The sequence below is a fragment of the Bradyrhizobium sp. Leo114 genome, from assembly GCF_055229415.2.
This window is the reverse complement of record NZ_JBUYEN020000045.1, coordinates 1-55,627: the sequence shown is the minus strand read 5'-3', so window position 1 is coordinate 55,627 and position 55,627 is coordinate 1. Positions and strand designations below refer to the sequence as shown.

At 60.0% G+C, this 55,627-nt stretch carries 55 protein-coding genes and 3 pseudogenes (1 of these 58 cut by a window edge); 31 read left to right on the top strand and 27 right to left on the bottom strand.

The genetic code is table 11. The annotated features are described in order from the left end of the window. Positions 1-1,400 (top strand): annotated as a pseudogene (locus tag ACZIRK_RS36065) (adenylate/guanylate cyclase domain-containing protein) (it extends 396 nt beyond the left edge of the window). A gap of 182 nt (positions 1,401-1,582) precedes the next feature. Here ACZIRK_RS36065 and ACZIRK_RS36060 read toward each other — a convergent pair. After that, positions 1,583-1,852, bottom strand: coding sequence for a hypothetical protein (locus ACZIRK_RS36060; protein WP_474419125.1), 270 nt, complete (start codon positions 1,850-1,852; stop codon positions 1,583-1,585). 151 nt (positions 1,853-2,003) lie between these two features. Further along, positions 2,004-2,198 (bottom strand): DUF3072 domain-containing protein, encoded by a 195-nt coding sequence (locus tag ACZIRK_RS36055; RefSeq protein WP_474419132.1) that lies wholly within the window; start codon positions 2,196-2,198, stop codon positions 2,004-2,006. A gap of 99 nt (positions 2,199-2,297) precedes the next feature. On the opposite strand from ACZIRK_RS36055, the gene ACZIRK_RS36050 reads away from it, so the two are divergent. Continuing rightward, positions 2,298-2,531, top strand: coding sequence for a hypothetical protein (locus tag ACZIRK_RS36050; protein WP_474419124.1), 234 nt, complete (start codon positions 2,298-2,300; stop codon positions 2,529-2,531). Between the two features lie 246 nt (positions 2,532-2,777). Here ACZIRK_RS36050 and ACZIRK_RS36045 read toward each other — a convergent pair whose 3' ends face one another. Next, entirely contained in the window at positions 2,778-2,996 is a 219-nt protein-coding gene (locus tag ACZIRK_RS36045) for a hypothetical protein (RefSeq protein WP_474419123.1), read from the bottom strand. A 1,765-nt stretch (positions 2,997-4,761) separates the two neighbouring features. On the opposite strand from ACZIRK_RS36045, the gene ACZIRK_RS36040 reads away from it, so the two are divergent. After that, positions 4,762-5,028: a helix-turn-helix domain-containing protein gene (locus ACZIRK_RS36040; protein ID WP_130230685.1), complete on the top strand. Its 267-nt coding sequence runs from the start codon at positions 4,762-4,764 to the stop codon at positions 5,026-5,028. A gap of 29 nt (positions 5,029-5,057) precedes the next feature. Here ACZIRK_RS36040 and ACZIRK_RS36035 read toward each other — a convergent pair whose 3' ends face one another. Together ACZIRK_RS36035 and ACZIRK_RS36030 are read right to left on the bottom strand one after the other, a co-directional pair. Beyond that, positions 5,058-6,428 (bottom strand): tyrosine-type recombinase/integrase, encoded by a 1,371-nt coding sequence (locus ACZIRK_RS36035; protein WP_130230687.1) that lies wholly within the window; start codon positions 6,426-6,428, stop codon positions 5,058-5,060. Positions 6,429-7,579: 1,151 nt separating this feature from the next. Continuing rightward, the gene (locus ACZIRK_RS36030) at positions 7,580-8,479 is read right to left on the bottom strand and encodes a LysR family transcriptional regulator (RefSeq protein ID WP_456642502.1); all 900 of its coding nucleotides are present in this window, start codon (positions 8,477-8,479) and stop codon (positions 7,580-7,582) included. 101 nt (positions 8,480-8,580) lie between these two features. Here ACZIRK_RS36030 and ACZIRK_RS36025 point away from each other — a divergent pair, with 101 nt between their 5' ends. Beyond that, a complete protein-coding gene (locus ACZIRK_RS36025) occupies positions 8,581-9,570 on the top strand; it encodes a zinc-dependent alcohol dehydrogenase family protein (protein WP_474419122.1) in 990 nt (329 codons plus the stop codon). Between the two features lie 103 nt (positions 9,571-9,673). Here ACZIRK_RS36025 and ACZIRK_RS36020 read toward each other — a convergent pair whose 3' ends face one another. Then, complete coding sequence (locus ACZIRK_RS36020; protein WP_474419121.1) at positions 9,674-10,642, bottom strand: LysR family transcriptional regulator; 969 nt, start codon at positions 10,640-10,642, stop codon at positions 9,674-9,676. Between the two features lie 101 nt (positions 10,643-10,743). Between ACZIRK_RS36020 and ACZIRK_RS36015 the strand changes: the two genes are divergently transcribed. Further along, positions 10,744-11,544: an NAD(P)H-dependent oxidoreductase gene (locus tag ACZIRK_RS36015; RefSeq protein WP_474419120.1), complete on the top strand. Its 801-nt coding sequence runs from the start codon at positions 10,744-10,746 to the stop codon at positions 11,542-11,544. 50 nt (positions 11,545-11,594) lie between these two features. Here ACZIRK_RS36015 and ACZIRK_RS36010 read toward each other — a convergent pair whose 3' ends face one another. Continuing rightward, positions 11,595-12,485, bottom strand: coding sequence for an NAD(P)H-binding protein (locus ACZIRK_RS36010; protein ID WP_474419119.1), 891 nt, complete (start codon positions 12,483-12,485; stop codon positions 11,595-11,597). 116 nt (positions 12,486-12,601) lie between these two features. Between ACZIRK_RS36010 and ACZIRK_RS36005 the strand changes: the two genes are divergently transcribed. Continuing rightward, positions 12,602-13,414 (top strand): helix-turn-helix transcriptional regulator, encoded by an 813-nt coding sequence (locus ACZIRK_RS36005; RefSeq protein WP_474419118.1) that lies wholly within the window; start codon positions 12,602-12,604, stop codon positions 13,412-13,414. Positions 13,415-13,650: 236 nt separating this feature from the next. Beyond that, the gene (locus ACZIRK_RS36000) at positions 13,651-14,529 is read left to right on the top strand and encodes an MBL fold metallo-hydrolase (RefSeq protein WP_474419117.1); all 879 of its coding nucleotides are present in this window, start codon (positions 13,651-13,653) and stop codon (positions 14,527-14,529) included. Positions 14,530-14,846: 317 nt separating this feature from the next. On the opposite strand, the gene ACZIRK_RS35995 is transcribed toward ACZIRK_RS36000, so the two are convergent. Continuing rightward, on the bottom strand, positions 14,847-15,779 hold the full coding sequence (locus tag ACZIRK_RS35995; RefSeq protein ID WP_474419116.1) for a LysR family transcriptional regulator: 933 nt from the start codon (positions 15,777-15,779) through the stop codon (positions 14,847-14,849). 39 nt (positions 15,780-15,818) lie between these two features. After that, positions 15,819-16,706 (bottom strand): LysR family transcriptional regulator, encoded by an 888-nt coding sequence (locus ACZIRK_RS35990; protein ID WP_474419115.1) that lies wholly within the window; start codon positions 16,704-16,706, stop codon positions 15,819-15,821. Positions 16,707-16,816: 110 nt separating this feature from the next. Between ACZIRK_RS35990 and ACZIRK_RS35985 the strand changes: the two genes are divergently transcribed. The 9 genes and pseudogenes from ACZIRK_RS35985 to ACZIRK_RS35945 all read left to right on the top strand — a co-directional run bounded on the left by ACZIRK_RS35985 (position 16,817) and on the right by ACZIRK_RS35945 (position 23,866). After that, complete coding sequence (locus ACZIRK_RS35985) at positions 16,817-17,824, top strand: zinc-dependent alcohol dehydrogenase family protein (protein WP_474419114.1); 1,008 nt, start codon at positions 16,817-16,819, stop codon at positions 17,822-17,824. Between the two features lie 363 nt (positions 17,825-18,187). Next, entirely contained in the window at positions 18,188-18,979 is a 792-nt protein-coding gene (locus ACZIRK_RS35980) for an SDR family NAD(P)-dependent oxidoreductase (protein ID WP_130228791.1), read from the top strand. Positions 18,980-19,122: 143 nt separating this feature from the next. Continuing rightward, a complete protein-coding gene (locus ACZIRK_RS35975; RefSeq protein WP_456641303.1) occupies positions 19,123-19,926 on the top strand; it encodes an SDR family oxidoreductase in 804 nt (267 codons plus the stop codon). A gap of 218 nt (positions 19,927-20,144) precedes the next feature. After that, a complete protein-coding gene (locus ACZIRK_RS35970) occupies positions 20,145-20,894 on the top strand; it encodes an SDR family NAD(P)-dependent oxidoreductase (RefSeq protein WP_474419113.1) in 750 nt (249 codons plus the stop codon). Positions 20,895-20,975: 81 nt separating this feature from the next. Further along, positions 20,976-22,076, top strand: coding sequence for a sigma-70 family RNA polymerase sigma factor (locus ACZIRK_RS35965; protein WP_474419112.1), 1,101 nt, complete (start codon positions 20,976-20,978; stop codon positions 22,074-22,076). A gap of 181 nt (positions 22,077-22,257) precedes the next feature. Then, a pseudogene (locus tag ACZIRK_RS35960) lies at positions 22,258-22,473 on the top strand (aldehyde dehydrogenase family protein); the annotation flags it as partial. An 84-nt stretch (positions 22,474-22,557) separates the two neighbouring features. Beyond that, the gene (locus ACZIRK_RS35955; RefSeq protein WP_474419111.1) at positions 22,558-22,887 is read left to right on the top strand and encodes an ArsR/SmtB family transcription factor; all 330 of its coding nucleotides are present in this window, start codon (positions 22,558-22,560) and stop codon (positions 22,885-22,887) included. Next, positions 22,884-23,348 carry an SRPBCC family protein gene (locus tag ACZIRK_RS35950; protein WP_130228794.1) on the top strand — a complete coding sequence of 155 codons (465 nt, stop codon included), beginning with the start codon at positions 22,884-22,886 and terminating at the stop codon, positions 23,346-23,348. Before ACZIRK_RS35955 ends, ACZIRK_RS35950 begins: the two co-directional genes overlap by 4 nt. A gap of 104 nt (positions 23,349-23,452) precedes the next feature. Beyond that, a complete protein-coding gene (locus ACZIRK_RS35945; RefSeq protein ID WP_130228795.1) occupies positions 23,453-23,866 on the top strand; it encodes a GFA family protein in 414 nt (137 codons plus the stop codon). Positions 23,867-24,432: 566 nt separating this feature from the next. Here ACZIRK_RS35945 and ACZIRK_RS35940 read toward each other — a convergent pair. Beyond that, positions 24,433-25,455, bottom strand: coding sequence for a zinc-binding alcohol dehydrogenase family protein (locus ACZIRK_RS35940; RefSeq protein WP_474419110.1), 1,023 nt, complete (start codon positions 25,453-25,455; stop codon positions 24,433-24,435). 103 nt (positions 25,456-25,558) lie between these two features. On the opposite strand from ACZIRK_RS35940, the gene ACZIRK_RS35935 reads away from it, so the two are divergent. Further along, positions 25,559-25,942 carry a winged helix-turn-helix transcriptional regulator gene (locus ACZIRK_RS35935; RefSeq protein ID WP_474419109.1) on the top strand — a complete coding sequence of 128 codons (384 nt, stop codon included), beginning with the start codon at positions 25,559-25,561 and terminating at the stop codon, positions 25,940-25,942. A 134-nt stretch (positions 25,943-26,076) separates the two neighbouring features. Here the strand turns inward: ACZIRK_RS35935 and ACZIRK_RS35930 are convergent, their stop codons facing one another. The 13 genes and pseudogenes from ACZIRK_RS35930 to ACZIRK_RS35870 form a co-directional block, all read right to left on the bottom strand. Then, a complete protein-coding gene (locus ACZIRK_RS35930) occupies positions 26,077-26,385 on the bottom strand; it encodes a helix-turn-helix transcriptional regulator (RefSeq protein WP_474419131.1) in 309 nt (102 codons plus the stop codon). A gap of 81 nt (positions 26,386-26,466) precedes the next feature. After that, a pseudogene (locus ACZIRK_RS35925) lies at positions 26,467-26,670 on the bottom strand (hypothetical protein); the annotation flags it as partial. Positions 26,671-26,687: 17 nt separating this feature from the next. Beyond that, a complete protein-coding gene (locus tag ACZIRK_RS35920; RefSeq protein WP_474419108.1) occupies positions 26,688-26,972 on the bottom strand; it encodes an integrase core domain-containing protein in 285 nt (94 codons plus the stop codon). Between the two features lie 70 nt (positions 26,973-27,042). Then, positions 27,043-27,654, bottom strand: a complete 612-nt coding sequence (locus tag ACZIRK_RS35915) for a hypothetical protein (protein ID WP_474419107.1) — start codon at positions 27,652-27,654, stop codon at positions 27,043-27,045. 485 nt (positions 27,655-28,139) lie between these two features. Continuing rightward, positions 28,140-29,117 carry a substrate-binding domain-containing protein gene (locus ACZIRK_RS35910; protein ID WP_474419106.1) on the bottom strand — a complete coding sequence of 326 codons (978 nt, stop codon included), beginning with the start codon at positions 29,115-29,117 and terminating at the stop codon, positions 28,140-28,142. After that, a complete protein-coding gene (locus ACZIRK_RS35905; protein WP_474419105.1) occupies positions 29,098-30,159 on the bottom strand; it encodes a hypothetical protein in 1,062 nt (353 codons plus the stop codon). The genes ACZIRK_RS35910 and ACZIRK_RS35905 overlap by 20 nt, the downstream gene beginning before the upstream one ends. A gap of 40 nt (positions 30,160-30,199) precedes the next feature. After that, positions 30,200-31,531 (bottom strand): FAD/NAD(P)-binding protein, encoded by a 1,332-nt coding sequence (locus tag ACZIRK_RS35900; RefSeq protein ID WP_474419104.1) that lies wholly within the window; start codon positions 31,529-31,531, stop codon positions 30,200-30,202. A gap of 130 nt (positions 31,532-31,661) precedes the next feature. Further along, positions 31,662-32,771 (bottom strand): amidohydrolase family protein, encoded by a 1,110-nt coding sequence (locus ACZIRK_RS35895; RefSeq protein ID WP_474419103.1) that lies wholly within the window; start codon positions 32,769-32,771, stop codon positions 31,662-31,664. Beyond that, on the bottom strand, positions 32,702-33,166 hold the full coding sequence (locus ACZIRK_RS35890; protein WP_474419102.1) for an amidohydrolase family protein: 465 nt from the start codon (positions 33,164-33,166) through the stop codon (positions 32,702-32,704). Before ACZIRK_RS35890 ends, ACZIRK_RS35895 begins: the two co-directional genes overlap by 70 nt. Next, entirely contained in the window at positions 33,163-34,080 is a 918-nt protein-coding gene (locus tag ACZIRK_RS35885; RefSeq protein WP_474419101.1) for a polysaccharide deacetylase family protein, read from the bottom strand. The genes ACZIRK_RS35890 and ACZIRK_RS35885 overlap by 4 nt, the downstream gene beginning before the upstream one ends. After that, positions 34,077-35,261, bottom strand: a complete 1,185-nt coding sequence (locus ACZIRK_RS35880) for an amidase (protein WP_474419100.1) — start codon at positions 35,259-35,261, stop codon at positions 34,077-34,079. Before ACZIRK_RS35880 ends, ACZIRK_RS35885 begins: the two co-directional genes overlap by 4 nt. A 25-nt stretch (positions 35,262-35,286) precedes the next feature. Continuing rightward, complete coding sequence (locus tag ACZIRK_RS35875) at positions 35,287-36,771, bottom strand: 4-hydroxyphenylacetate 3-hydroxylase family protein (protein ID WP_474419099.1); 1,485 nt, start codon at positions 36,769-36,771, stop codon at positions 35,287-35,289. Between the two features lie 256 nt (positions 36,772-37,027). Next, positions 37,028-38,359, bottom strand: a complete 1,332-nt coding sequence (locus tag ACZIRK_RS35870; RefSeq protein WP_474419098.1) for an 8-oxoguanine deaminase — start codon at positions 38,357-38,359, stop codon at positions 37,028-37,030. A 363-nt stretch (positions 38,360-38,722) separates the two neighbouring features. Here ACZIRK_RS35870 and ACZIRK_RS35865 point away from each other — a divergent pair, with 363 nt between their 5' ends. The 4 genes from ACZIRK_RS35865 to ACZIRK_RS35850 all read left to right on the top strand — a co-directional run bounded on the left by ACZIRK_RS35865 (position 38,723) and on the right by ACZIRK_RS35850 (position 43,460). Continuing rightward, a complete protein-coding gene (locus ACZIRK_RS35865) occupies positions 38,723-40,303 on the top strand; it encodes an ABC transporter ATP-binding protein (RefSeq protein ID WP_474419097.1) in 1,581 nt (526 codons plus the stop codon). Further along, positions 40,290-41,396, top strand: a complete 1,107-nt coding sequence (locus tag ACZIRK_RS35860) for an ABC transporter permease (RefSeq protein ID WP_474419096.1) — start codon at positions 40,290-40,292, stop codon at positions 41,394-41,396. Before ACZIRK_RS35865 ends, ACZIRK_RS35860 begins: the two co-directional genes overlap by 14 nt. Continuing rightward, on the top strand, positions 41,393-42,313 hold the full coding sequence (locus ACZIRK_RS35855) for an ABC transporter permease (RefSeq protein ID WP_456641287.1): 921 nt from the start codon (positions 41,393-41,395) through the stop codon (positions 42,311-42,313). The genes ACZIRK_RS35860 and ACZIRK_RS35855 overlap by 4 nt, the downstream gene beginning before the upstream one ends. A 79-nt stretch (positions 42,314-42,392) precedes the next feature. Further along, positions 42,393-43,460 carry a BMP family ABC transporter substrate-binding protein gene (locus ACZIRK_RS35850; protein ID WP_474419130.1) on the top strand — a complete coding sequence of 356 codons (1,068 nt, stop codon included), beginning with the start codon at positions 42,393-42,395 and terminating at the stop codon, positions 43,458-43,460. A gap of 132 nt (positions 43,461-43,592) precedes the next feature. Here ACZIRK_RS35850 and ACZIRK_RS35845 read toward each other — a convergent pair whose 3' ends face one another. After that, the gene (locus tag ACZIRK_RS35845; protein WP_474419095.1) at positions 43,593-44,495 is read right to left on the bottom strand and encodes a LysR family transcriptional regulator; all 903 of its coding nucleotides are present in this window, start codon (positions 44,493-44,495) and stop codon (positions 43,593-43,595) included. 189 nt (positions 44,496-44,684) lie between these two features. Here ACZIRK_RS35845 and ACZIRK_RS35840 point away from each other — a divergent pair, with 189 nt between their 5' ends. Genes ACZIRK_RS35840 through ACZIRK_RS35820 form a run of 5 tightly spaced genes read left to right on the top strand, consistent with a single transcriptional unit; the run spans position 44,685 to position 48,723 of the window. Beyond that, complete coding sequence (locus ACZIRK_RS35840; protein WP_474419094.1) at positions 44,685-45,512, top strand: creatininase family protein; 828 nt, start codon at positions 44,685-44,687, stop codon at positions 45,510-45,512. Between the two features lie 19 nt (positions 45,513-45,531). Beyond that, a complete protein-coding gene (locus ACZIRK_RS35835; protein ID WP_474419093.1) occupies positions 45,532-45,951 on the top strand; it encodes a cupin domain-containing protein in 420 nt (139 codons plus the stop codon). 3 nt (positions 45,952-45,954) lie between these two features. Beyond that, entirely contained in the window at positions 45,955-46,785 is an 831-nt protein-coding gene (locus ACZIRK_RS35830) for a cysteine hydrolase family protein (RefSeq protein WP_474419092.1), read from the top strand. Continuing rightward, positions 46,782-48,137, top strand: a complete 1,356-nt coding sequence (locus ACZIRK_RS35825; protein ID WP_474419091.1) for an FAD-binding oxidoreductase — start codon at positions 46,782-46,784, stop codon at positions 48,135-48,137. The genes ACZIRK_RS35830 and ACZIRK_RS35825 overlap by 4 nt, the downstream gene beginning before the upstream one ends. 1 nt (position 48,138) lies before the next feature. Further along, entirely contained in the window at positions 48,139-48,723 is a 585-nt protein-coding gene (locus ACZIRK_RS35820) for an NAD(P)H-dependent oxidoreductase (RefSeq protein WP_474419090.1), read from the top strand. On the opposite strand, the gene ACZIRK_RS35815 is transcribed toward ACZIRK_RS35820, so the two are convergent. Next, complete coding sequence (locus ACZIRK_RS35815; protein WP_474419089.1) at positions 48,720-49,118, bottom strand: RidA family protein; 399 nt, start codon at positions 49,116-49,118, stop codon at positions 48,720-48,722. The two genes, ACZIRK_RS35820 and ACZIRK_RS35815, sit on opposite strands and share 4 nt — an antisense overlap. Before the next feature lie 243 nt (positions 49,119-49,361). On the opposite strand from ACZIRK_RS35815, the gene ACZIRK_RS35810 reads away from it, so the two are divergent. From ACZIRK_RS35810 to ACZIRK_RS35790, 5 genes are read left to right on the top strand one after another with little or no spacing between them, the layout of a single operon-like run. Beyond that, positions 49,362-50,357 carry an ABC transporter substrate-binding protein gene (locus ACZIRK_RS35810; RefSeq protein ID WP_474419088.1) on the top strand — a complete coding sequence of 332 codons (996 nt, stop codon included), beginning with the start codon at positions 49,362-49,364 and terminating at the stop codon, positions 50,355-50,357. A 55-nt stretch (positions 50,358-50,412) separates the two neighbouring features. Continuing rightward, positions 50,413-51,219: an ABC transporter ATP-binding protein gene (locus ACZIRK_RS35805; protein ID WP_474419129.1), complete on the top strand. Its 807-nt coding sequence runs from the start codon at positions 50,413-50,415 to the stop codon at positions 51,217-51,219. Continuing rightward, the gene (locus ACZIRK_RS35800) at positions 51,216-52,016 is read left to right on the top strand and encodes an ABC transporter permease (RefSeq protein WP_474419087.1); all 801 of its coding nucleotides are present in this window, start codon (positions 51,216-51,218) and stop codon (positions 52,014-52,016) included. Before ACZIRK_RS35805 ends, ACZIRK_RS35800 begins: the two co-directional genes overlap by 4 nt. Further along, complete coding sequence (locus tag ACZIRK_RS35795; RefSeq protein ID WP_474419086.1) at positions 52,013-53,374, top strand: amidohydrolase family protein; 1,362 nt, start codon at positions 52,013-52,015, stop codon at positions 53,372-53,374. The genes ACZIRK_RS35800 and ACZIRK_RS35795 overlap by 4 nt, the downstream gene beginning before the upstream one ends. 14 nt (positions 53,375-53,388) lie before the next feature. Then, positions 53,389-54,414: an aromatic ring-hydroxylating dioxygenase subunit alpha gene (locus tag ACZIRK_RS35790; protein ID WP_456641276.1), complete on the top strand. Its 1,026-nt coding sequence runs from the start codon at positions 53,389-53,391 to the stop codon at positions 54,412-54,414. 105 nt (positions 54,415-54,519) lie between these two features. Here the strand turns inward: ACZIRK_RS35790 and ACZIRK_RS35785 are convergent, their stop codons facing one another. Beyond that, positions 54,520-55,305 (bottom strand): ABC transporter ATP-binding protein, encoded by a 786-nt coding sequence (locus ACZIRK_RS35785; protein WP_474419085.1) that lies wholly within the window; start codon positions 55,303-55,305, stop codon positions 54,520-54,522. Further along, positions 55,302-55,627, bottom strand: a 326-nt coding sequence (locus ACZIRK_RS35780) for an ABC transporter permease subunit (RefSeq protein ID WP_474419084.1), incomplete at its 5' end; no start/stop codon positions are given. The genes ACZIRK_RS35780 and ACZIRK_RS35785, both read right to left, overlap by 4 nt.

Below are 55,627 nucleotides of genomic sequence, written 5' to 3'. Positions count from 1 at the left end.
GCAGAGCCCGGCGGCGTCTGTATTTCGTCTTCTGCCTACGACTATATCCGGGGCAAGGTCAGCGTTGAGTTCATCGATCTGGGAGAGCAGAACCTCAAGAACATCGACCGCCCAGTGCGGGCATATGCTGTGCTCCGCGATGGATCATCTAAATCGGCAACCCGGACTGGGCGTGTAACGCCGGACCCGCTTTCGCCACCTCGTCTTTCCATCGTTGTGCTGCCCTTTGCCAACCTCAGCGGCGATCCCGAGCAAGACTATTTCGTCGATGGTGTGACCGAAAGCCTGACCACCGACCTGTCACGTATCAGTAGCTCATTTGTCATTGGCCGCCATACCGCATTTACCTACAAAGGCAAGGCTGCTGATTTGAAGCAGATCGGCCGCGAGTTGAGCGTCCGCTACGTGCTTGAGGGCTCCGTGCAGCGTGGCGGCAACCGGCTTCGGGTGAATGTGCAACTGATCGGCGCCGAAACCGGCAACCACCTTTGGGCTGAACGTTTCGACAAGCCTTTCGCCGACCTCTTCGACATGCAGGACGAAATCGTAGCGCGGCTCGCCAACACGCTAAACGCTGAACTTATTGCGGCCGAGGCGCGGCGAGCTCAACGCTCTGTAAATCCCGACGCGATGGACCTTTATTTTCAGGGCATTGCTCTCGCGAACCGGGGGACGACTCCAGAAAACATGAAGCAGGCGCGCGGATTTTTTGAACGGGCTTTGGCGCTCGACCCCATTTGTATTGAGGCTCTGGTCGGCAGAGCGACCGTCGATGAGACAATTGCCAGCGCTCTTTTAATGGACGACGACCCCGCTCCCCGCCTTGCGGCGGCGGAAGCAACTCTGAACAATGCTCTGTCGCTGGCTCCGCAGCATGCCTTGGCGCACCTGACGTTGGGCATCATCCAAATTCTGACTAACCGCGCAACTCAGGGCATAGCTGAATGTGAACGGGCGTTGGCGCTGGATCGCAATTTGGCACATGCCACGCTTGGATCGGTCTTGCCAAAGTGTTTGTCGGCCGCGCCATGGACACCGAAGCCAACGTCAATGAGGCACTCCGGCTATCTCCTCGCGATACCCGCTCCTATACTTGGCTCCTGATCGCTGGCCTAGCTAAGTTGCACCTCAACGCCGACAGGGAAGCAGTAGTTTGGCTACGCCGTAGCATTGAGGCCAATCGAAATCATCCGCTAGGGCAACTATGGCTCGCCCCCGCACTGGCGCGGCTTGGCTGGTTGGACGAGGCAAAGGCCGCTGCGCGGGCGGCCCTCGCCCTTAATCCGGGTTTTACCATTCGCCGCGTACGCGCCAACGTACCGAGCGACAATCCGGCTTACCTCGCCGGACGCGAGCGCATCATTGAGGGCATGCGCATAGCCGGGGTGCCGGAGGGGTGACATCGGAGATGGTTCAATCTCGACGTTCTGATAGTGCACCCTCCCCTCAAGCAAGCGGACTACTGATAGCTCCATCAACCTCGGCGAATGCCATCGGATTTGACCCGTCCAGAAGTTCCCCTCATGCCGCTCGTTGGGATGGCCATCGCGATAGCAGCCGCGGATCGCGACAGCGAAGAAACCTAGCCGCGCTCGGGCGGGCACTCCGGGCAAGTGTCGCCGATCGAGTCCAGCACTTCGGCGATCGCGCCTGCGGCCGCCTGCGACGAGACGCCAGGCGGCGGATCCTCACGGGCGATGTCGAAGGCGCGATCGCGAGCGTACGGGTCAGCGCGGTCCTGCATCCACCCATGCTCTTCGCATTCGCGGATGGCGCCGGCTTCTTGCAGCACAGAGATAGCCCATCCTTCTAGCGTCCGGATCGCCGAACGCCGTTCCTTCGTCATCAGCATTTGAAGGCCCCCGGTGCGCGAAACGAATCCGCGAACTCATCTTGCGTTCCTGCGGGCTAGCACAGGGCAGGGATTCGCAAAGATGGTAGCAGTCGCTTTTCCACCGCTTAACCGTGCACGCTGAGGAGCTGCCGCTAAGATGGCCGGCGCGCTACTTGGCCAATCCGGCTTTCTTCCGCAGCTCCTCGATCAGCTCGGATGCCTCCGACTTCGTGAGTTCCTTTTCTGTCGGAATGCGCTCGTTCGTCTGCTCCGCAAGGGTCTTGAGATAAGAGGCTTGGGCACCCGTCATGGGGTCTTGTCCCGAAACCCAATCATTCGGATCCTTTTCGGTATTGTCGGTCATCATGTGAACCTCCAAGAATCTGCCTCCCGGTCCCAACTTGTAACTTGAAAATCTGTTCCCTTTTCGTTCTCATGCAGCCATCCAGTCTAAGGGGCCTATATGCCGGATCTCGAGTCCATTCGCCGGGAAATCGAATACATGCGCGTCCAGGTCGGGCGCCAGCGCAAGGACATGCTGAAGCTGCAGCGGGCTGGGATCGCCACCGCCTCAGCCGAACTGCTCCTGCAGAGGATGCTCGCGAAGATCGAGCGCCTTTGCACCGAGCGCGACAGGCTCAAGAAGGAAGCGCCAGGACCAACGGCAGGCAAGGTGCTCGGAGGACGGAAGTGGTGAAGAGATACTTTTCCGACTCCGAGGATCAGCCGCCGTTCCTCAAAGCTTTAGCCGAGGTTCGGAAAATTGGTGTGCATGAGGGGTGGTGCTATCACCATGTCCAAGCGATCATACTGGCCATAGATCAATACGCCGAGGCGGCGACAGGCAACCGCGAATTTTTCTGGAACAGGCCGCACGCGATCGGGGGCCGTCGGACGCGCGGGGATGATATTCCGTAGAGGCGCCGGCTACTACAGCGTGAGTTCAGTGAGCAAACTGCTTCGGCAGGACCATCACGATGTTGACCTCGCGCTTCAGGATCTCTGAAGCGGTGATCTGGATGTGGAGCGAGAAGTTGTCCTCGACCTCAGCCGCGATCTCCTCATCCCTCGCGTAAACGAACAGGATATCGCCATCGAGCTCATCGAAGTGAATGCCGGCGAACAGCCGGTCAAACGTCTTTGCGCCAACGATGAGTGCCATGCGGGCTTGTATTGCTCGGTCTTGGACTTCTGTCAGGTTCATGCGCTGGAAAATAGGCTCGCTCGGCTTGATTGCAAGGATGAGCAGGCGGACGGTGTGCTTAAGCCTCGCGCAGCTGCCTGATCTCTTTCGCGGCCTGGCGAGCCTCTGGAACCTGACAACCAGATTCGGTGACGATCGGCTACGACGTCTTGGAGGGAGACTTGCTGACCATGAAGGGCGGCAACGGCGATGCGCGCTCGCGGCGGCGAGCATAGGCTGCCCCACTACGATGGCAGTCTCCCAGCTCACGGCCGCGGGTCTATCGCCACGTAATGCAGGCGAGCGGGGTGGAGGCCGCCCGTTTTCCTTAATCGCGGGTCGCGGCTAAGGGGCAATCCAAAATCCGACTCCGATAACCGCCGGCCCTACGACAATTATCAACATGTCGGTCGTCAGCCAGTTCGGTATTCGCTTCGCAGGTTCGGCCATGGTTTTGACCCTCCGCTACCGGCACTCTCCGACTTGCCCCAGCCAGGCGATATGACCTGCTTCACGAAATCGGGAAAAAAAGCGACAATTTGCTTGAAGCGAGATGGAGCGCACCCGAGCAGTCGGCTTCCCAGTGCTACTCTCAAAGATACGCCGCCGGGTTCGAAATGCGGCTGTCCGGCAAAAGGGAGGATTGTCAACCCGACGCCGCGAGTCCTGGTGAGGCTTCCAACTACGCCAACCGGCAAAAGAGCCCGCCAGCTAGCGGCGGCGCACGCTCAAGATCTTTGGCTCTCTCGACTTCGCCGGCTCACTCAGTGTCTTTGCTGTCGTCGATGGCTCCGCCGAAATACAGCGTCCGAGGGCGCGGACGGGTCCCTCTGTCAAAACTCAGAAGCTTTCGGTTAGGCTTGTGCTCGACGCCGCTGGCAAAAGATCTCGTTGCGCTTTGCGTGAAGCCGCTCGCGGCGCGGGACCCCATCGCCCACCCTCGGGCGCTTCGAACCCACAGCTGTTCGATGGCGGGAAGTGATGATGCGATTGCGGGGAAGCTGCAAAGAGTCGTGTGAGGTCCATGGGCGGGGAAATCACGCCGCGGTTGTGCCTGGGAAAGCCGGTGCTCAAGGTCGCGCAATCCGAGCGGCGCGGGCGAGGGCTGTCTATTCGGCGGACTACTCCAGCGATGCGCGAGAGTTCGGGTGCCGGCCCGTCTGGACAGTAAGCGCCGCGTGTCTTCGTTACGGACCGAGCGTTCGGTTCCTCCACCCTATGCCGACTGGCTCTCAGCAGAACGGAGAGACGAGCGCCTGGCGTGCGTCTTGCCGGCGAAGGCGGCTCTGGCCTGGATCAAACTTGCTTTCTTGAGACCATTACGCGAACGAAACGGCAATCGTTTCTGTGGCGGTAACTGTGGCGGTCCCGAATCCTCAGGCGGCAGGCAGGTCGTAAGTGCCCGTAATCCCTGGTGGGCCCGGCAGGACTCGAACCTGCAACCAGACCGTTATGAGCGGTGGGACCGATGCGTCTTGGCGATAGCGTGTATTAATCTCTCTCGTTCTTCCCCGGCAGTTAGCTCATGGCACTTGGACCGCTCACGCCTTATTGAACAGTTTCACCACATGCGCCGAAGCTTGCCTGGGCTTGATGTGCATGTGGCGTAACTCGATTGAAATTGCCACAGCTGAGTTCGTGAATTTTCGGAGCTGTTGAACTGCCTTCACTATTGGGTTTTGCTAATCCGATCTGTCTCCCGCGCGCTGTAACCAAGCGACTGCTTTCGTGACAAGGAGAGGCTATGACGGATGACCTATTGGAAGAGGATGGGCGGAACTCGCCCAGAAGCCCGCTTTCTCCTAGGAACGATCGCGACGCGAAGGTGGTCCCGTTTCGGGAGCGACTGAGCTGCACGGTGGACGAGGCCTGCACGGTAACGGGCTTGGGACGCACGAAGCTTTATGAGTTGATTGGATCGGGCCAACTTGTCACAACAACGATTGGGCGTCGCCGCTTGGTGATAGTGCGATCGCTTCTTGAACTTGTAGGCACAACTATTTCGGCGTGACCGAGCCTTAATCAGCCTCGTAGGCGCGCTCAGCGCTGCGCACCTCCCTTGATCGGAATGACCCCCTTGGGATTGAGCCATTGGTCAATCCGATCAGCCCAATGCTGCATCAGCTTTGTGCGCGAGCCGATCAGCGCGAGCGGTCCGTGCTTCTTGTAGAGACCTTCGACGGTAGAGCTATCGAGATGCGCGAGCTGCAGCTCGACGACATCACCGTCCCACGCTTTGGCGTCCTTGATCTCTTCGTGGTGAGACAAGGTCGAGAAGGTGGTCCGAAATCCGTGGGCACAATGTTCAGTCTTGGTGTCAATGCCAAGCAGCCGCAAGCGCTTGTTGAGCGTGTTGTTCGACAACGGCGTGTCTCTCGAGCAGGAGAACGCGTACCGGCGATGACCCGTTAGCTTCTGAACGCTCCTAAGAATCGCAAGTGCCTGGCGTGACAGAGGCACGACGTGGTCCCAGCCGGTCTTCATCTTGGCGGCTGGAACAGTCCAGCGTTCGGTGTCCCAGTCGACCTCGGTCCACTCCATTTCATTGACCATCCCGGGGCGAGGAACGGTCAGCGCGTCAAACCGTAAGGCAAGGCCAACAACGTCACTAAACCTCGCTCTCGTCCACGGTGCGCTGATGAGCTTGAAAACGCGCGTCACGTCGCGTGGTTCGGTGACGCCAGGACGCGGCGTCGAAATGTTCGCAATCATCTGCCCATTCAGGTTACGGAATGGATTGTAGCCGTCTCCTTCGACATCGGCATAGTCGCAGATTTGCTCACCGATGCTGCGCACGCGGTCGCGGGTTTCCAGCTTCCCGTCGGCTTCATATGAACGCATGAAAGCGAGCACGTCCGGACGCTTAATGTCCTGCCTGCACAGCTTGCCGAAGCGGCCCTTGACGTAGCCGACCCGAAGCTCAAGCACCTCGATGGTCTTGGGATCGCGCACCGCTACGATCCTGCCGCGTTTGACTTTCTCCACTTTCTTCTTCGCGAGCCACTCGTCCGCCCATTGCCCGAAAGACCGGGCGGCCGCCTGCCTGTGCTTGTCCAGCTGCTTCTCGGTGCTCGGATCTTTTTCTTCCTTAAGCTGCTCTTTGGCCTTGTCGCGCTCGCGCCGCGCGTCAGCAAGAGAGAACGAGCCATCACTGCCATTGCCGTAAGGGCCAATGGAGTAGGTTTTCTGACGGCCGTGGAAGCGGTAGCTCATCCGCCAGAGTTTGGAAGCAGCGTGCCCGGGCCTGCTCGCGTCGGGCGTGACGAATAGATAGAGGCCGCCGCCGGTCACGTCGGAAATCTTGGCCGGGCTCCACGCGCCGCCGCCGAATTTTGGTCGGGCGGCGCGGCAGTCGACGTCGCTCCTGATCTGCTTGGGGTTTGCGTCCGCGCCGTCGTTCTTGCGAGCCATCTGCTCAATTCCATCGTTCGGAATAGCCGAAGTCACCGTGAACGTCTGTTCTCCCGATACCAACAAAAATACCAACAAATCGCGCGGCTGGGGTCGGATGAGAACAAACGGTGACGAACACCGACTTATGCAGAAGTGCCTATTTTTCAAGGGCTTGAGGCGCCGCGCGCACGGCTGCGGACGCTCGCGAACGGGCCCGAACAATCTAGTTGGTGCCCCTGGCCGGAATCGAACCGATGAAAGAAAGGTCCATGTCCCTGGCAATAAGCGGGGCGCCGCGCCGGCATCTACATGCCAATCGATTATTGGGAAAAGACACCTTTGAACGTGATGCGCCCGACGGCATTCGAACGGGTAATCTTTGCCTGCGGAGGGCAGCAGTCAATCTAAGCCCATCTACGTATTGCGCTCTACATCAAGGGCACGAATCTGCTTTTGCGCACCCGGCATCCGGACTTTCTTGGCCACATTCGAACGGGTAGAGCGATCGCGCAGAAACGGCGGCCTTTGGCGGACTATCAGAGCGCCGTTTCGCCAATTACGCTGCCCGTCGATATCAAAACAGAGCTCCCCAAATAGTGGGTGTCGCGATGTAGCGGACCCCGCGACCAAGGAAAATAGGGTCTCTTTCGCCCTTCCCCCTCCGGCGCGTCCAATTTCCGGCTCGGTCTGGCGGGACGTCCAGCGATGGTTGCGTAAACGATGGTTGCTTGGTCTGGCAATCGCGGCCGCTTCCGCTTGTTTCAGCCAGCAACCCGTCGAAGGCTTCGGGGTTATGATGTTGCGATAGCCCACCCAAGATCACGAAGTCCGACCGACACTGGCGAGCTCCCTCCCAAACTAGCGGCGGAGCGCGTGATAGAGGCTTCGATTGGGGCATCCATGGATACGAAGAGGATCTCATCCGCGTCACCAGCATCGAGCTGGGCGCTGTGAATGCCGGACTCATTGCGAGGATGTGCGCGACAGCGCTCAGCGCCGGCTCGGCGACATGGAGCAACTCGAAGCCGCAGATGTCGCCAATGCCGTCCTCTATGTAGTGACACAGCCGCGGCACGTGAACGTTAACACACAGCAAGCGTAGTACCTGACCACCCTCGACATTGAATCAGTTTGAGGCCTCTGTCAGTGTCTCAAGGCGCGTATTCGTGTCACATCATACGCTTGGGCAAAGCGGCCGCCAATGCATCCACTGCGAGACGTACCTTGAGTGGTAGGTGTGGCGTTTGTAGCCACAGAGCATGGCAGTCGTAAGGAAATGAAGGCTGATCCACCAATAGTGGGACTAGCGTGCCCGCCCGAATGCGTTCGCGAATCAGCCAGTAGGGAAGCCAGGCCAAGCCCATACCGCTGACCGCTGCATCGGCTATCGCGTCGAGGTCATCCAGTCTCAACCGGTTAGCGGGGGTAATCCCCACCGGGGCTCCGTGCTTTCTCGGGAAGATCCACGGGCGAATGCGGCCTGACCGACGATAGATGATGGCATTGTGCTTGCCGAGATCCTCGATCTGCTGCGGCGGGCCGTTCATCTCAACATAGGACGGCGATGCGCAGACGATCATGCGCTGGCGCGCGATGCGCCGCGCAATCATTCCGGCTTTGTTGTCCAAGTCGCCGGTCCGGATGGCAAGATCATAACCATCTTCGGCGAGGTCGACGAGGCGATCACTGAAGGATATGTCAAGCTCCAGAGCGGGATATTTCTGCGCAAGCGTCAGTAGGATTGGAGTCACGCACCGTCGGCCGAATAGCACGGGCATAGTGACACGTAGCTTTCCACAGGGTTGGGATAGCTGATCCGCTGCCAATGCGTCCGCAGCCTCTGCTTCGGCCAGAACCGTCCGGCAGCGTTCATAGTAGGCGCGCCCGAATTCGGTCAGGCTCTGGCGGCGCGTAGTCCGGTTGATGAGGCGTACACCCAGACGTTCTTCGAGAAATCGGACGTGTTTGCCGACCATCGGCCCAGATAGATCAAGCGCAGCAGCTGCGGCCGCGAACGTTCCCAACTCAACGGCTTTTACGAACGCGGCCATGCTAGCAAGACGGTCCATTTCGAAACTCTCAGTTTCTACTGTTTTGCCCAGCATCCTATTTATTGCGCTGGGTCTGCTGGCAAGTCTCAGTTGACTCAACAATTTTGGGGTACGCTAGAATGGCACGGGTTATTCGATTCCACGAGCATGGGGGTCCTGAGGTTCTCCGCATCGAGAACGTCGATGTTCAGCCGCCAGGTCGGGGTGAGGTCCAAATTCGCGTTAAAGCACTGGGCCTTAACCGGGCTGAAGCGAACCTGCGCAAGGGCGCATATATTGAAGCGGCAACATTGCCGTCCAGCCTTGGGCTAGAAGCGGCTGGCGTCGTCGAACGGCTCGGAGAAGGCGTAGACGGCTTCGTGGTCGGTGACGCGGTTAGTATCATCCCGCCAATTTCAATGGTTCGCTGGCCCACTTACAGCGAGGTCGCGACGTTTCCCGCGGATATCGTTGTCAAGCACCCGGCGTCGCTCAGCTTCGCCTCGGCGGCCGCCGTGTGGATGCAGTACCTAACCGCCTATGGCGCCCTTATCGAAGTGGCCAAGTTGACCAAGAGCGATCATCTCGTCATTACGGCCGCTTCGAGTAGCGTTGGAATTGCCGCGATCCAGGTCGCGAAGACCGTTGGGGCGAATACAATAGCTATCACGAGGACTTCTCGAAAGAAGCCAGCTCTGCTCGAGTTGGGCGCATCGGAGGTGATTGCTTCAGAAGAAGAGGATCTGGAGCAGAGGCTCAAGGATATTGCTGGCCCGGAAGGGGTACGCGTTGTTCTCGATGCTGTCGGAGGGCCGATATTTAATCCTCTAACCGCAGCAATGTCGCGGGGAGGTATGCTCCTCGAGTACGGCGGACTCAGTGCCGAGCCGACCCCGTTTCCATTGCCTGCCGTGCTGGGCAAGATTCTCACGCTCCGCGGCTACCTCGTCCATGAGATCACCGGCAATAAGTCTCGATTGGAGGCGGCGAAGAAGTTCGTCCTAGATGGTCTCGTCTCAGACTCGCTAAAGCCAGTGATCGCGAAGACCTTTCCGTTTGATCAGATCGTCGAAGCGCATCGCTTTCTGGAGTCAAATGATCAATTGGGCAAGGTCGTCGTGACGGTTTGAGCAAGCACTGATTGGACTGCGGGGCGCCAACCGGCATTTCGTGCCACCTCGACCGGCAATCGCAAACTTGCGAGCCGTGGTGGATCGAAGCAGGCGAGCGAGCTTACTTTGAAGGCTTTGTGCGTCGATCATGCCTGCGGGTGAGATTTGAAGCGATAGCATGCTCGGCAAGCCGCGCGTTGGCCAACGAGACGATCGCCTCGCGGATCCAGCGGTGACCGCTATGCCCACGGGTGCGTTCATGCCAGACCATGCCGACCGAGAATCCCTCGACAGGAAACGGACTTTCAACCAATCGCAATCTCTCGGTCCGTTCGTACATCAAGCGTTCCGGCACCAAAGCAACGAAATCGGAACGTGCCACAATGTCCGGGACAAATAGAAAGGATGCCGCCGACATTACGACGTTACGTCGAAGTCCCAAGGCTGCTAACGAGATATCCACGGGAGTAACAAAGTCTCCCCCGCGAAGGGATACAATTACGTGCTCGAGTTCCGTGAACTGCTTGATCGATAGTCGGTTCGAAAGGCGAGGGTGATCTTTCCGTCCAATAAGTATGTATCGGTCATGGAACAAGTGTCTGGTGCGGAGGTTGGCGGGCGCGTCTGTCGGAGTCATCAGAGCGAGATCGACATCGCCCCGCGCCATCTGCGCTTCCAGTTGCGGAAGATCGAGGTTGCGGATAGCGATCCGCACCCGGGGCGCCGTTTTCCTTAATTCGAGGACGAGCGGCTCGACCAAAGCATATTGCAAGTAGTCTGTACAAGAGACCGTGATGGTCATCTCAGCTCTGGCGGGATCGAAGTTTCTGTGGTGTGAAACGGTGGATCGAACCTGGTCGAGCGCTTGGCGTACCGGTTCAAGCAATTCGAGCGCCTTGACGGTCGGTGTCATCCCGCGCTGTGCCGGGATCAGCAAGGGGTCGTCAAATACCTTCCTGAGGCGGTTAAGTTGAGCGCTGACGGCAGGCTGACTCAGGCGCAGCCTGGCGGCAGCCCTCGTCACGTTCTGTTCGATTAGAAGCGCTTCGAGGGTAACCAGAAGGTTGAGATCAAGCCGCTTGCTATCCATGACATGAATAGTAGCCGAGCAATTACTCGATTTCAAATATAGCTAAAACCGGTGTTCTCTGTCGGACGAAGATTCGCCGTTAATGCCTCGGAGTTCGATCTATGAAAGTGGTGCTGGTTTTTGCTCATCCTGAACCGAAGTCGCTCAGCGCGTCCCTCCGGGACGTTGCAGTACAGGAGCTGATTGGGCAAGGTCACGAAGTTCGGGTGTCCGATCTTTACGCCCAGGACTGGAAGTCTGAAGTCGATCGTGCAGACTTTCCGAACTGGCCGGTCGAAAAGCGTCTCGTTGCGGGCGCGGCATCAAACGATGCCTTCCACGGCGACGCGCTCACATCAGATGTCAAGCGCGAGATCGATAACCTTGTCTGGGCAGACATGCTGATCCTGCAATTTCCACTCTGGTGGTACGGCATGCCCGCGATCCTTAAGGGTTGGGTCGATCGCGTCTACGCGAATGGCTTTGCCTACGGCGTCGGGGAACATAGCGATAAGCGATGGGGCGACCGCTTCGGAGAGGGAAATCTCGCGGGTAGGCGAGCGATGTTGATCGTAACAGCCGGCGGTTGGGAGGAGCACTATTCGGATCGAGGAGTGAACGGTCCAATTGATGATCTGCTGTTCCCGATCAATCACGGGGTTCTGTTTTATCCAGGATATGAAGTCCTGCCGCCCTTCGTTGCCTACCGGGTTGATCGCTTCAGCGAGGCCGATTTCGAAGCAGTCGCGACGCAGCTCCGGGGCAGGATGCGTGCTATCGAGACAACTGCGCCGATAGCCTATAGAAAGCAGAATGGTGGCGACTATTTCATCCCCAGCATGAAGCTGAAGCCTGGGCTTGAAGGTGCTGGCGCGTCCGGCTTCTCGCTGCACGTGAGCAAATCTAAAGCAGCCCGGTTTTGAAGACCGAGTGCTACGGCGCGCAAGAAGATCAGGCTAGCCGACAAATTCCATCACTTGTGATCCAGCAATGTTTCTTGGATCATTATTTCGAGGCTGCTTGCTGTGACGCCGAGAAGTTGCTCGGTGTCGCTTGCGTCGACGACAAGTGGGTTATCAAACAAGTAGCGCATCTCCACGCCTTCGTGGAAACCGATGGCCTGCAATTCCTCCGTTGTGAGCTCGCGTAATTTAGGCGTCTCAAACTCGAGAGCTGCTGCGAATTTTTCGGTGAGTTCGCGGATTGACGCATACTGGCTTGGAACGTGAAACGCTCGATTCCACTCTCCCGTATAGTGCGCCGCGGACACAAGTGTCTTCGCGGTGTCTTTGGTGAATGACCAAGCGTGGATAGCATCCAGACTACCTGGAAATGAAACCGTCTCCTTCTTCAGAAGGGAGGGAAGGGCAAGTAGCGAAAAATAGGTAATAGCTCCGTTGCCCAGGTAGTCGCTTGCACGGACTTCGATCGCGGGAACCTTCGATCTGGCCGCGCGCTCCCACATAATGCCCCTCACTGTGCCTTTTCTGCTGGTCGGATTGAGCGGCGCCAATGGCGAAAGTGGGCTTGCGGCACTTTCGCCGTATCCATATAGGTTGCCGAGCACGACGATCTTGGCGCCAGTCTCCTCAGCGGCCTTGACCGTGCCGTCCATGATTGGAAAGAAGTCAGTCGGCCATCTGTCATAGGCCGCCATGGCGCACATGAAGATCGCTTCAGCGCCCTTGCTGATCTCAGCCAACTGAACGGCGTTGGTCGCATCTGCCGAAATGGTGCGCACCGCTCGCGCCTCGATCATGCCAGCATTTCTGCTCGTCAGGACTACGCTATGCCCCTGTTCTGCCAGAAGGCGAGCCGTTTCGCGTCCGACTGGGCCTGCTCCCACCACGACATAGTAACTCATGTGTGCCGATCTTCATTTGTTGTTCGGAGTATTAGCTTTTTGGATTTCGAGCAGTTGAAAGTCGAGCACAATTGGCCAAATCTTGAGTACGTTCCGCCAAAGTTCGAGATTGCCAAATGCATTTTCAGATCGGTTCGGCCCTGCCCCTCGAGGCCACGTTAAGGCTTGTTGAACCAGGCGCCTGCGTACTCCCCCCTATTGATGCCCACAGAATTGTCGTACACCTAAGCCGTGCCACCCGCACTTTTTGTCGAGAGACTGGATTTGCCGCTTTGCGGGAAGTCGGCGACATCGATCTCATTCCCTCTGGAGATACCGGAGGCTTCGATGCAGAAGCGACTTATCAGTCCCTTGAAATCCGCCTCGCTCCGGTGGTGCTGGACCGTGTAAGGGCCGAGATCGGGCGAATTACAACCGCAAACGGGTTTGAAAAACGCCATATGCTTCGTCACGATCGGATCTTTAATCTGGCTCGATCTATCGAGCACGATCCTTCAGTGAAATCAGCAAGCGATCTCCTGTATGCCGAGAGCATCGGGATCGCGCTAGCAATTCAATTGCTTGGGCTGCGTGACGAGCCGCTCGACCCGCAGGCTCGTCTCTCGCCAATTCAGCTCAAGCGAGTGTTGACCTATATCGATGAGAAACTGGATCAGCCCCTTACGCTCGAAATATTGAGCCGGGAGGCGGGCGTCAGCAATTCGCATCTGCGAACATGGTTCAAGGTCGCCATGGGATTGACGGTTCATCGCTACGTATTGCGGAGGAGGGTGGAACGAGCGCGTTTCCTTCTGCTGCAGGGAAAGTTGGGCCCAAGCGAGGTCGCGTTGGAGGTCGGCTTTGCCCACCAGTCACATATGGCGCGATGGATGCGTCGAGAGCTTGGTTGTAGTCCAGGGGACCTACGTCGAACGGCTATCAATCGATAGTTCCGACTTTGCTCCGCGCCCGATTGTCGAGCCCGCGAGCCTCCAATTCAATTTGATCGGCCGTGATCGATGGGGAAGCCTTTCCCAGGCTTTGTAGACAGATCAATATGTTTGCGGGATCGGAGCCTATATGTAGCAATTCAATTTTCTGAATTGATTTTGCCGATTTGAGTTTAGGCGGCTCAACTGTCACTAACTCCTCGACACCAGCTCCCAAGCTCTCGTGAGGAAGTTCCTTGACAAAAGTCGCGCAAGTCCAGGCGCCCGGCCTGAACAGAAGGCAAATTGGCGATTACACCGTAACCGCGGTTGTGGATGGTATCATTGATGTGCCGTTCGAACTGCTGACCGGGATCACGCCGACCGAAGCTGAAGAAATGATACTGGCGGCAGGGCGTCCGCGCTCATCGGCAATGACGGTTTCGGCTTACATCATCGAAGGCGGCGGCAGGAAGATTCTCATAGACGGAGGGGCCGGCGGTATCAACGGTTGGGGTGGGCGGCTCCAGGTTGCGCTAGCTGCTGCCAACATTGATCCGCGTCAGATTGATCACGTGTTTCTTACGCACGCGCATCCGGATCACGTCGGAGGCCTGGTTGGGGCATCGCCGTCGGCCGTCCAATTTCCCAATGCAGAGCTCGTCCTCCACGAGCAAGAATATAAATTCTGGAGTGATGACGGCAATTTGAGCCGTGCGCCGGAGGCTGCGCAGCCATTTTTCCATCTCGCCAGAAGTGTCTTTGCCGCTTACGTAAATCGGCGACGGACAGTCACTGCGGGTGATGTGATACCCGGTATCGATCTCGTGCATCTACCTGGCCACACGCCGGGACACAGCGGTTACAGAATAAGTTCAGGGGCGGAGACCCTTCTCATTTGGGGTGACATCGTTCATTACCCCAATATACAGGTTCAAAAGCCGGCTGTAACGATAGCCTTCGATGTGGACTCCGCCGCCGCCTCGACGACGCGCCGTGCGGTATTGGCTATGGCGGCCGCCGAGAATCCTCTTATTGCTGGCATGCACCTGAATTTCCCTGGCTTTGCCCGTGTGCGAGCATCGGGCGATTCCTACGCCATCTTCGATGAACCGTGGAGCCCGAGCTTGATCTAACTGAGCCGCGCTTCGGTGCCGGTATATCCTCTGCCTTCTTCGCGCGACCTGTAGTAGGTGCTTAGCGTTGGAGTCCAAAGTTAGCGGTGCCGGGGACGTCTCGACGGACTGGCCGTTGTCGGCATCGAGCAGGTCGTTGCGGGGCCGGTTTGTACGTCGGCTTGACGACGCTGCTGCGGGGTCTTCAAAGTTGAACGATAGAATGTGATTCCACCGCATTTTGAGAATGGAGTGTGCGGCAAAGCGGCTACTTTGTCTGGTTACCGGGATGAGAAATCAGTCAGCGCAGATCAGACGACGTTTGCTCGGGACGGGATTTACGGGAGAGATCGCGCAACGTCAGCAATTGCTCCCCGAAACCAAATCATGCCTGGGTCCACATGACTGGAGGCATGCCACACCACAGAAATCTGAAAAGGCGCTACCTGAAACGGCAGCGGGCTCACTGCGAGACCGTGCGCTTCGGCTGCACTCCTCCCGAATAGCCGTGGAACCGTCGCTATTGCCGCAAGAGATTCGAGTAGCTCTGGAAGAGCGTGAGCGTGCGGAGTGGACACTACTATCTTCCGGCTCAGTTTCTTCTGTTCGAGCGTATTGTCGACCAGTCTGCAAGCTCTTTCCTTCAAATCGACCGCTACGTGTGGAAGCTCGAAGTAGGTTTCAAAGGTAATTGACCGGACTTTTTCGAGGAGGGCCAAGCTGTGCAGGCAAACATAATTGTCGTCGAACAAGACCTTGCGTTTGTGCACAACACCCCCTTCCGAAACATTTCCGACAGCGACATCAATTTCACCTCTATCCAACATGTCCGTTGCCTTTTGATGTTCGAGCGAATGAAGTTCCAGTCGCGCATGAGGTGCCGCCCCCAGGCAAAATCTTGCCAAGGGCGGGACAAGTACACTTTCCAGATAGTCCGGAATGCCAAGCTTGAATACCCGGCTAGTCTCGGCAGGAGAGAAGGCGATCGCATTGAGCAGATCTCGATCGATATGGCGCAGTATCTCCGATGCAGTCTTGGCGATTACGGCCCCGCGGGGTGTCGGAGACATGCCTGCGCCGTTTCGGACAAAAAGCTCGTCACCGAAAAGTTCGCGCAACCGGCCGAGTTGATGGCTGAGGGATGACTGGTTTATGCGGAGCTTGCCTGCTGCTTTCGTAACGCTACCGGAAGAGCTGATAGCATCCAGCGCGACCAAAAGATTCAAGTCGATCTCAGCAAGCCGGGCATGATTGATTGTGGTTTCCTGCATAGATATTTCCGCGGTCAAGACTTGCTTGGTAGGGGCAATCTAGGAGCCGTATTGCCGAGCGCACTGAGATCCAAGAAACTCAACGCAGGCGCCCTTGTTCGAAACGAACGGCGAGTGCGCGATCGATACGATCATTCCAAGGTTTACACGTTGGGCGCGAACAATCTTCACCTTATCTTTGAATTCTGCGGTGATTTTGCCTCGCGGCAGAATGCCTATACCTGCTCCCTTGTGGATCAGCGATACCTGAAGTTCGACGTCGTAGACCTCGGCCGCCAGGCGAAACTGACCTCCATCGCGCTCGATCAAAGTCTGGAGAGCGCGTCGCGCGCCGCATGATTTGTCGGGGAGCAGGACCCACGGATATTGAGAAAGTTGCTTTAGATTCGAATGTCTCGGCAAGGGGAGATCTTTTGGAGCGACGATCACGATCTCTTCCTTACCGACGACTTGTCCAACGGGAGACGGAAGATCCGGGGCGTTGCCGGCGAACACCAAAATAGCCGCGTCGAGACGGCCGCCTTCGACTTGATCAACAAGCTCCGGGGTCCACCCGCTGGCCAATGACAGCTCGAGCCTCGGATAACGAAGGCGCAGTTGGTGCATCATTTCGGCCAGACCAGCATCGGCAAGCGAATGTGACACCCCGATTCGAAAAGGACCGGAAGGATCGGCGTCCGCGGCCACGGTTTGCTTGAGGTCGTCAATCGAAGCGAGCACGGCGCGAGCGCGATTTAGAACCACTAGCCCTGAGGCAGTTAGCGCTGGAGGCTTTACGCGTCGATCCAGAAGATCCGTCCGGAGCAAATGCTCGAGCCGCTGTATCTGCCGCGTTACGGCCGGTTGGGTGAGCCGAAGGCGTTCGGCGGATCGCTTAACCGATCCCGTGTCCGCCAGAAGAACAAAAGCTCTCATTTCGTCGAGCATATAAATTCTCGGCATTATCATCGTACAGATTATGCGTTTGCATACAGAAGGGGCGCGGTCAATGTAGTCGCCGGCTGCGCTTTGTGCGCAGGCAGAACCGGGAGCGATCAATGAAGGTGATTACCGTCCAACGTCACGGCTTCCAGGGGTTGGCTCCAGTCGAGCGCGAATATCGCGCGCCTCTCCGACGCGAGGTCCGGTTGCGGATGCGCGCCGTCAGTTTGAACTATCGTGACCTCGAAATCGTCTCCGGAAAGTTCGCCGCAGCTTACAATTTGCCATTGATACCGATTTCGGACGGCGTCGGAGAGGTCGTCGAGGTCGGTCAAGACGTCGCGCGTTTCAAGCCCGGAGATCGCGTCTGCTCGGCTTTCTGGGGTGAATGGAACGACGGCGGCTTCGATATCGCGAAGGCGGGGAAATCTTTGGGCGGCCCCGGGGATGGGTTGCTGCAAGAACAGGTTACGCTGGACGAGCAGCGATTGGTGAAGGTTCCCGACGCGTTATCGGACGGCGAGGCTGCCGCCTTTCCATGCGCCGGCTCCACCGCTTGGCAGGCGCTCGTTTCGTTCGGCCAGATCCGGCCGGGAGACGTAGTTGTCGTTCAAGGGACGGGAGGGGTCGCACTATTCGGCCTTCAAGTGGGGTTGATGGTCGGTGCGAAGGTGATCGTTTTGTCGAGCAGCGACAAAAAGTTGGAGCGAGCAAAGGCTCTAGGTGCTTTTGCGGGAGTTAACTACCGCGGAACGCCAGCCTGGTCGGACGAGGTCCTTGAGTTGACGGCGGGGCAGGGGGCCGACCATATTCTCGAAACTGGCGGACCTAGCAGCTTTGCCCAATCGCTCAAGGCAGTCCGTTCCGGGGGACGAATTAGCGTGATTGGATATCTGGGAGGGGCGCAGGGCAGTATCAATCCGCTGGATATCTTTCGTAAGCAGGCTGCGGTCCAGGGCATTCCGGTCGGTTCTCGTTCGTCGCTTGAAAGCCTGCTGAACGCCATGGCCGCGAGTTCGAGGAGGCCCATCCTCGACAGCACGTTCGACTGGAACGATGTTGTCCCCGCGCTCGAACGCCTGCATTCAGGTGATCATTTCGGAAAAATCGTCCTTACCTTTTGAGCGCCGCCCACCAAATCTGGCAGGGCAGAGCCATATGTACCGCTGTCAATGGTCATATGGCGTCGAAAATACTTTCGATCACCGATGAATTTTGCTCGCCACCCCGCTCCTCCGAGCGGAGCGAGTTTCGCCAGAACCGAGAACATCAAGGTTTCGAGTGTTCCTTAGCGGCGGCAAGCAGACCGGCGATGCTGCCGCTTGAGAGACCGCGCTCGCGATTGTTAGGTCGCCATCGCCCCTTCGCCAAAGAAGCGGATCACAAAATAATCGTGCGGCACCGATGAGTTTTGCCTGCCACTCCGGTCTTACGCACGAGGTCGCTCGGGATCACGGGCGAACAAGAGAACAAGCAGGAACACAGAGATGATGCTGAAGGACAAGGTTGCAGTGATCTACGGGGCTGGAGGCGCGGTTGGGGGCGCTGTCGCGCGCGCTTTTGCACGCGAAGGAGCCAAGCTATTTCTCACCGGCCGCAATCGAGCTTCGGTTGAAGCCGTCGCAAAAGAAATCGCTTTTGATGGCGCCGCGGTCCAAACTGCAGAAGTTGATGCTCTCGAGGAGGGGGCGATCAGCCGTCATCTCCAGTCGGTCATTGACGAGGCCGGTCGTATTGACATCTCTTTCAATGCCGTCGGGATCCCGAATACGAATTTGCAGGGGGTGCCTCTGGTCGATCTCGCGCTGGACCAGTTCTCGCGGCCAATCGTGACTTACACGGAAACGTACCTTTTGACCGCGCGGCAGGCTGCCCGCTGGATGGTTAAAAGAAAATCAGGTGTGATCATGACGGTCACCTCAACCCCCTCGCGAACCGGCATTCCGATGATGGGCGGGGTCGGTCCGGCCATGGCCGCCGTAGAAGCGCTCACCCGGAACTTTTCTGCCGAACTTGCGCGCGATGGCGTTCGAGTGGTTGGTCTTCGACCGCTCGGCATGCCGGACTCTGGTACGATTAGAGAAGTCTACGGCCTTCATGCCAAAGCATGGGGAATTTCCTGGGACCAGTTCCACGATTTGATCGCGAGCAGAACCCACACGCGTCGGCTGACGACCCTTGCTGAGATGGCAAACGCGGCTGCTTTCATCGCCTCCGATCAGGCGAGCGCGATGACTGGTACTATCGTTAACATGAGTCTGGGAGCCCTCGACGACTAGCGTCCTGCTTCGAATCTGCCAGCGTGGTCGTGCCGTTCGACCGCTCGATCCGGGCGGTCGGCGGACGATGGTTGATCTGTTCTCGACTGCGATTTGTCGTATCGCGCCCCTCCGAGCGGGGCACAGTTTACTCAGGGGTATCCATGAAACTCACTGGTCGCACAATCCTCATCACCGGAGGTTCTGCCGGCATTGGTCTTGCGTTCGCGCTTAAGTTCGTCGAGCTCGGTAACCAGGTTATCGTGACGGGTCGGCGCAAGGCCGCGCTCGACCAAGTGAAGCTACAGTATCCGAAAATACAAACGATCCAGAGCGATGTCGCCGATCCAGCTCAGATTGCTGCACTTGCTGCACGCGTGAAGGAGGATTTCCCGCAGCTTGACGTGCTAATGAACAACGCCGGTATTAGCCTTTATAAGAACCTCAAGGGCACAGCAGCCGACATTGCTGGTTTGACGGTGGAGCTAAACGTCAACGCGGGTGGCGTGATCAGGATGACTTCCGCCTTCATCGACATGCTAAAGGCTAACAAAGGTACGCTCATCAACGTGTCGTCTGCCTTGGCATTCGTGCCCCTGCCATGCTTGCCGATATATTGCGCGACCAAGGCGGCGATCCACTCGTACACCCAATCGCTTCGCTTCCAGTTGGAGGAGACTGGTGTGGAGGTCATCGAACTCATGCCTCCGGCGGTCAAGACCGAGATGACGGCTGACCTTCGGGAAGACGATGGCATCACCATGATCACAACCGAACAGCTAGTGAAACAATCATTTGACGGGTTCAAAGCAGGCGTTCCCGAGATCCGGCCGGGGCAGTCGAAGCAACTCGCATTCATGCGCCGGCTCGCGCCGAATTTTATTAACGGACAGCTCTGGAAGGCTTCTAGAAAACTGGTGCCTGCGGGAGTTAATGACTCCAAGCCAACGCGTCTATCTTACACTTGACGCATGCGTGGCCGCCTGCGGGTAATCTAAAGCGCGCCTGAGCCGAAGTTCTTCTGCGAGCTGTTTGGAAGGCTCCCCAAAGGCGTGGTGGCTTGGAGATGCGTATCACTCAGTAGGCCCACCTGCGAAAAAAGATGACCTCACCGATGAATTTCGGTCGTCGAGCCGGTCTTATTTATCGTCAGGCAGACATAAACGCCCAACGCTAGGAGAGTAGCATGCTTGCATTGACGGGCAAGGACGTCGTGGTGATCGGAGGTAGCCGAGGCGTGGGGCGCCGTATCGTGGAGGCAGCTCACAGCAACGGCGCGCGTGTATTTGCTGTCGCTCGGCAGGAGGGGCCCCTCAAGCAGTTGCAACAAGAACTGTCTGACGTCCAGATCATGTCGCTCGACGCAACGGACGACGACGCGCCCCGCAGAATATTCGACGTCCGCCAGCCGAGCGTCCTTGCCATTTGCGCCGGGGCTTTCCCGCCCGCCGCCCCACTCCATGAGCAGAGCTGGCAGGAGTTCGGGAGAAATTGGGAGGCTGACGTCCGGATAGCTTTTAACTTCTGTAAAGCAGCAATATTGCGCCCATTGCCCTTAGGGACAAAGATCATTCTGGTGTCGAGCGGCGCTGCTCTCGCAGGATCCCCGAACTCGGGTGGATACGCTGGCGCCAAGCGAACGCAGCTGTTTATCGCAAACTACGCACAGAAGGAATCGAACCGTCTCGGGCTTGAGTTGCGGTTCATATCGTTAGCGCCGCGCATCATGCCGGATACGGACTTAGGAAGGCATGCGATCGCTGGTTATTCTCGCTATCTCGGCATATCGCCCGCGGACTTCGTGCGGAGTATGGCCTCTCCGCCGACATCATCGCACGTGGCGACCGCATTTATCGAGTTAGCCGCAAATACTGGGCCTATCGAGGGAAATACGTTCATCGTGTCAGGCCGGGGGCTCGAAGCAGTGCCTCAATGACCCCGGCTGGCGCTCGATATCAGCGTTCATTGCGCTGGCACAGTCTTCGAAAAGTGTATCCTGGCTGTCAGGACTTGAAGGATGTTGTCCGAATGCAAATATCCAGCTGCAATGACAGCAACTGACGCACCAAACTCAAAGGGAGAGTTGAATCGCCCCGACGATGCGTTTGGACGGCGCATTGAGCCCTTTCGCCGTGAGCTTAAATTGCATTGCTATCGGATGCTTGGGTCCGTCCACGAAGCCGAGGACGCAGTCCAGGATACACTTTTGCGGGCTTGGCGCGGCTTTGATCGATTTGAGGGGCGAGGATCTTTCCGAGCGTGGCTGTATCAAATTGCAACGAACGTATGCCTGAATACTCTCGCAGCTCGAAAGAATGCTCCGCGCCTCCTCCCTAACGAATTGCTGCCTGCGGCGGGCATGCGCATGCCGGACGGTACGTCGGTTACGGACGTGCCGTGGCTAGAACCGTATCCGGACTCGTTCCTTGAAGGCATTGATGAGACGGCAAATCCCGAGGCGCGATATCTATCGCGGGAAGCTGTCCAACTCGCGTTCGTTGCCGTAATACAGGGCTTGCCTCCCCGTCAGCGAGCTGCGCTTCTGTTGTGTGACGTGCTGGGTTGGTCTGCGAATGAGGCTGCTACTCTCCTTGGCGGCTCAACAGCTTCGATCAACAGTATCCTGCAGCGGGCGCGCGAGACGCTTTCCAAGCGCTACCCCGATGGTCGTCCAGCAGCGTCGCGCTCGCCCAATCCGTTTGAGCAGGAACTTCTAAGTCGTTACTTGAACGCCTGGGAGCGGCTCGACGTCGACGGTCTTGTGGCTCTGCTTAAAGAGGACGCGACTTACACGATGCCGCCGAAAGCACAATGGTACGCCGGTCGCGCGGCTATCGGTAATTTCTTCGAATGGGCATGGAGAGCCTACGAGAGCTTTCGCCTAGTTCCAACGGCCGCTAACAATCAGCCCGCGTTCGCAGCATACTCTCGTGCCAGCAGTGAAACGCCTTGGACCGCACATTCCATCCATGTTCTTACGGTCGAGAACGGCGCCATTTCCACATTGACGCTCTTCGCAAAGCCCCTAGCGCAAAGTTTGTTTCCGGTTTTCGATCTTCCTCACATCATCCCCATCGTAACCGATGATTTTCCGAATCGAGACCAGAACCCGTATTAGGCGGCCGACGAGATCAGCCGGGCGGTCAGAGCAAGAAGGTGGCGCTTGGACGAGCGCTGATCCTCGGCACGCTACGTGTTATATTGGTTGAACCGTTCCAACGGCTCGCGCCCGCACTGGCGCAGCGATGCGCTGAGGCATTTCGCCGGCGTCACTCGCGAGACAAACCTGTTCGCTGCCGACGAAGGAGGCCGGTATACCCGACGGCATCTTCAACGTGGTTACAGGTTTTGGACCTAAGATCGGCAGCGAATTGATCGCGCATCCAGGCGTCGCCAAGATCACGTTTACCGGCTCGGATGCGACAGGTGCGAAAGTTTACGAGACGGCGGCGCGCAGTCTGAAGCGCGTGTCGCTCGAACTGGGCGGGAAGTCCCCGAATATCGTCTTCGAAGAACGCGTGCGAGCGATCGCTGTCCGAAGGCATCGGTCCCATTAATTAGCATTGACTAATGAATTAGTCTTCGCTAATGATTTCTTTATGCATATCGCCACCCCCATCGATACGGTGATGCGCGCCCTTGCTGATCCAACTCGGCGCGCCGTGTTCGAGCGGGTGATCAGCGCCGGTGAGATTAGCGTAGTCGAACTGACGCGGGAGAGCGGGGTAACGCAGGGCGCCGTCTCCCAGCATCTGAAAGCTTTGAAGCAGGCTGGTCTGGTCGCCGAACGACCCGAGGGTCGAAAGGTCTACTATCGCGCCCAACCGGAGGGCCTCGCCCCACTTTTCGATTGGATGAGCCATTACGGCGTCTTCTGGCGCAATCGGTTCGCCAATCTTCGTACCTTCCTGAAGGAGATTGATCCATGACTGGCGCCGAATTGAAACCCGACACGCAGGAGATTGTGGTTGACCAGGTTTTCCCACATGCGCCTGAGACAATCTGGAAGACGCTGACAAATGGCGAGCTGATGAGCCGCTGGATAATGGCGCCGACGGGATTCGAGCCGGTAGAGGGCAAGCATTTTACATTCCAGACAAAACCGGCCGGTGCCTGGGATGGTACCATTCACTGTCAGGTGCTGGAGGTGAAGCGCAACGAACGCCTCACCTATGCTTGGAAGGGAGGGCACGAGGGGAATGTCGGATACGGCTCACTGTTGAATACAGTGGTCACATGGACGCTTTCGAGGGTCGAGAACGGAACGCGCCTTCGACTTGTCCATTCCGGCTTCGTCCTGCCAAGGAATGATACGGCTTACAAGAACATGGGCGAAGGCTGGAAAAAGGTTCTCAAGAACATCGGCAGCACTGCCGACGAGCAGGCTTGAGTGCGCAGAAGGCAATCGTCCTCGCGCACCCAGAACGGATGAGGAGGTTTGATGCTGCTTAAATTTTGTTTGCGCCAACGGCCATCCTATGAAGGTGAGAAGACATGAACGCGCCCTATACCGGTGGGTGCGCCTGCGGCGCGATCCGCTACAAAATGTTCGCCGAACCCGTAATGATGACCGATTGCCAGTGTCGTCAATGCCAGCGTGAAAGCGGCACGGGGCACTTATCGCACCTGATCTTTCCGCGCTCGGCTACGAGCATCCAAGGAGCAGCGACGCATTGGGAGTTGGTCGGTGATAGTGGCACTGTCAAAATACGCGCCTTCTGCCCCACCTGCGGATCACCGGTCTACGCGACGTTTCGCGACATACCGGATTACCTAGTTGTGCGCGCCGGGAGTCTTGATGATCCTAGTCGGTATAGGCCACAACAGGTCACATGGACGGCAGCTGGCTATGCTTGGGACCACCTCGATTCAGCTCTTCCGAAATTCGAAAAAATGCCCCCAGCGTGACACATGGGGTGCCTGCCTATGATCCCAGGGGAGCGGTCCAAATACTGGGTGTCGGTCCATTGACTGATGGGGAAAAACGCTCCCTGAATGACGAAGCAAGGCAGAAACTGTGAAGTTAGACGAGATCGACCACCAGACCGGCCTGTACTGTGCCTTCGATGCTCTCATTGCTGATGGAGAAATTTCTGACCTCCGCATAGCCCTGTGGGACGTTAGCGACTATCTTGCTTATCTCGGCCTTCACTGCACTAACGGCCATCCCGCCCCAGGATCAGCAGACTTGGTGCATGGCTATGCGGGTCCACCCGCCTGGAGGAGGAAGCGGACGTCATCGAATTTGACCGCGTACTTGCGCTGCCGACGGCTGGACGAAGGGCGCAGCTCGTCGACGATTGCAAACGCGAGGCGAAGTATCCATGTTATTGGAGGTCGCGTGCCGGACAGTTGGTTTGTCGGATCGCCGACTCATGGCCCAGCCTTGCGGGCCATGATCATTACACGTAAGAATAGTCAGCGTGACCGCCGGGGATTTCGCCGCGATCGGGCTGCAGCGAAATGACCTCGGCTCATCGGGCGCAAAGTCGGTCGAGAACAACCTTTCCCAGCATGCGGCCGCTCTCAACCAGCGCGTGTGCCTCCCGAAGTGAGGTGGGCGTGAGCGGGCCGAGCTCCGTCGTTGCCGTCGAGCGCAGGACGCCGGCTTCGGCGAGCGAGGAGATTTCATCAAGGATCTTATGGTGGGCAATCATGTCGGCGCCACCGAAATGCTGCCGCGTCACCACATCCTCCCAATGCAACGATGCGCTCTTGGGCCGCAGAGGCGCGGCGTCGAGGGATGCGTGATTGGTGATCACGCCGATCTTGCCCCCTGGTGCAATGATCTTGGTGATCGCGGTCCAGTGCAGGTCCGTCTGATTGAGGGCGGCGATGTAGGTGATGTCCGGCGCGTCAATTCTAGCGAGCTCGTCTGTCATCGACTGCGAATGATCGATCACGTGGTGGGCGCCAAGCGAGAGGCACCAGTCACGGCTCTCGGCACGTGAAGCGCTGGCGATCACGGTTAGTCCGGAGAGGCGCCGTGCGAGCTGGATCAGCATCGAGCCGACGCCACCGGCGCCACCAATGATCAGCAATCCGCCCGCATCGTGTTGCTTTCCCAAGCCAACGCCAAGGCGGTGAAACAGCAATTCCCACGCCGTGAGCGACGTGAGGGGCAGCGCCGCCGCCTGCGCAAAGCTGAGCCGCGCCGGCTTGCGGCCGACGAGGCGTTCGTCGACGGCGTGGAGCTCGGCATTACCGCCGGGCCGGCTCAGACTGCCGGAATAGAAGACCTCGTCGCCAGGGCGAAAAATTGTGACCTCGCTTCCGACATCGACGACGATACCAGCAACGTCCCAACCAAGGATATCGACGGCATCGCCCATCAAGACCTGACCGAGACGGATCTTGGTGTCGACAGGGTTGACGGAGACGCCGCATACTGAGACCAGGAGGTCACGAGGACCCGGGACAGGATCCTTCTTGTCGGCGATCGTGAAGCACTGGGGATCGGACAGGGCGGCGCCTGGACGATAAGTGATGGCTTGCATGTAATTTTCCCTCGACGCGGATCTGTCGGAGAAATCGTTACGTAGCTCGTCTTTGCTAGTACGACCATTTGGCGTACTAGGTTTCCGAAAGGGAACTATTGGTATGAAGGTCAAGCACTATTCAGACGTGCCGGGGTGCCCGGTGGAGGTGACCCTCGATCTCATCGACGGGCGCTGGAAAGGCGTCATGCTCTTCCATCTGCTTGATGCGGGATGCCTGCGGTTCAACGCGCTTCATCGTCGTCTGCCCGGCATTACGCAGCGGCTCCTGACCAAGCAGCTTCGTGAGCTCGAGGAGGTCGGGCTGGTTCTACGGACCGTCTATGCCGAGGTCCCTCCACGAGTGGAGTATCGCTTGACTGAGGAAGGCGAAAGCCTGAGGCCCCTCGTCGAAATGCTCTCGAAATGGGGAGAAGAAAGACTGAACCGGCAACGCGCGAAACAAGCCCGCGCGCCGCTACTTTGCTCGAACAAAGCTCGCTCGTAAATGCAGGGCATAAGTCCCGAGCGAGGGTCATCTTTGAGCATGGATTGCGTCAATCAGTCACTTACCACACGAATCAGCGCTAGCGGGATTTGCTTCGAGCTCATCGCAGAACTGGCGCGCGCGAGATCAGCAGGTCATCCGCCCGGCTTCTTCCAGCCGCGACGATACGCTCCGGGCGAAATACCGTGCAGACGCTTAAAGGCGTGAGCGAAGGCGTATTCGGAAGAATATCCGATCTGAGCAGCGATAGCGGCAAGTTGTAGATCGGAATCTCGCATGAGACGAGTAGCGATCATCATCCGCCACAAGGTCAGATAAGCTGCGGGGGATTGGCCAAGCAGACTGGAAAACCGGCGCGCAAATGCGGCGCGCGAAAGCCCTGCTGCACTTGCAAGCGTCGCAACTGTCCATGGCTTTGCCGGTTCACTATGGATGCCAGCCAAGGCGGCAGCGATTCGTGAGTCCTTTAGTGCTGCTGACCAACCGGCAGTATGTCTGCGATGGCTGCTCTCAGCCAGCCAAGTCCTAAGAATGTACAAGAACATCAGATCAAGGAGAGCACAGATGGCCGTATCGGCTCCCGATAGCCCCCGATCAACCTCCGCTCCCAATAGTTCGATCGTTGTACGCAACTGCCATTGGGCACCAGCTTCCGCCGGGGAAATGCAACATCTCCGGCATCTCTTCGAGCAACGGGTGAAACCAAGAACGATCGAGCATATAGGCACGTGTGTGTACCGAAAACTTAAGCTCGGGCGTAGTGGTGATGAAGTCCGCCCAAGATGGGGCGTGAACTGATCGCACCGGTTCGCTGAACCGGGCGAGAAATCGGCGCGTCCTTGTTCAAGGATCGATGCGTTCTGACGTTATTGTAATAGTCGGCGTAGGATTGCAGAACCCGACGCAGATGCGCCTCGCCCAAAACAATGACGTGGTCCAAACACTCACGCTGGATCGATCCGATCAGCCGTTCGGCAAAGCCATTCTGCCAGGGCGACGCTGGTGCGGTAGGCGTGTCCCGGATGCCCATGGCGCGCAATCGGCGCGTGACGACGCTGCCATAGATCCGGTCGCGATCGCGGATGAGGTAGTGCGGAGCCTCATCCCAAGGAAATGCCTCCGTGATTTGACGTGCAACCCATTCCGCCGTCGGATTTGCTGTGATAGAGCAGATCGAAACCGACGGTGGGAACAACGAACAAGTCCATGGCGGCAATGTCCGGCGCGTGATTACACAAGAAGGTGCGCCATCCCTGGCTGGGTGGCCCGCGTCGCTTCACCATGTACTTGGCGACGCTGGACTGCGCGACCTCGAACCCGAGCTTGAGCAGTTCGCCGTGGATGCGTGGCGCGCCCCAAAGCGGATTTTCGACGCTGATCCGCCGGATCAACGCGCGCAACCTCGTGTCGATCGGCGGCCGCCCTCCGATCGGGCGCGACTTCCAACGCCAGTAGCCGCGAAAGCCGGCCCGGTGCCAACGCACGACCGTCTCGGGCCGGATGATCGTGAGGACCTGCAAGATCGATGGAAACCAGCGATACAGCTGAATGAAGAACCAGCGATCATCGTTGCTGAGCCGGACACGACCCCGCATCTTACGCCTCAAGACAATCAACTGATGTCTGAGCGCCGCATTCTCTGCTTCAAGTCGGCTCTTCGACTTGAGGGGCGAAGCCAAGACGGCCAGTACGAAACAGAGCAGCCCGATCATTCCGCCAGCTTAGGCGACTCCATTACGTCATCAACCCGGATAAGGTTTTCGGTACACACAGATGGATAGTTTGCGACGGGGCGGGCATCTCGGAAAGGTCGTCCTGACATTTGATTGATGGGTGACGAGAAGTGATGCGCGATTCAGGGCCCGGTCCGCTTTTCTGCGCGGATCCTAGCGAGCAGATTTTGGTGCAAACCGGACATTCGGCCGGACCGGAGAGTCTCAGAAGGGAGAGAAGCGGTCATTCCGAACCGCCTACCGCCCTCGATGTGTGGCGGTCTTTCAACGCGCCGCCTCGCGAGTAAAGCTACCCTCCGGTAGGAAAACAGGCTTCCGAAATAGTGGGTTTAGCGACGTGGCGGACGGACCTCTGCTACATCCTCTGCCAAACGACGATGTTCTGCCATCCGGCGTGCTCAGTGCAAGGCGTGCTCCGAGGCGAGTGGCGCGGGCAATATCCCGATGCGTCCCTCTACGAATTACTAAGTGGTAAGGAGATCTGGTTGCGGAAAGAATTCCTCGGGCGAAAGCTGTCTGGAGATCAGGCCATCCTCGAACATGTAGCGGCTGACAACGTCGAGCGTTGAGCGATTCTTTGCGAGGCCAACCGGCCAGTAGTCGCTGCCGAGCTGCTGCTCAGTGAACATCAGGTTCTCGAGCTGCCACGGCAGCATCGTACTCAGCGCCGCCGAATCGAACAGTCGCTCTCTGGCGATCGTTTGAGCCTTGGCGAAACCATCGAACACGGCCATCGCCAGGCCCGGGTTGGACTCGGCGATGGTTCGCTTGATGGCGATGAGGTGCATGGGTGGAAAAATCCCGGTCTTGGAGCAATACGCGAGCTCTGCCTCCATGGGATTTTCGAACAGGCGGGTCACCATAGGAGTGCGCCAGGTGCTCGGTGCCCGCGCGGTGTATAAAGCGTCGATCTCGCCCTCCGCCAGCAAGACGGCGAGGCTCTTGTCGTTCCTTTGCTCGTGCTTGAAGCGGTCGGGATAGAATTGCGGATGCTCGTCGCCACTGCGGGCGCTTTCCAGGCCACCCGACACGTAGATCGGCGAGGTGCGCGGCAGTCCGAAATAATCCTGAAAGATGCCGCGCAGCCAGACGGCGGCGGCCATGTCGAACACGGGCACGCCGATGCGCTTGCCGGCGAGATCGGCTGGTGTCCTGATCCGCTTTGACGTGTTGACGAAGACGTTCGAGAAGCGGAAGTGTCGCGAGGGAAACACCGGCACCGCCACATAAGGCCGCTCCGGGCGTTCGAGCGACCTCAGATAGGAAGTGATCGGAAATTCGCAGCAGTCGAAGGTATGTTCCGTCAACTGCTTGTTGAACAGCGCTTGCACGCCCATCAACGTCACGTCGGCTTCGACGCCGGCGATCGATACTTCACCGTTCGCGATCGGTCGGGTGCGATCGGAATCGCTGAGCCCTATTTTAAGAGACAAGGCTGCCATATTTTTTGCTTTCTTCGATGTCGAGGTGGTTGGAGGCCAGCCGTTTGACGAGAACGTCGAGCAGCTCCGGCAATGCGAGCGGCGTCGCATTGGCGCCGCCGCGTGCGTAGATGGCGGTTGCCTTCGAGATGTCGATCCCCAGCCGCTGCGACAGGCGCTGAACGGCCAGCTTGCAGTCGTCCGGCATCGGCAGGCAGGCGATCTTCTGCCCTGCGGCAAGATGATCGTTGGCACCGATCAGTTCGAGGCGCCTGCTTCCGACCTTGCGCGACGTCGTGACGTGGTGAGCGGCGCGCTCGCCGCGCGACAGAACGAAGCTGCGATGGGTGAGGCCCGGCGCGACCCATGAAATAATGTCGCTATAGTGATGGCCGATCCGCGCGACGACGTCAGCCAGGATGCGTGCCATTTCGTTGTGCATCATGACATAGTGCCGGCGCTCTTCGTCGCCCCATTTCCAGCGGGTCGCCGTGACTTGCACTGCGGTCGAGTCCGCCCTCCAGGGCGACACGGCGTTGCCCCTGTTCTCGAACAGGCCGGGATCGTCATAGGCTACCGCCGGCGAAGGTTTTCCGCGATATTCGACGATATGCTCGTAGGGGACGACGGCCATGGGCTCCGAGATCACCATTCGGTGCAGCACCGTGCCGCTGTCATTGGCGAGCGGCGAGAGATTCAAGACCTCCGGCGAAAATGGAGGTTCGAGGCGAGCCTGCAGTTCCTGTGGAAGGTATGTACGCTTCGTCGGACGGAAGCCTTCATCCAGCAGCCGCTGGTTGATCGCCATATGTTCGGTCGAAAACGGATACGGCTTGGTCTTGGTGCAGGGCATGAACAGCAGGACGTGACGGCGCGCCGACGGCAGCTCAGGCTCATATTCGTTCTGGATGAACTGCAGCCATTCGGCGATGCGCGGATGCTTCAGCGAGTCGACATTGTCCTGCGGACTGTAAAGACAAAGCGTTCGGTCGAGCTCGAAGGGGCTCTGTATCTTCAGCGTTGACTCCAGAATGCGCTTGGATCGGTCCTCGACACTCACCATGGCAGTGTATTCCTTGTAGCCTTGCAGGGGCGGGTATCACTTATGCGACGTTTCCCCGAATTTCGCGCTCAAGCAGAGCGGCGGGGTCAAGCTCTTGTTCGTCGTAGTCGAGAAGCGACTGGAGATAGGCGTCGGCGTCCTCAACGAACAGGTTGCGGCTGACGCCCGCAGCGATACGATCGAGGCCGAATTTGAGGGCGGAGATGCCGGCGGAGCAGGCAAGGCTCGGCATCGCCGCAAACGTGTAGCTGAAGATGTTGGCGAGATACGGCGCCGATCCCGCGACCTTCTCGGTGAACTGGAAACTGGGTGACAGGTAAGGGTAGGCGCCGAGCCGCGGACGTTCTTCGCCGAGCGGCGGCTGATAGCGATCGGACCAGCGGGCGATCTTGTCATGGAAGCGGACCAATTCCGGCCTCGCGGCAAGATCAACCGTAAATCCGGTGCCAACGATCAGGAAATCGAAGGTCTCCGTTCGCCCCGAGTTGGTCAGCGAAATCTTTCCGGCATCGAACCCGACACACTCAAGCTGATAGTCGAGGTGCACCCAGAAATTGCCGTGACGAACGCAGCGGTCGAACGTGTCCTGCGGAGGTGGCTGATTCATGTCGAAGATGATCTTCATGAAGCGCCATTTGTGGGCGTCATCGAGGTCGCCGAAATGGCGCAGGAAGCCCGCGAACTCCATCCAGCGATTGGGATTGACGGTTGGAAGCTTGTTTCGCCGAGCGAACAGATGGACCGACGTCGCGCCATTTTCGAGCGCCATGGCTGCGTTGTCAAAGGCCGAAGCGCCGGCGCCGATCACGGCGACCTTCTTTCCGACCAGTGCGGCAAAATCGATCGGCTCTGCGGTATGAGCATAACGCTCTCGCGGCAATGCCTTCGCGATCACGTCGGGCACGGCCCATCGGCCAGACCCTTCGATCCCGGTGGCGAGCACGACGTTGCGGGCAAACAGCCTCTCGGCCGCCCCGTTGACGCGCGCGTGCACCGCGAGCAGGCCGTTGGCAAGCGGTTCGATATCGGTTACCTCGGCCCCGTTGCTCACTTCCATACCGATGGTGTTGCGTACCCAGCTCAGATAGGCCTGCCAGAGTTCGCGCGGGATCTTGTTCAATTCCGCCCAGGAAGTCTCGCCGTAGCGCGCTTCCCACCAGGCACGGACCGAGAGGCTGGGAAGACCGAGATCCGGGCCGGTCACGGTCTTTGGCGTTCGCAGCGTGTGCATGCGGGCGAATGTCAGCCACGGACCTTCGAGACCGGCAGGATTCCTGTCGAGCACGCGAACGGTGGTCACCCGCTCGCGCAGGAGGCGGAACGCGATCGACGTTCCACTTTGGCCGCCGCCTACGATGACGGCGTCGTGCACGGGCGCGCCCTCGTGGTTATGGGGAATCGTCCATTGCCGGGCCGGGTATCCGAGGCAATCTAGCTCAAAGCGAACGCGCCGTTCGAGCTCGATCAGGGCGTCACTTGCTTTATTCGTTGCAAGCATCAGGCTATCTCGTCTCCAGTGGAATACGCCGTTCGATCGGAAGCGGCTCCTGCGCCTTCGATTGGGCGAAGGCCACGACATGGGGTTCGAGCCTGCTGGCAAGGGTTCGGGCGTCGCGCGTCGCGGCAGAGAGCTTCGCGAAGCTTTCGGCGACCCGGCTGCGCAGTTCCCGCGTGTCGACCGAAACGATCTTCCGATCGACGACCTTGAATTCGCCGCCGACCATGACGTCCGTCACCGCGGCGGAGTCCGCGCTCGTCACCAACTGGTTGAGGGGGGCGGTGGCGGGAATGAAATCGATGTGGTTCAGATCAAGCAGGGCGAGGTCTGCGCACGCTCCCTGTTCCATCCGCCCACATGCCTCGAGGCCCAGGATCTGCGCACCACCCCGGGTCGCGAGCCCGACGACTTCGCTGGCTAGCAGCCACTCGTCACGTGGGCCGGCGAAAACCTGGGCTGAGAAGGAGGCAAGCCGCATCGCCTGCAGCATGCTCAGGGAGTCGGAGGAGTTTGCGCCATCGGTCGCCACCCCGACATTGATGCCGCGCGCCAGCATCGGCCTGACATGGGCGATGCCAGATCCGAGTCGGAAATTGCTTGCGGGAATGTGCGCAACCGAGCAGCCGTGCTCCGCGAGCAGATCGAGGTCGTCATCGTCGAGCCAGACGCCGTGCGCGGCCGTGAATTTGGGCCTGAGCATGCCGAGGTCGGCAAGATAGCGGACTTGGGAGCGGCCATAGATCTTGCGGGCGGCGACCGCCTGCAGCCGCGACTCTGCGATATGCATGTGGATTGGCAGCCCGTGGCGTTCGGCGATCTCCATGCAGCGTTGCAGGAAAGGCTCCGAGCAGTGATGCGGGATCGTCGGTGCGATGGCGATCGAGATGCCGTTGGGGAGTTGCGCTTGCGCGGCCACGATTTCTTCCATGGCCGCAAGGGTCCTATCGCCGCTTGCAAGCGAGAAGTTGCCGACCGACGCGCGTAAATCCGGCGGCAGCGCGTCCGCCAGCCCCGGGATCGACTGGAACAGGGTCTGGTCGGCGATCATCGGCGCGAGCGCGGCGCGCATCCCGGCATCGGCGTAGGCGCGCGCCACCGCCGTGAAGCCTTCCACGGTCGGCCGCGGAAACTCGTAGACGAGATCGAAACAGGCTTGCAGCCCTTTGTCAGCATGTCGATGGCGCCGACCAGCGTCGACAGATAGATCGTCTCCGGATCGCGCGGGCCGGCGAGCCATGGTCCGTTCGTCAGCGACGCCTCGAGTGTCCACCTTTCGGCGATGCCCTTCATCAGATTGGCGTGGCCATGCGTGTGGGAGTTGACGAGACCGGGGACGATCAGCCGATCGCTGACATCGCGCCGCGTTGCTGAACGCGCAGGTGTCGCGCCGGTTGTTCCGATCCAGGCAAGCCTGCCGTCTTCGATCAGCAGATCCTTTCGATCGACCGTTCCGGATGCCGGATCGACGACGAGGCCTCCCGATAGCAAGAGACGTGCCTGCGCCGTCATTGACCTTGTCCTGGGGGATGGGTCGCAATCCAGTGCCGGGCGATGTCGCTACGGCCGGCGAACCAGACCGCTTCATGCTTCGCCGCAAAATCGAGAAACCGGGTGATGGCCTCGAACCGGGCCGGCTGGCCGGAGATCCTGCTGTGCAGGCTGATCGTCATCATGCGCGGATGGCGGCGGCCCTCTTCATGGAGCACGCGCATGGCCGACGAAAGATGGTCGAAGAAATCGTTCGCCGTTCCGAGCTTTGCGGTCGCAAGCCGATTGTCGTTGTTGGTGAAGCTGTGCGGAATGACGAGATGGGGACGTTCCCCGACTTTGACCCAGTAGGGCCAGTCATCGGCATAGCTGTCGGAATCGTAGAGAAAGCCGCCATGTTCGACCAGAAGCGCGCGGGTATGCCGGCTCGGCGAATAGCGGCTTTGCCAGCCGAGCGGACGGCGTCCGACCGCCTGCTCGAAGCCGGCCACGGCCCGGCCAATGGCGCTTCGTTCTTCGGCTTCGCTCATCAGAAAATGCCGGACGAAACGGTTGCCATGGCAGCACAGGTCGAAACCGTCTGTCTTGATTGCCTCCGCGGTGTCAGGGTTGCGCAACAAGGCCTGCGCGCAGGCGTTGACGGTGAGCGGGATGCTGCGTTCGGCCATGGTGTCGACGATCCGCCAGAAGCCGACCCTCGCGCCATATTCGAACAGCGATTCGGCGACGAAATCCCGTATTCCCGTCGGGACCTCCTGCGCGATGCCGTCGGTCAGCGCCAGTTCCGTTGCGCCGTCGCCATCGGGAATCGATGGTTCGGCGCCTTCTTCGATGTTGAGGACGATCACGATTGCCAGCCGTGCGTCGTTGGGCCAACGCGGCCTCGGCGGCCTTCTGCCGTAACCGACGAAATCCCGGTCGTCGTGGGCTTTCATTGTCCGCCCGAAGCTGCCGGCAAGGCATCGCCGATCTTGGCGGCAAGATCGAGCAAGAACTGATCACCGCGCGGACCTGCGATGAATGATAGTCCGACCGGACAGCCATCGACGGTGATCGCCGGGATGTTGACCTGTGGCAGCCGGCACAGGCTGGCGATACAGGTGAGGGCCAGCGTCCTTTCCCGGAATTCGATCTGCGCCGAAACGGGCGCCTCGCGAAGTGGCGGAAGATCGTGCGCGGTCGGAATCATCAGCACGCCGTCGTTTCCGAGCAGCGATACCAGTCGGTCCGTCAGTTGTTCGCGACGCACCACCGCGGCCGCGAATTTTGCGGGATCGACATGCGATGAAAGTTCGATCCGCTCGGCCACTGCGGGACTCAACGTTCGGCCCGGCATTGTGGCCCACGCGCCGAGCGTCGACCAGAGATCTTGGAGTTGCAGTGGCCTGAACGTGTCAAGCCAGAACTCGGCACCTTCCTCGAACAACGTAACTTCAGTCGCCTCGCCAAGCGACTTTGCCACGGGAAGAAGCGCCTCGCCGATCTCGCGCACGGGGACGTCGAACGCGTCGCGCGCGAGCAGCAGGCGGGCCGGCTTGAACGGTCCGCTCGCTCCGAAGTAGATCTCGCCGACGCGTTTTATCGTCGCCGCATCGCGCGCGAGCCAGCCGACGGAATCAAAACTCGGCGCCATCGCCATGATGCCGGCGACCGACAAACGGCCGTAAGTTGTCCGCAGGCCATAAAGGCCGCAGAAGCTTGCGGGCACACGGATCGAACCGCCCGTGTCGGTGCCAAGCGCGAAGTCGCAAAAGCCGGCTGCGACGGCAGACGCCGAACCACTGGAAGATCCGCCGGGTACGCGCGCCGGTGCCTTTGGATTGATCGGTATCCCGAAATGCGGATTCATTCCGAACATGCCGCAGGCGAGTTCGTCGGTGTGGGTCTTTCCAACGAGGTGCGCGCCAGCCATCAACGGGGCCAGCACGGCCGGCGCGGTCGCGACGGCCGAATCGGCGTCCCGCAGCCGATCCGGATTTCCCCACGCCGTCTTGTATCCGGCGACATCCATCAGATCCTTGGCCGCAAAAGACAGGTCCGAGAGCGGTCCATGCTGGACCAGCCTGAGCGAAGAGGGGCCATGCTCCACGAATGTCAGATGCCTGATCTCTTCCATGCTGACCATCGATCGCACTGCCCGGCTACTCTGCGGCATCCGAAAGCTTCAAATCGCCTTTCGGCAGATCATAGGAACTCATGAACCGGTCGACGGGGCCCTTGACACTATCCCAGTCGAAAAACCGGAAGCTGTTTCCGCGGGTCACGAACGGCGCGCCGGAATAGAACATTTCATATTGCAGATGGCGCGAGCCGAATTCGGAGCCGACCGCATCCCAGGCAAGTTTCATCAGCTTGACGCGCTGCTCCGACGTCGTGATGGGCGAACGCTGCGTCTTGTGAATGATGGCATTGGTTTCAGGGGTCGCGAAATCGGCGTAGGAAGAAGGCACCATGATCAAGCCGCCGCCCGAGAGCGAACGGATCGCTTCTATGATCTCCGGATAGGTGTTCTGCGCGATGACCTGGGCCGTGCAGAGCAGGGAGCGGTCCGGCACGTAGAACTCCCCGAAGGCCTCACCCTTCATCTCCATCGCGATCACGAGCGCTTCGATGTTACTCACCTTGGCCGCCATCAAACCCAACGTGTCGCGCACCTGCGGAAAGTTGATGATGTTGTTGATCTCGGCGATCTTGCGCGCCACTCCCAGCAGGAACCGCAGCTTCACCATCAGGCGGACCATGCATTGATAGTTCTGGAAGACGTGCGCGCGGGTGTCGTGCCACTGGGCCTGGGCCATCTTCAGGTCCTTGAACACGAAGACGCGGTCCCAGGGTATCTTGACGTCGTCGAAATGGACGACGGCGTCATTCTCGTCGAACCTGGAAGAGAGTGGGTAGTCGAACGTCGAAGTGGCATTCTGCTCGTAGCTGCGGCGGGACATCAGCGTCAATCCCTTGACGCCCAATGGCACGACAGCCGTGAAAGCGTAGGCTTCGTCGCCGGCCTGCAGCGCCTGAAAGCCCGAGATCAGAAGCTCGTTCGCCATCACGCCGCTGGTCGCCAGCATCTTGGCGCCACGGATGGTGATGCCTCCGCTGTCCTCGTCGACGATAGAAGCCACGAGATGTGGATCCGGCTGCTCGCCTGCTGATTTTCCTTTGTCCGATTGTGGATTGATGATGACGTAGGACAGGAAAAGATCGTTGTCCCGGGCGTACTGGAAATACGCTTCCATTGCGGCCGCGCGGGCGGGATGATGATCGCGGAAGGCGGCAAGTCCCATCCGGAAGCCTGCGAGCGTGGACGCCACGTGGTCGGGCGATCGGCCGATCATGCCGCACGACAGTGTCGACCAAGTCTCGATGGCATGTCGCCGTCTCACGAGGTCGCCATAGGTCTTCGGAAGCTGCCACGCCAGATTCACCCGCTCGCCGCTGGTCGGTGACTGGAACGTCATCAGATCAAGGTTCTCCGGCGCGGCCTGGAAATCGTACAGTCCGGCGACCGTCTCGATGACGTTGCGAAAGCTGAGGTCGGTCGTGATATCCGCGACCTTTCGCCCGTCTATGTAGATCGAGCGATCGTCGCGCAAACTTGAAAGATAGGCGTTTCCGTCTTTGGCCATGCAAGGACTCCGCAAAATTGTGCTGGAATCCGACGCCAGGCATTTACCCATTGCAGCCGGAAGCGTCGTTGACACTAGTGTTCGCGAAGATCGGTGGTCAAGCTGAACGGTTGGGCAGTGCGATAGCCGACTCTTCCAGAGTTTTTCGCGCGCTATCGAATGGTGTGGTCAGGAATTGAGCATGAAGACGCGAAATTGTGTGCAGTTGCGTGCGGCCAGCTCCTTCATGCGTCGCTATTCCACAGCTAGATTTTGGTCAGAAATGCCGCCCCGCAGCCCTGCCATGCTCGTATCTCAGCTGTGCGATATCGGTCCCGACCGGTGCTCCGTCCGTGACGCGCCATTTGCCCTTGATCATGACGCGATCCGCCCGATGCGCGCCGCAGAGAACCAGAGCCGCGATCGGGTCGCCGGCTCCTGAAAATCTCAGTTCTTCGAGCGTGAAGCAGGCAAGGTCGGCCTGACGGCCAACTTCGATCTTGCCGATATCACTGCGTCCAAGGCATCGGGCGGAGCCTTCTCTCGCCCACCTGAACGCATCGAGGTGGGTGACCGCGGATGCGTCGTAGGCGAGCCGTCCAAGCAGGAATGCGTGGCGCACCGACTCCATCAGGTTTGAGCTGTCGTTCGAGGCAGAGCCGTCGACGCCGAGGCCGACGGTCGCGCCCGCAGCTTCGAGATCCCTGGTCCGGCAAATGCCTGATGACAGCACCATGTTGGAGGTCGGGCAGTGACAGATGCCCATGGCGTGTGCGCCCAGTCGCGAGATTTCGGCGTCATTGAAGTGGATGCCGTGTGCGAGCCAGACGCGTTCATTCATCCAGCCGACCTGTTCGAGATAATCGAGCGGACGGCAGCCATAATGGTGGAGGCAGTAATCATCCTCATCATGCGTTTCGCCGAGATGGGTGTGGAGCAGGCAGTGATGCTTCGAAGCCAGTGTAGCCGTGTCGATCATCATCTGGCGCGTGACGTTGAACGGCGCACACGGCGCCAGTGCAACGCGCAGCAGCGAGCCTTCGCGAGAATCGTGATACTTGGCCAGCACCCGCTCACAATCGGCGATCGCCGTATCGTGATCCTGCATCAATCGTTCGTCGGCAATGCCCCCTTTCGCAAAGCCGAGATTGATGGCGCCGCGCGTCAGCGTCATCCGCATTCCAAGCCGGGAGGCTTCTTCGGCTTCGATGTCGACGGCGTCAGCCATGTCTTGTGGGAAAACGAACAGATGGTCGGACGCGGTGGTGCAGCCGGACATCAACAGTTCGGTCAGCGCCACACGAACCGCGAGCCGGAAGCGGTCGCGGTCGAGATAGGACCCCCAGATCGGGTAGAGCTGCTTCAGCCACGGAAACAGCGGCTTGTTGATCGCCTGAGGATGGGCGCGCGTCAGTGTCTGGAAGAAGTGGTGGTGCGCATTGACGAGGCCAGGAATGATCACGTGCTGGCGTGCATCGAATATCTCATCGCATGGCGTTGTCGGGCCGTCCGGTCCGACCAGTTCGATGATCTTTCCGTCCTCAATGACAAGCCCGCGCTTGCCGCCATCCGCCAGCATGGCAATCGGATCGCGAATCCAGGTTTTCATCGGGTCTGCACCGCTAGACCGGCTTCTTGTGCGCGAGCGAGCGGTTTGATTCCGTTGCAAGAAACAGCTCGGCGTTCGACACAGGGCATTCTTGACCTCCGCAAATCCGATTGGTCGGAGAGCAAGACGGATGCCAGACACTATCGAGCTCATTCCGCGGTAAGGCACCGCCGCGACATCGCTCAGCGAAATGTGGTGCCGGCCGTCAACCTCGCGGCGGCGGTGGGTAAGCGAGGCGCCTGTCGGTTGTCGATCCGCCGTTCTCCGGACTGCCCCTTGCGGCGACTTGGCGCGCGGCTTGCTTGTGCTCACTAGGAGCGCGGCCACCCCCGTGCTTTTACCGGATCGAGGCTCATTGGAGACATGGACCAGTCTGGATTTGCCGATCTGAAGCCGCGTCTGGTGCTGACTGGTATCACCAAGCGCTATCCCAGTGTCGTCGCCAACGACGATGTCTCGCTAAGCATCCGTCCCGGCGAGATCCACGCCGTGCTCGGCGAGAACGGTGCCGGTAAAAGCACGCTCATGAAGATGATCTACGGCGTCACCAAGCCGGACGCCGGCACCATCATGTGGAACGGGCAGTATGAAACCATCGCCGCGCCGGCACAGGCGCGGCGGATGGGCATCGGCATGGTGTTCCAGCATTTCTCGCTGTTCGAGACGCTGACGGTCTGGGAAAACATCGCGCTTGCGCTGGATGAGGCCGTTCCGACCGCGAAGCTGGCGTCGCAGATAACAGAAGTATCGGAGAAATACGGACTGCCCATCGACCCCTACCGGCTGGTTCACAGCATGTCGGTGGGCGAAAGACAGCGGGTTGAGATCGTTCGCTGCCTGCTTCAGGAGCCGAAGCTCCTGATCATGGACGAGCCGACTTCAGTGTTGACGCCGCAGGCCGTCCTCATCCTGTTCAAGACGCTTCGCCGTCTGGCGGCGGAAGGATGCAGCATCCTCTATATCAGCCACAAGCTCGATGAAATCCGCGCGCTCTGTGATACCGCAACTGTGCTGCGCGGCGGACGGGTCAGCGGCACGGCCATTCCGCGCAACGAGACCAATGAAAGCTTGGCGCGAATGATGATCGGCGGCGAACTGGCGGAATGTCGCCTTGCGCCGCGCGAAGCCAAAGAAGAAAGGCTGAAGGTCGAACGTCTGTCGCTGACTTCGCCGGATCCTTTCGGGACGTCGCTCAAGGATGTCAGCCTGACGGTGCGCAGCGGTGAGATCCTCGGGATCGCGGGTGTCTCGGGCAACGGCCAGAGGGAATTGATGACGGCGCTCTCGGGCGAGCGCTTGAGCCCGGCTTCCATGATCAAGCTGTTGGGGCAGCCGGCCGGCAACCTCAATCCGGCGCAGCGGCGCGCGGTTGGTCTGACCTTTGTTCCGGAGGAGCGGCTTGGACGCGGCGCGGTGCCGCCGATGAGCCTGGCCCAGAACGCGCTCCTGACCGGAGCGCGAAAGGGCATGGTGCAGAGGGGCATCATCCATCCGTCGGTCATGAAGGCCTTTTCAAAGAACGTGATCGAGCGTTTCAAGGTCAAATGCGGCAGCGACCAATCGGTCGCCTCCAGCCTGTCCGGCGGCAATCTGCAGAAGTTCATCGTCGGCAGGGAGACGATGCTGCAGCCCAAGATGATGATCGTGGCGCAACCGACCTGGGGCGTGGATGTCGGCGCGGCGCAATTGATCAGGCAGGCCCTGATCGATCTGCGCGATCAGGGCGTGGCGATTCTGGTGATTTCAGAAGAACTCGACGAGCTCTTCGCCATCAGCGATCGCCTCGCGGTGATCGCCGACGGACGTCTTTCGCCGTCGATCAAGCCTGCGGAGACATCGATCGAGCAGATCGGGACATGGATGAGCGGCAAGTTCGGCGATCGGGCGGACGACCGCGCGGCTTCCGCAAACGCACATCTGGAGACGGCCAATGCTCAAGCTTGAGCGGCGCGCGACGCCGTCGTCCATCATGAGCGTCGCTTCGCCGCTGCTGGCGGCGGTCGGTATGCTCATAACCGGATTCGTGCTGTTCAAGGTGTTAGGCAAGGATCCGGTGGAGGCATTCTATCTGTTCTTCGTCAAGCCGGTGTCGACCACCTACGGCATCGGGGAATTGCTCCTGAAAACGACGCCCTTGCTGCTCTGCGGATTGGGCCTCGCCTTGGGCTTCAGGGCCAATGTCTGGAACATCGGCGCCGAAGGACAGCTCACCATGGGGGCGATCGCCGGCGGCGGCGTCGCGCTCTGGTCCGGCGACAGCGAATCTGCGTTTGCGTTGCCATTGATGCTACTGGCCGGAGTGCTCGGCGGGATGGCCTGGGCCGCGATTCCCGCCTTTCTTCGAACCCGGTTCAACACCAACGAAATTCTCGTCACGTTGATGCTGGTCTACATTTCCCAGTTGGTGCTGTCGTGGCTCGTGCACGGGCCATGGCGCGATCCGCAGGGGCTGAACTATCCGCAATCGCAAGGCTTCGGCGATGCCGAGACGATGTCGATCCTCATCAGCGGAACGCGGGTGACCTGGGGCATTGTCTATGCGCTCGGGCTGGCACTGGTGGCCTGGATATTCTCGCAGAAGACCTTTGCCGGCTTTCGTATGCAGGTCGCGGGACTGGCTCCTGCCGCGGCGGCCTATGCCGGCTTCTCGGAAAAGCGCAACATCTGGATTGCGCTGATGATCTGTGGCGCCACCGCCGGGCTCGCCGGCGTGTGCGAAGTCGCCGGTCCCATCGGCCGGCTGCAACAGCAGATATCGCCCGGCTACGGCTTCGCCGCCATCATCGTGGCCTGGATCGGCCGCCTGCATCCGATCGGCGTAGTGTTCGGCGCGCTGCTCATGTCGCTGCTTTATCTCGGCGGCGAGGCGGCACAGATGGGCATGGGCTTGCCGTCCGCGATCACCGGGCTGTTCCAAGGCTTGTTGCTGTTCTACCTCCTGGCCGCCGATTTGTTCATCACGTTTCGGCTGAAACGCGTTGCGCCGGTCGAGGCCAATACCTTGAAACCACCGGTACAGGCGGAGACCGCCGCATGAATCCCATTGTCCCGATGATCGCCAGCACCGTGGTCGCGGCCACGCCGCTGATCTACGCGGCTCTTGGCGAAACCGTCGTCGAACGGTCCGGCGTCCTCAATCTCGGCATCGAGGGCATGATGCTGATCGGTGCGGTGACCGGCTTCGCCACGACATATGCGACCGGCAGCGCTGCGCTTGGTTTCCTCGCTGCGGCCTGCGCCGCCGTCGCGTTGTCCCTGCTTTTCGGCTTTCTCACGCTCAACCTGCAGACCAATCAGGTCGCTACCGGCCTCGCGCTCACCTTGTTCGGCATCGGCCTGTCAGCCTTCGTTGGTTACAACTACGCCGGCCTGCCGGTGAACCGGCTGACGCCGATCACCATTCCCGGGCTGAGCGCCATTCCCGTGGTGGGCGATCTCCTGTTTCACTACGACATCATGGTCTATCTCTCCATTGCACTGTTCGTAGGCGTGCAGTGGTTTCTGACGAAGTCGCGCACCGGCCTGACGCTGCGGGCGATCGGCGAGTCGCCGAGTGTCGCGCATTCGATCGGCAAGTCCGTCCTGAAGACTCGCTACCTAGCTGTGATGTTCGGCGGGGCGATGGCTGGCATCGCGGGTGCGTATCTGTCGCTGGTCCAGACCCCGATGTGGGTCGAGGGCATGTCCGCCGGCAAGGGCTGGATCGCACTTGCGCTCGTGGTTTTCGGCACGTGGAAGCCGACACGCATCGTTGTCGGTGCGTATCTCTTTGGTGGTGTCACGCAATTCCAACTGTTCGCGCAGGGCTTCGGTCTGCCGATCCCGACCGAGTTCCTGTCGATGCTGCCTTACGCGGCGACGATCATCGTGCTGGTGATCATCTGCCGCGATCCCAAGACCATCTTGTTGAATCAACCGGCTTCCCTTGGCCGGAGTTTCCATTCGGCCGCGTGATCAGGGGCCTCGCGGTGCGGTTCAGCAATTCAAGCTCCAGACAAAGGTAGGCGTTATGCAACGAAGAACGTTCTTGAAAATGTGGTCCATGGCCACCGCGGTGGGCTTGGCGATGGCCGCGCCCGTCGCGGCTCCGGCTGCCGAGCCGCTGAAGGTCGCTTTCGTCTATTTGGGACCGCGCAGCGACGGAGGCTGGACGCAGCAGCACGATCTGGCCCGGCTGGCGCTTGAGAAGGCGATGGGCTCTGCGATCAAGACCACCTTCGTGGAAAACGTCCCGGAAACCGCGGACTCCGAACGCGTCTTCCGTCAGCTCGCAGCCGACGGCAACAAGCTGATCTTCGCGACTTCGTTCGGCTACATGGAGCCGCTTCAGAAGGTCGCCAAGCTGTTCCCGGACGTCAAGTTCGAGCACGTCAACGGCTTCAAAACAGCGGCCAATATCACGGTCTACGCGCCGCGCTTCGAGGAAGGCTTCTACCTGATCGGCACGATCGCCGGGCTGATGACGAAGACGAACACGCTTGGCTTCATCGGTTCGTTCCCGATCCCGAGCGTCATGCGCAATATCAACGCGATGGCCCTTGGTGCTCAAGCCGTGAATCCGAAGATCAAGGTGAAGCCGATCTGGGTCAACACCTGGTATGATCCCGGCAAGGAGCGCCAGGCGGCAGACACGTTGATTGCGCAGGGTGCGGACAACGTTGCCCAGAACACGGACTCGCCGGCCTCGATCCAGGCGGCGCAGGAGAAGGGCACCTATGCGTTCAGCATCGATGCCGATATGTCGAGCTTCGGCAAGAAAGCCCAGCTCTCTGGTTCGACGGAGGACTGGAGCGGTTATTACATCGACGAGACCAAGAAGGTGCTCGATGGCACCTGGACCGGTAATCGGCGCATCCGTTGGGGACTCAAGGAAGGATTGGTGGTGATGGCTCCGCTCAATCCCGATATCCCGCCAGAAGTCGTCAAGGTGTTTGAGGAAAAGAAGGCGGCGATCATCGCGGGCACGCTTAATCCATTTGCCGGACCGATCAAGGACAACACCGGCAAGGAGATGGTTCCCGCCGGCGGTAAGATGTCCGAGGCCACTTTCAGCTCGCTCAACTGGTACGTTGAAGGGGTCGAGGGTACCGTTCCAAAATAAGGCCTTAACCATCGGTCGGGCGAGAGGTCAGCGAACGAAGTGCAGGTGTCTCGCGGCGAGACCACCTGCACTTCGCGCTGTAGGGCGGCCGATAGGGCCAACTCGTCCTCGATGGGCCGGCGTAGACAGCCTTCATCCGCTCGCCTCGCGCATCATCGTCTTGAGCAATTCCGCCAGCACGCTTGCGATCGCGCTGCTTCCCCGTTCGTGACCGATCAGCATCAAGGTCTGGGATTCATGCGACAGTTCGCGGACCGGCAGGTAGACGAGGCGTCCCGCCCGCCGCTCAAACTCGATATCGAACGGCGTGAGAAAGGTAATCCCGTTGTCGACCATCGCGGAGTGCCTCATGATCTCGATGGCATTGGTCTCGATGATCGGCTGCAGATCCAGTGAGACGCGCGTAAACGCGGTGCTCAAGTAAGGCCTGATCGCGCTCGTGTCGTCGGCAACGACAAGTGGATAGTCGATGCAGTCGCTCAGCCGGATGCCGGTTCGCTTCGCAAGCGGATGGTTCGGCGCCATGACGGCACCGAGCTTGGCGCCGGCGCGCGCCAGGACCTTCAGATTGCCGTCCTTGGTAAAGTCGAATCCGATGCCGAGATCGGCTTCGCCGTTGGCGACAGCGAACTGAATCTCCTCGCCCGTGTTGAACAGCGTCAGGTTGAGCTTGACCCTTGGATTGGCGATCCGGAACGCCTTTACCGTTCCGGGGACCAGGTTCGACGCGAGCCCGCTCATCATCGCCATGGTGATCTCGCCGCGCCGCAGCCCCTTGAGCTCCTCGATCTTGGTTTGCGCGCGCGTCAGTTCCTTCAGGGTCTGCCTGACGTGGCCGATCAGAATCTCTCCGGCAGCGGTCAGGACCAGCTTCTTTGGGAGCCGTTGAAAAATTGGCGTTCCCAATTGGCTTTCCAGCGCCAGGATCTGGCGGCTGATGGCGGAAGCGGCAACGTTCAGATGATTGGCGGCCTTCCGGATCGAGCCCGTCCGCGCAACCTCGTCGATATAGTTCAACAGCCGACCGTGAAGCATTTCCCTTCTACCTTGTTGCGCCTTCGGAGCAGATGACTCGCGTTGCCCAAAAGGCAACGGACTTGCCGAATTAAAGCGCTTTCAAGTGATCGTGGCGCGTGCACAATCGCAAGCCTGAATAGCAGGCAAACGGCGCCGGGCTCTTTTGCAGGCCGCCGGCGCAATCAGCCGTTGGAGCCGAATGAAAGAATGGAGCTGAAGTCGCATTGGTGGTGGGATCTGAGCACGAAGGATTTCGCCGAGCTGGACGCGGAGAGGGTGGTTGCGATCCTGCCCGTCGGCGCCGTCGAGCAGCATGGGCCGCATCTGCCCATCAGGGTCGATGCCGCCATCAATGCGGGCATCGTGGCCCGAACCGTTGAACTGATGCCGCCGGATCTGATGGCGCTGGTGTTGCCGATGATGCCGGTCGGCAAATCCGACGAGCACCTGGCATTTCCGGGCACGCTGACATTGTCGCACGAAACGCTCGGGCGCGTCTGGTACGAACTGGGCGAGTGCGTCCATCGCGCTGGCGTCCGCAAGATTCTGTTCCTGAATTCGCATGGCGGTCAGCCGCAGCTACTCGAGATCGTCTGCCGCGATCTGCGCGTCAAGCTCGGCATGTTCGCCGTCAGCGTGATGTGGCCGCGGCTGATCGATCTGGATGCGTTGTTTCCGCCCGAGGAAAATCGGCATGGCATTCATGGCGGTCAGAGCGAGACCAGTGTGATGCTGCATCTGCATCCCGAGCTCGTGGAGATGCATCACGCTGAGAACTTCGTCCCGCTGTCGGTCGAGATCGAACGCGAGTCGCAAATGCTCGGTCCGGAAGCCGGCGCCAGGTTCGGCTGGCAGGCGCAGGATCTGCATCCAAAGGGCGCCTGCGGCGACGCCACCAAGGCTACTGCCGAGCTTGGCCGGCTCGCCGTCGAGCGCTCTGCCGCGCGGCTTATCAAGCTGATCGAGGAGATCAGCCGCTATCCATTGTCGCGTATCGCGACCCACACGGCGTTCGATGGATCGCGGCGCGGATGACGATAAGGAGCTCTAACATATGGCATTCAGTGCCGTAGACCTTGCACAGGCGACAGCTTTCCGGATTTCACCGAAGGACACCAATTACTTCGTAATGCTGTTCGATCAGGAGACCGACCGGATCGACAACAGTTTCGTCATCGAGATATTCAAGGTCGGTGGAGCGACGCCGCCGAACGAGCACAGCCGGGCGCACGAATTCTTCCACGTCCTGCACGGGGAGGGCGTCGCGTATTGCGACGGCAAGAGGCTGCCGATCAAGAAGGGCGACTCGCTGCTGCTGCATCCGGGCTCCGAGCACGTGATCGAGAACACCGGCGCCGGCAAGCTGTACACGCTCACGGTGATGACCCCGAACGAAGGCTTCGCCGAACTGATCCGTGGCGGCGAGCGCGTTGCGCTCGAGCCCGACGATATCTGCATCCTGCAGGGGCAATAGCCGATGAGTTCGGTGCCACGCCACACCGGCGAGGACGACGCGCTTTGGCCGCTCGGATCGAGCGCGCGCAATCGCTGGCGCGTGTCAGCGGCCCGCGCCGACCTGGTGCGCGATCCGATACCGCCAGAGCCGGTCACCCTGCAGGCAGACGGCAAGCTGATCACTATCGATCTCGCTCGCACGGCGATGATCGTGATCGATATGCAGAACGACTTCTGCCATCCGAACGGCTGGCTCGCACATGTTGGCGTGGATGTCGCGCCGGCACGGCGGCCGATCGCGCCGCTACGTCGGCTGCTTCCCGTGCTGCGGGCTCATAGTGTACCGGTCATCTGGGTGAACTGGGGTAACCGACCAGATAGACTCAATCTCAGCCCGGCGCTTCTGCACGTTTATAGTCCCGATGGCCGCAGCGTCGGTCTCGGTGATCCCTTGCCTGGCTCCGGCGCAAGGGTGCTCGAGCGCGGAAGCTGGTCGGCCGCGATCGTCGACGAGCTCAAGGTCGATCCGTCCGATATCCAGGTTGCCAAGTATCGGATGTCTGGCTTCCAGGACACCGAACTCGACAGCATCCTGCGCAATCTCGGCGTCACCACGCTGATGTTCGCTGGCGTCAATGCCGACCAGTGCGTGTTGTGTACCCTACAGGACGCCAACTTCCGCGGCTATGACTGCCTACTGTTGGGAGATTGCGTGGCCACCACATCGCCGGACTATTGCCTCGCGGCGACCCTCTACAATGTGCGCCAATGCTTCGGCTTCGTCCTGAGCTCGCAGACGATCGTCGCGGGGCTCGGCGAAGGCGGGCAGCAAGCAGCGAAGATCATGCCATGAACGAGCTTTCGTCCGATACCCTCGCACGGCTCATCGACGATTTGGGCGACGTTCCTGTCGTTACCGATCCCAAGGTCGTGCGCCGGCGCTCGCGCGATTTCTTCTGGTACAGCCCGGTGCTGAACGAGCAGTTGAACGGCATGTCGGCCGATCTCGTCGCCTCGCCGCGGGACGAAGCCGACGTCATCCGCGTTGCCGCCGCCTGCGCGCGGCATCGCGTGCCGATCACAGTGCGCGCGGGTGGCACCGGCAATTACGGCCAGGCTGTGCCGCTGCGCGGTGGCGTGCTGCTGGACGTTCTGGCGCTCGACAGTACCAAATGGGTCAAGCCCGGCCTGATCCGGGTCGGTGTCGGCGCGAAGCTGAACACGATAGATGCCGAGCTGCAGCCCCGCGGCTGGGAGCTGCGCATGCACCCCTCCACCAAGCGCACGGCGACGATCGGCGGCTTCGTGGCGGGCGGATCGGGCGGCATCGGCTCGGTCGTTCATGGCGGCCTGCGCGAGCCCGGCAATATCCTCGCCGCGCGCGTGGTCACGGTCGAGGAAGAGCCGCGCGTCATCGAGTTGCGTGGCGACGCGGCGCAGAAGATCAATCGTGCCTACGGCACCACCGGCATCATCACCGAACTTGAAATGCCGCTGGCGCCCGCCTGGCGATGGATCGATGTCGTCGTGACGTTCGACGATTTCGTCGCCGCTGCGGCGTTCGGCTACGAGGCCGCGCTGGCGGACGGGATCGTCAAGAAGCTGCTGTCGCCGATTACCGCTCCGTTGCCGTCCTATTTCGGTGCGCTGAAGCCGTACTGTCCCGACGGCAAGAGCATCCTGATCGCGATGATCGCAGAACCCTCGCTCGAGAGTTTCAAGTCGTTGTTGGCCGGCCGCGGCACCATCACGCTGGAGACGCCGACCGACGAGAGCCCGGGCCAGGTGCCGCTCTACGAATACACTTGGAACCACACCACGCTGCAGGTCCTGAAGACCGACCGTTCGGTCACCTATCTGCAATGCCTCTATCCGCATGACCGGCTGATGGAGAAGGTGGTCGAGATGCGCAAGTTGTTTCCAGACGAAGTGTTGCAGCATCTGGAGTTCATCCGCTTCGGCGGCCGCGTCACCTGCAGCGGGCTGCCCGTCGTGCGCTATACCAATGCAGACAGGCTGAACGAGATCATCAGCCTGCACGAGGCGCACGGCGTCCATATCGCCAATCCGCATGTCTTCACGGTGGAGGACGGCAGCCGCTACAAGCGCGCCGATGCCGATCAGCTTGGCTTCAAGCACGAGGTCGATCCGTACGGGCTGCTCAACCCCGGCAAGATGCGCAGCTTCGTGCCGGAGCGGCCGTGAGATGCGGGTGCTCTATGTCTATTGCCATCCGCTGAGCGAAAGCTTTCACGCCGCGATCCGGAAAGAGGCGCTGGCCGGGCTGGCTGAGGCGGGCCACGCCGTCGACCTGCTCGACCTCTATGCTGAGGGCTTTGATCCGGTACTGACGGCCGAGCGCCGGCGCGACTATCACGACCCCGCGCGCAACCGCGCCAACAACCAGGCCTATGCCGCCCGCCTGATGACCGCGGACGCGCTGGTCGTGCAATTCCCCACCTGGTCCTTCGGGCCGCCGGCGATGCTGAAGGGCTGGTTCGACCGGATGTTCGGCCCCGGCATTGCGCTGGATCTGTCGGATCCGTCGCATGCCAAGCCGACGCTGATGCATATCCGCCGTATCACCGGCATCTCGACCTATGGCCGCCCGCGCTGGCAGGCGATCGGCATGGCTGACCCGCCGCGGCGGATCATCAAGCGCTACCTGCGCTGGTTCACCGGCTCGAAAGCGTCGGTGAGCTACTACGCGCTCTATCACATGAATGTCGCGACGGATGCGCAGCGCGGCCGCTTCCTCGCCAAGATACGGCGCGAGATGGCGCGGTTTTAACCGCGCTCGGGCGCCGCGGCCATCGCCTCGATCTCGACGAAGAATTCCGGACGCGTGAAGCCGGACACGATCACCAGCGTTGAAGCCGGCGGGGTTCCCTGAAAGTGCCGGTCGCGTGAGCGCATATAGCCCTGCATATGCTCGCGGGCAGTCACGTAAGCGTTGAGCCGGACGACATTTGCGAGCGTCATGCCGTCCTCGGCGAGGATGGCCGCGATATTGGCAAAGCACAGATCAGCCTGCTGCTCGCATTGCTCGGGGATCGTTTCATCGGCAGCGATGCCGAGCTGTCCCGAGGTCACGACGAGCCGGTGATTCGCCGGAACCGCGATGCCGTGGCTGTAGCGCGCAAAGGGCGCCCTGATCGAAGCTGGAGAAAGCGCACGCAACGTCACCCCCGACGACTGATATGAAAACGCAAAACGTAACGTAGATCGCCCGCCACTTCCACTGCACACACTGGAAAAATTCGGATCGCTGCTGTTGCTTCAAAGGCAACGGATTGCTCGAATAAAAATGCTTTCAGGCGACAAGGCGGCTGTGCATCCTTGGTGCTACTGGGGACGAATTGTCACGTTGCAATTCCGTTCCCGGATTGTGGGGCCGGGCGCAACGCCGGCAATAACGGGGAAGCCGCAATGGCCACCAAATTCCTGCCGCGAACGATCGCGGTGACCCTGGTCAGCGTCGGTGCGCTGCTCTGTTCGATGGCGTCGACGTTCGCTGCCGATAAGGTGACGTTCCTGACGAGCTGGTTCGCGCAGGCCGAACATGGCGGCTTCTATGAGGCAAAGGCGACTGGGCTGTACGAGAAGGCCGGCCTCGCCGTGACCATCAAGATGGGGGGTCCGCAGGTCAACGGCTCGCAGCTCCTGCTCGCCGGCGAGACCGATTTCCTGATGGGCTACGACATCCAGGTGCTGAAGGGGCGGGAGCAGAACCTGCCGCTGGTCACCGTCGCCTCTTCCTTCCAGTTCGACCTGCAGGGGTTGATGACTCACGACGATGTCGCCAACATCGCGGCGCTCAAGGGCAGGCCGATCCTGATTGCAGGTTCCTCCCGCGTTACGTTCTGGCCTTGGCTCAAGGCCAAATACGGATTCACCGACGACCAGATCCGCCCTTACACGTTCAACCTGCAGCCTTTCTTCGCCGACAAGAGCATCGCCCAGCAGGCCTATCCGTCGTCTGAGCCCTACCAGGCTGAGCAGCAGCACGAGAAGGTGAAGTTCTTCCTGCTCGCCGACGGCGGCTATCCGCCCTATGGTTCGACAATCGTCACCACCGAGAAGATGATTGCCGAGAAGCCCGACGTCGTGGCGCGCTTCGTCAAGGCCTCGCTCGAGGGCTGGCGCGACTATCTGAAGAATCCGGCGCCGGCCAATGCGCTGATCAAGGCCGACAACCCGAAGATGACTGACGGGCAGATCGCGTTCGCGATCGAGAAGCTGAAGGAGAGCAAGGCGATCGACGGCGGTGACGCCGCAAAGCGCGGCATCGGCGTGATCACGGAGGATCGCTACAAGCAGATCTACGACTTCCTGGTCGCGGGTGGTCTGCTCGATCCGAAGGTGAACTGGCCCAAGGCCTACGATGATCGCTTCGTCAAGGACCTGAAGATCGGAGTGCAATAGCGGGCCGATGAACGCTCTCTTGCCGGGCACCCCGCTTGATGAAGGCGGACAGCGGATGGTGACGGGCGGCGAACGTCCGCCGGCGGTCGAAGTGTTGTCGGCCGAGAAAGTGTTCTCGAACGGCACGCGCGGACTGGCGCCGATCAATCTGTCGATCGCCGACGGCGAGTTCCTGACGCTGATCGGCCCATCCGGTTGCGGCAAGAGCACGCTGCTGAAACTGATCGCGAACCTGATCGAGCCATCGGACGGCCGGCTGTTGTGGTGGCGCGGAGATTTCTCGCAGGTCGGGCAGGAGGGCAGGCGGTTCGCCTTTGTCTTTCAGGAGCCGACCTTGATGCCCTGGGCGCGGGTCGAGGCCAATGTCCGGCTTCCGCTGGAACTGTCCAACATTGCCAACACCAAGGCTGCGCCGCGGGTGGCCGAGGCACTCGAACAGGTGGGCCTATCCGCTTTCAGCAAGCATTTCCCGCGCCAGCTCTCCGGCGGCATGAAGATGCGGGTCTCGATCGCGCGTGCGCTGGTGACGAAGCCAAATCTGCTGCTGATGGATGAGCCGTTCGGCGCACTGGATGAGTTCACGCGCAACAAGCTCGACGCCGACCTGATCCGCCTGTGGTGGGAAGGCAAGTTGACGACGGTGTTCGTCACCCACTCGATCTATGAAGCCGTGTTCCTGTCGACGCGTATCATCGTGATGGCGGCAAACCCAGGCCGCATCTTTCGCACGATGACCATCGACGAGCCGCAGCCGCGCGGCGAGGGCTTTCGCGACAGCCCGAAATTCGCCGCCTATTGCCGGGAGCTTTCGACCTGGCTTGCGGAGGCGTCGCTGCCTTCCGTGTCGGCAGGTGTCTTATGAAGCCGTTGCTGCAGTCGGAGGCTTTTGTGCGGATCGCTGCTCCGCTTGGGGTGGGGATCGCGCTGTTCGTATTGTGGGAGGTCGGTTTTCGGCTGGCCTCGGTGCCGGTCTATCTGTTTCCGAAGCCGAGCGACATCTTCACAAGCTTCGTCAACAATGGACCGTCGCTGTTCCGCGCATTGCTGGTCACGTTGCGCGTGACATTGCAGGCGTTTGCCGCGGCGGTCATCATCGGAACGCTGGTTGCGTTCATGTTCGTGCAAAGCCGCGCGATCGAGATCAGCCTGTTTCCCTATGCGGTGCTGCTGCAGGTGACGCCGGTCGTCGCGATCGCGCCGCTCATCATCATTCTCGTCAAGAACACGCAGCTCTCGCTTACGATCTGCGCCACGCTGGTGGCACTGTTTCCGATCATCTCCAACACCACGCTCGGCTTGCGCAGCGTCGATCCAGGGCTCGCTAATTATTTCCGGATGAACCGCGCCAGCCGGTTCAAGACCCTGGTCAAGCTGCGAATCCCCGGGGCCTTGCCCTATTTCTTCGGCGGCCTGCGGATTTCCAGTGGGCTCGCCTTGATCGGCGCTGTGGTCGCCGAATTCGTTGCCGGCACCGGCGGCCGCTCGTCGGGGCTTGCTTACGAAATCCTCGATGCCGGCTTCACGCTCGATATTCCCCGCATGTTCGCGGCGCTGTTCCTGATCACACTGACCGGTGTCGTGCTGTTCGCCGCGATGGTCGTGCTCTCGAGGCTGGCGCTGTCCAACTGGCACGAAAGCGAAATAAGGACCGAGACATGACTGCGATGCTGATCGAGAACGCCGTCGGGATCTTCACCGGCCTGCCGGGTGCCGCGATGCGTGCGACGGGCGCCGTCCGCATCCGCGACGGCGTCATTGCCGAGATCGGAGCGCTCGAGCCGCAGCCGGATGAGCAGCGGATCGACGCGCGCGGTTGCGTCATCTATCCGGGCCTGATCTCCACCCATCATCACATGTTCCAGAGCGTGATGAAGGGCGTCACCGCCGGCATCAACCTTCCGCTCGCGGGCTGGCTGCGCGCGGCGCCTTACAGGCTCTGGTCGAAGCTTGACGAGGAGGCGCTGGCGGTTGCCGCAAGAATTGCGCTGTCCGAACTGCTGCTGTCGGGAACGACGACGGCCGCCGATCACCACTATCTCTTCAGCGACACCTTCAGGTTCGATCCCGCCCATGTGATCTTCGAGGTCGCGCGCAGCCTGGGCATCCGCCTGGTGTTCTGCCGCGGCGGCGCCACCAAGGACCGTCACATGAACGCTGACGACTTTCCGCCGATGCCGGTGGAAACGCTCGACTCCATGCTGAAGTCGGTCGAGGCCTGCGCGCAGCGCTTCCATGATCCGTCGCCAAGAAGCCTGACACGTGTTGCGCTGGCGCCGACCACGCCGACCTGGTCGCTCGACCCCGGCGAGTTGAAGGAAGTGATCGCGGCAGCGCGGCGGATGAAGCTCAGGCTGCACAGCCATCTCTCCGAGACCGCAGACTATGTCGATTTCTGCCTCTCGGTCCACGGCAAGCGACCGGTGGAATGGCTCGCCGACCACGACTGGCTCGGGCCCGACATCTGGTTTGCGCATCTCGTCCATCTCGATCCGGGGGAGGTCGAGATACTCGCAAGCACGGGTACCGGCATGGCGCATTGCCCGCAATCCAACTGCCGCCTCGGCTCCGGTGTCGCGCCGGCCGATCACATGGCGCGACTCGGCGGCGCGGTGTCGCTCGGTGTCGACGGCGCTGCCTCCAACGAAGCGGCTGACATGATCAGCGAGATGCATAGCTGCTGGCACACCCATCGCGCCGTGAAGGGCGCGCATGCGGTGACGGCCGAGGACGTCGTGCACTGGGCAACGGCCGGCGGTGCCCGCGTTCTCGGTTTCCCGGAGATCGGCACGCTTGCGCCGGGACAGCAGGCCGACATCGCGATCTTCGACCTGAACCAGCCGCGGCACTTCGGCATGCATGATCCGCTGATCGCACCGGTTACCTGCGGCGGCAGCGTGCATTTGCGCTACCTTTTGGTCGGCGGTCGCATCGTGGTCGAGGACGGCGCTATTCCGGGCCTCGATATCGCAAAACTCAGATCCGATGCCCTCCGCGTGGTCGAGCGGATGGCGGCCTGATAGCGGAGAAGATCATGCTCAGCACCAAACAACCGGTACTTCGCCGCTTCTGGTATGCGACCGTGCCGCTCGAGCATTTGAAGGATGGTCCAAGACCATTCACCCTGCTCGGTGAACCGATCGTGCTGTTCCTCGATGCAGAGGGACAGCCGGCGGCGCTCGAAGACCGCTGCTGTCATCGCACCGCGAAGCTGTCGAAGGGCTGGTGCAACAACGGCAACATCGTCTGCGGCTATCATGGTTGGGAGTATGATCGTGATGGCAAGCTCGTGATGATCCCGCAATTTCCGTTCGAGCAACCCGTACCCGACGCTAAGGCGCGCTCATTCCGGGCCCAGGCAAAATACGGCTATGTCTGGGTCGCGCTCGACGAACCATTGCGCGACATCCCGGAAATCCCCGAGGAGACCCGGCCGGGCTATCGCCGTATCCATCAATTCTACGAAAAATGGAACACAGCCGCGCTCAGGTTAATGGAAAACTCGTTCGATAACGCCCATTTCGCCTTCGTGCATAAGGGTACTTTCGGCGACATCAATCAGCCGAAGCCGGAGAAATACGAGATCGTCGAGACCGACGACGGTTTCGACGCCGAGACCATCATCACTGTCCGCAATCCGCCGAATGCCTATCGGATCAGCGGCACGACCGATCCGAGCACGAAGCGGCACCAGCGCAACAAATGGTTCATGCCGTTCTGTCGGCGGCTCGACATGGAGTATCCATCAGGCATCCGGCATATCATCTTTAATTGCGCGACGCCGATCTCCGACGGCCAAATACAGGTCATTCAGATCCTCTTCCGTAACGATACCGAGACCGACTGCTCAACCCAGGAATTGATCGACTGGGACGCCGCGATCATCGCCGAGGACCGCGACATGCTCGAATCGACCGATCCTGATGCCATCGTGGACATGAGCCGGAAGATCGAGATGCACATGCCGTCGGACCGGCCAGGCATGATCATGCGCAAGCGACTACTTGAACTCCTCCGCGCGCATGATGAGGAGGAGCAGCCTAAGACCCAACTGTCTTAGAGCAAGACTCGGAAGGCACGGGTATTTACCGCTGTCCGTGCATGACATAAGTGCCGGGCTCCCCATCGCTACGACGGGCTTAAACTAGCGGCCAGCCCGTGTTTGTCAGGCGTCAGCAGCGACCTTCAGGGCCTCGGTGCGTATCTCTTCCACGAGCCGTTCCTTCAGTCTGATGAATTCGGGCGTGGTTTTGATTTTGTAGGAACGCGGGTGGGGCAGGTCGATCGCAATCGCTGCCTTGATGCGGCCGGGACGCGCGCTCATGACGATGACTCGACTGCAGAGAAAGATCGCCTCCTCGATATCGTGCGTGACAAACAGCACGGTCTTCTGGTCGCGTTCCCAAATCGCAAGCAGCATCTCCTGCATCAGCGCCCGGGTCTGGTTGTCCAGGGCGCCGAACGGCTCATCCAGCAACAGGATCTTCGGATCGTTGGCGAGGGCACGTGCGATCGCCGTGCGCTGTTGCATGCCGCCGGAGAGCTGTTTCGGCCAATGATTTTCAAAGCCCGACAGTCCGACTCGGTGGATGAAACCGTCCGCGATCTTGTACCGACCCGCTTGAGAAATTCCGCGCTCGCGCAGGCCGAATGCGATGTTCTCCCGCACCGTCAGCCAGGGAAAGAGCGTATAGGACTGGAACACCATGCCGCGATCCGCGCCAGGTCCGGTGACCTCGCACCCGTCGAGCATGACGCGCCCGCTGGTCGGCCGATCGAGCCCGGCGATGATGCGGAGCAGGGTGGACTTTCCGCAGCCCGAGGGACCAAGGATGGTGACAAAATCATTGTCGCCGACACTGAGATCGGTCGGTTCGAGAGCCCGCGTCGGCGAATGGCCCGGGCGCGCAGGAAAGATACGTGAAACCTGATCGATCTTCAGCGCGGTCATGCCAATTTCCAGGGAAAGAGCCATGCGTTGAAGGCCTTGAAGAGGAAATCGGAGATCAGGCCGATGAGCCCGATAACGATGATGCCGAAGATGATCTGGCCTGTGTTGAGCAAGGCCTGGCTGTGCGTAATCATGTGGCCGATCCCTGACGAGGACCCGATGAGTTCGGCGACGATGACATAGGTCCATGCCCACCCTAGCATTACAGTTGTTTTTTTAGTGGGTTTCTGAATCCATGGGCAACCATGATTCGAAGATCGTGGACGCAGGCAGCGTCGATTGAGGAGACGCTTGCGTTGTGGGCGGCGTCGCTTCGGGAGAT

Excerpts from the sequence above, each read along its gene's own strand:
- ACZIRK_RS36060 (WP_474419125.1), bottom strand. The coding sequence starts at position 1,852 with ATGCTGATGACGAAGGAACGGCGTTCGGCGATCCGGACGCTAGAAGGA.
- ACZIRK_RS36055 (WP_474419132.1), bottom strand. The coding sequence starts at position 2,198 with ATGACCGACAATACCGAAAAGGATCCGAATGATTGGGTTTCGGGACAA.
- ACZIRK_RS36050 (WP_474419124.1), top strand. The coding sequence starts at position 2,298 with ATGCCGGATCTCGAGTCCATTCGCCGGGAAATCGAATACATGCGCGTC.
- ACZIRK_RS36045 (WP_474419123.1), bottom strand. The coding sequence starts at position 2,996 with ATGGCACTCATCGTTGGCGCAAAGACGTTTGACCGGCTGTTCGCCGGC.
- ACZIRK_RS36040 (WP_130230685.1), top strand. The coding sequence starts at position 4,762 with ATGACGGATGACCTATTGGAAGAGGATGGGCGGAACTCGCCCAGAAGC.
- ACZIRK_RS36035 (WP_130230687.1), bottom strand. The coding sequence starts at position 6,428 with ATGGCTCGCAAGAACGACGGCGCGGACGCAAACCCCAAGCAGATCAGG.
- ACZIRK_RS36030 (WP_456642502.1), bottom strand. The coding sequence starts at position 8,479 with ATGGACCGTCTTGCTAGCATGGCCGCGTTCGTAAAAGCCGTTGAGTTG.
- ACZIRK_RS36025 (WP_474419122.1), top strand. The coding sequence starts at position 8,581 with ATGGCACGGGTTATTCGATTCCACGAGCATGGGGGTCCTGAGGTTCTC.
- ACZIRK_RS36020 (WP_474419121.1), bottom strand. The coding sequence starts at position 10,642 with ATGGATAGCAAGCGGCTTGATCTCAACCTTCTGGTTACCCTCGAAGCG.
- ACZIRK_RS36015 (WP_474419120.1), top strand. The coding sequence starts at position 10,744 with ATGAAAGTGGTGCTGGTTTTTGCTCATCCTGAACCGAAGTCGCTCAGC.
- ACZIRK_RS36010 (WP_474419119.1), bottom strand. The coding sequence starts at position 12,485 with ATGAGTTACTATGTCGTGGTGGGAGCAGGCCCAGTCGGACGCGAAACG.
- ACZIRK_RS36005 (WP_474419118.1), top strand. The coding sequence starts at position 12,602 with ATGCATTTTCAGATCGGTTCGGCCCTGCCCCTCGAGGCCACGTTAAGG.
- ACZIRK_RS35995 (WP_474419116.1), bottom strand. The coding sequence starts at position 15,779 with ATGCAGGAAACCACAATCAATCATGCCCGGCTTGCTGAGATCGACTTG.
- ACZIRK_RS35990 (WP_474419115.1), bottom strand. The coding sequence starts at position 16,706 with ATGCTCGACGAAATGAGAGCTTTTGTTCTTCTGGCGGACACGGGATCG.
- ACZIRK_RS35985 (WP_474419114.1), top strand. The coding sequence starts at position 16,817 with ATGAAGGTGATTACCGTCCAACGTCACGGCTTCCAGGGGTTGGCTCCA.
- ACZIRK_RS35980 (WP_130228791.1), top strand. The coding sequence starts at position 18,188 with ATGATGCTGAAGGACAAGGTTGCAGTGATCTACGGGGCTGGAGGCGCG.
- ACZIRK_RS35975 (WP_456641303.1), top strand. The coding sequence starts at position 19,123 with ATGAAACTCACTGGTCGCACAATCCTCATCACCGGAGGTTCTGCCGGC.
- ACZIRK_RS35970 (WP_474419113.1), top strand. The coding sequence starts at position 20,145 with ATGCTTGCATTGACGGGCAAGGACGTCGTGGTGATCGGAGGTAGCCGA.
- ACZIRK_RS35965 (WP_474419112.1), top strand. The coding sequence starts at position 20,976 with ATGTTGTCCGAATGCAAATATCCAGCTGCAATGACAGCAACTGACGCA.
- ACZIRK_RS35955 (WP_474419111.1), top strand. The coding sequence starts at position 22,558 with ATGCATATCGCCACCCCCATCGATACGGTGATGCGCGCCCTTGCTGAT.
- ACZIRK_RS35950 (WP_130228794.1), top strand. The coding sequence starts at position 22,884 with ATGACTGGCGCCGAATTGAAACCCGACACGCAGGAGATTGTGGTTGAC.
- ACZIRK_RS35945 (WP_130228795.1), top strand. The coding sequence starts at position 23,453 with ATGAACGCGCCCTATACCGGTGGGTGCGCCTGCGGCGCGATCCGCTAC.
- ACZIRK_RS35940 (WP_474419110.1), bottom strand. The coding sequence starts at position 25,455 with ATGCAAGCCATCACTTATCGTCCAGGCGCCGCCCTGTCCGATCCCCAG.
- ACZIRK_RS35935 (WP_474419109.1), top strand. The coding sequence starts at position 25,559 with ATGAAGGTCAAGCACTATTCAGACGTGCCGGGGTGCCCGGTGGAGGTG.
- ACZIRK_RS35920 (WP_474419108.1), bottom strand. The coding sequence starts at position 26,972 with ATGGGCATCCGGGACACGCCTACCGCACCAGCGTCGCCCTGGCAGAAT.
- ACZIRK_RS35915 (WP_474419107.1), bottom strand. The coding sequence starts at position 27,654 with ATGATCGGGCTGCTCTGTTTCGTACTGGCCGTCTTGGCTTCGCCCCTC.
- ACZIRK_RS35910 (WP_474419106.1), bottom strand. The coding sequence starts at position 29,117 with ATGGCAGCCTTGTCTCTTAAAATAGGGCTCAGCGATTCCGATCGCACC.
- ACZIRK_RS35905 (WP_474419105.1), bottom strand. The coding sequence starts at position 30,159 with ATGGTGAGTGTCGAGGACCGATCCAAGCGCATTCTGGAGTCAACGCTG.
- ACZIRK_RS35890 (WP_474419102.1), bottom strand. The coding sequence starts at position 33,166 with ATGACGGCGCAGGCACGTCTCTTGCTATCGGGAGGCCTCGTCGTCGAT.
- ACZIRK_RS35885 (WP_474419101.1), bottom strand. The coding sequence starts at position 34,080 with ATGAAAGCCCACGACGACCGGGATTTCGTCGGTTACGGCAGAAGGCCG.
- ACZIRK_RS35880 (WP_474419100.1), bottom strand. The coding sequence starts at position 35,261 with ATGGAAGAGATCAGGCATCTGACATTCGTGGAGCATGGCCCCTCTTCG.
- ACZIRK_RS35875 (WP_474419099.1), bottom strand. The coding sequence starts at position 36,771 with ATGGCCAAAGACGGAAACGCCTATCTTTCAAGTTTGCGCGACGATCGC.
- ACZIRK_RS35870 (WP_474419098.1), bottom strand. The coding sequence starts at position 38,359 with ATGAAAACCTGGATTCGCGATCCGATTGCCATGCTGGCGGATGGCGGC.
- ACZIRK_RS35865 (WP_474419097.1), top strand. The coding sequence starts at position 38,723 with ATGGACCAGTCTGGATTTGCCGATCTGAAGCCGCGTCTGGTGCTGACT.
- ACZIRK_RS35860 (WP_474419096.1), top strand. The coding sequence starts at position 40,290 with ATGCTCAAGCTTGAGCGGCGCGCGACGCCGTCGTCCATCATGAGCGTC.
- ACZIRK_RS35855 (WP_456641287.1), top strand. The coding sequence starts at position 41,393 with ATGAATCCCATTGTCCCGATGATCGCCAGCACCGTGGTCGCGGCCACG.
- ACZIRK_RS35850 (WP_474419130.1), top strand. The coding sequence starts at position 42,393 with ATGTGGTCCATGGCCACCGCGGTGGGCTTGGCGATGGCCGCGCCCGTC.
- ACZIRK_RS35845 (WP_474419095.1), bottom strand. The coding sequence starts at position 44,495 with ATGCTTCACGGTCGGCTGTTGAACTATATCGACGAGGTTGCGCGGACG.
- ACZIRK_RS35840 (WP_474419094.1), top strand. The coding sequence starts at position 44,685 with ATGGAGCTGAAGTCGCATTGGTGGTGGGATCTGAGCACGAAGGATTTC.
- ACZIRK_RS35835 (WP_474419093.1), top strand. The coding sequence starts at position 45,532 with ATGGCATTCAGTGCCGTAGACCTTGCACAGGCGACAGCTTTCCGGATT.
- ACZIRK_RS35830 (WP_474419092.1), top strand. The coding sequence starts at position 45,955 with ATGAGTTCGGTGCCACGCCACACCGGCGAGGACGACGCGCTTTGGCCG.
- ACZIRK_RS35825 (WP_474419091.1), top strand. The coding sequence starts at position 46,782 with ATGAACGAGCTTTCGTCCGATACCCTCGCACGGCTCATCGACGATTTG.
- ACZIRK_RS35820 (WP_474419090.1), top strand. The coding sequence starts at position 48,139 with ATGCGGGTGCTCTATGTCTATTGCCATCCGCTGAGCGAAAGCTTTCAC.
- ACZIRK_RS35810 (WP_474419088.1), top strand. The coding sequence starts at position 49,362 with ATGGCCACCAAATTCCTGCCGCGAACGATCGCGGTGACCCTGGTCAGC.
- ACZIRK_RS35805 (WP_474419129.1), top strand. The coding sequence starts at position 50,413 with ATGGTGACGGGCGGCGAACGTCCGCCGGCGGTCGAAGTGTTGTCGGCC.
- ACZIRK_RS35800 (WP_474419087.1), top strand. The coding sequence starts at position 51,216 with ATGAAGCCGTTGCTGCAGTCGGAGGCTTTTGTGCGGATCGCTGCTCCG.
- ACZIRK_RS35795 (WP_474419086.1), top strand. The coding sequence starts at position 52,013 with ATGACTGCGATGCTGATCGAGAACGCCGTCGGGATCTTCACCGGCCTG.
- ACZIRK_RS35790 (WP_456641276.1), top strand. The coding sequence starts at position 53,389 with ATGCTCAGCACCAAACAACCGGTACTTCGCCGCTTCTGGTATGCGACC.
- ACZIRK_RS35785 (WP_474419085.1), bottom strand. The coding sequence starts at position 55,305 with ATGACCGCGCTGAAGATCGATCAGGTTTCACGTATCTTTCCTGCGCGC.